This window comes from Streptomyces sp. NBC_00885 (genome assembly GCF_045207475.1).
GTDB lineage: Bacteria > Actinomycetota > Actinomycetes > Streptomycetales > Streptomycetaceae > Streptomyces.
Genome location: NZ_CP108796.1, coordinates 2,267,672 through 2,323,876 on the forward strand (window position 1 = coordinate 2,267,672; position 56,205 = coordinate 2,323,876).

Consider the following 56,205-nt stretch of genomic DNA (forward strand, 5'->3'; position numbering starts at 1 on the left):
CGAGTACGCGGGCGGCCTCGTCGGGGTCCTCGGCGCCGCCGTAGAGGTCGAGGTCATGGGTGGAGTCGGGCCGGCCGACACCGATGACGAGGTCGAAGGCGTCGTCGGGGGCGAGCCCGGTGCCGTAGGCCGTGACGGCGACGACGGCGGCGCGGTTGGCGAGCGCGAGCAGAGACATGGACTCGACGACGGGCCGCACGAGCCGCACGCTCTTGCCGGACCCGGAGGGCCCGACGGCGAGCAGCGAGGTTCCGAGGAGCGCGGGTTCGAGCGCGACTCCGGTGGTACGGCGGGCGTAGGGGTTGCGCTCGTCGTCAACGGCGGTGCCGATCTTGACCTGGGCGGTGGCCAGGTCGTGGGTGGCGGTGCGTACGGGCAGGTCGCGCAGGCCGGAAGGGTGCGCGCAGGCGGCGGCGCCGTGCTTGCGCACGGTGTCGGTGAAGGCGGCGAGCCGGTCCGGGCGGGCATGGACGCCCTGCCAGGCCCGCCGGATCCGTGCGTAGTCGACATCGCCGAGCGCGCCCGAGCGGGTGGCCTCGGAAAGGCTCTGCGCCGCGTCGAGGAGGCCCGCGGAGCGCAGGTCCGGCCAGTCGGCGGGGTCGGCATCGGGGCGCGGCGGCGGGGCGGCGGGCAGCTTGTCACTGCGGAGCACATAGCGCTGCCAGATCTCCGGCACATGGCCGATCCGGGCGAAGAACACGAGCAGGGCGCCGCCCACGATGGCGTAGTAGACGTAGCTGGCGGTCGCCCAGACGGGCGGGTCGGAGCGCCAGGAGTCGGGGGTCAGGACGAGCAGCGGCCAGATCCAGTAGCGGCCCAGGTAGCCGTTCCACAGCAGTGACCACAGCAGCCAGCCGCTGAGCAGCGCGATGAGGGCGCCGGCGAAGAGCCGCCGGGCCGGAACGAGTTCGGGCTCCTCCTCGGGCCTGGCGCGGTGGCCGAGCCGCCAGACACCGGGCTCGGCGGCCGGGCGGGGGGTGCGCAGCCATTCGGCGACGGCGGGGCGGGTGGTCGGGGCGTGGCCGGGGATGGCCGGGATCCCGGGCGCGACGGGTGGCCTCGCCGGCCGTGGCACCGGGTTGGACCGTGTGCCGCGTGCGTCGAATGTGCCTTCGGAATCCATGAACTGCTGCCCCCTGACCAGCCAGGCCCGCTCTGTGCACCCGTCAATCTAGTGCCCTCCTGCGGGTAGTTCACGGGTTCGCCCCGCCCTGTGGGGTCTCTCGCGGGGGTCCGGGGGTCGTCCCCCGGGAAGACACAGCACGGGTTCGCCCCGCCCTGTGGGGTCTCTCGCGGGGGTCCGGAGGTCACCCCCCGCGAAGACACAGCACCGATTCGCCCCGCCCCGTGCGATCCGCGCCGGGGGTCCGGGGCGGACTCCGCCTATGTCCGGCGCGGACAACGACACACCCCCAACACTCCCGAACGGCGCATGCCCGCCCCCCTCCCCCACGCCTAGCCTGCGGAGAAAGAGAACACGTAGCGTCCAAAGCACCCCCAGGAGCCCCTCATGACCGCAATCCCGCAGGAGCGCCGCGTCGTCACCGCCATTCCCGGGCCGAAGTCGATCGAGCTGCAGGCCCGCCGTACCGCCGCGGTCGCCGGCGGTGTGGGGTCCGTGCTGCCCGTCTTCACCGCCCGCGCCGGCGGCGGTGTCATCGAGGACGTGGACGGCAACCGCCTCATCGACTTCGGTTCCGGCATCGCCGTGACCTCGGTCGGCGCCTCCGCCGAGGCCGTCGTACGCCGTGCCTCCGCGCAGCTCGCGGACTTCACCCACACCTGTTTCATGGTCACGCCCTACGAGGGGTACGTGGAGGTCGCCGAGGCGCTCGCCGAGCTGACCCCGGGTGACCACGCGAAGAAGTCCGCGCTGTTCAACTCCGGCGCCGAGGCCGTCGAGAACGCCGTCAAGATCGCCCGCGCCTACACCAAGCGCCAGGCGGTCGTCGTCTTCGACCACGGCTACCACGGCCGCACGAACCTCACGATGGCGCTCACCGCCAAGAACATGCCGTACAAGCAGGGCTTCGGGCCGTTCGCGCCCGAGGTCTACCGCGTGCCCGTGGCGTACGGCTACCGCTGGCCGACGGGTGCCGAGAACGCCGGTGCCGAGGCGTCCGCCCAGGCCATCGACATGATCAACAAGCAAATCGGCGCCGACAACGTCGCCGCGATCATCATCGAGCCGGTCCTCGGCGAGGGCGGCTTCATCGAGCCGGCCAAGGGCTTCCTGCCCGCGATCGCGCAGTTCGCGAAGGACAACGGAATCGTCTTCGTCGCGGACGAGATCCAGTCCGGCTTCTGCCGCACCGGCCAGTGGTTCGCCTGTGAGGACGAGGGCATCGTCCCCGACCTGATCACCACGGCCAAGGGCATCGCGGGCGGTCTGCCGCTCGCCGCCGTGACGGGTCGCGCCGAGATCATGGACGCCCCCCACGCGGGCGGCCTCGGTGGTACGTACGGCGGCAACCCGGTCGCCTGCGCCGGTGCCCTCGGCGCCATCGAGACCATGAAGGAGCTCGACCTCAACGGCAGGGCCAAGCACATCGAGCAGGTCATGAAGGGCCGCCTCGTCGCGATGGCCGAGAAGTTCGACATCATCGGTGACATCCGCGGCCGCGGCGCGATGATCGCGATCGAGCTGGTCAAGGACCGGGACACCAAGGAGCCGAACCCGGAGGCGACCGCCGCGCTCGCCAAGGCCTGCCACGCCGAGGGTCTGCTCGTCCTCACCTGTGGCACGTACGGCAATGTGCTGCGCTTCCTGCCCCCGCTGGTGATCGGCGACGACCTGCTCAATGAGGGTCTGGACATCATCGAGCAGGCCTTCACCGGCGTGTGACGGGGGGCTGACCGACGGTAACGGTCGGGGCCTGTGAAGACTCTGTGGGGGGCCGATGGCGGGATGGAGATCCGCCTGTCGGTCCCCCTGCGCCTGCCGTACGGTTTCTGCAGATGAGAGAAACACCCCGCTCGCAGGGGACTGCGGGCGACTCCAGGGCGGAGCCTCCCCAGCCTCGACCTGGTCGTGCCCTCGCGCACACCACTGGAGCCTCTGGCTCCGGAACTCCTCACCGATCGGATGGCCGCCCGCCCCAAACCCCCCGGGGCGCGCGGCACACCGGTCCGGCCGGCCGGCTCGGAACCACCCCCCCTGTTCCGAGGCGGCCGGCTTCTCTTTTTCCGGCGCTTCCGACGCTTCTGACGCTGTGCGTCGCTCTCTTCACTCTGATCACCTGGCAGGTGGCCGCCAACGGGCCACTGCGGTCCCTGGACGAACGGCTCGAACTCAGGATCGTCGGCCACGGCCCCCAGGCGCCGGCCGACCGGCTCGCAGACCTCGGCAGCATGCAGATCGCCCTTCCGGTCCTGGCCGTGGCGATCGGGTACGCCCTTCGGCAGCGCCGCGGGATCGACGCCCTGTACGCCGCGCTCACCATGGCCGCCGTTCCCGCGCTCGTCGCTCCGCTGAAGGCGCTGATCGACCGTCAGGGCCCGCTCACCGAGGCGGTCGGCTTCTACCCGTCCGGCCACACGGCGACCGCGATGGTCGCGTACTGCGGCGCTGCGCTGCTCGTATCGGTGCGACTGATGCCCGTCGCCATACTGCTGACGGTGGCGACGGGCATCGGCCTGCTGTTGCGCGGCTACCACTGGCCCCTCGATGTGCTGGCGAGTTACTGCCTCGGCGGGGCGCTGCTGCTGATCAGCTCCATGGGTAGGCGTCGAAGTTCTTCGAGAACTCCCACTGGTTGTAGCGGTCCCAGTTGACCGACCAGGTCATCAGCCCGCGCAGGGACGGCCGGCTGCCGTGGGTCTGGTACGAGCCGCAACTCACCTTCTTCGTCAGGCAGTCCAGCGCCTTGTTCACCTCGGCCGGCACGGTGTGGCCGTTGCCCGCCTGCGTGGAGGCGGGCAGTCCGATCGCCACCTGCTCGGGGCGCAGGGCCGGGAAGATTTTGGTGGTGTCGCCGGCGACCGGGAAGCCGGTCAGCAGCATGTCGGTCATGGCGATGTGGAAGTCCGCGCCGCCCATCGAGTGGTACTGGTTGTCCAGGCCCATGATCGAGCCCGAGTTGTAGTCCTGGACGTGCAGCAGCGTGAGGTCGTCGCGCAGGGCGTGGATGACCGGAAGGTAGGCGCCCGCCCTCGGGTCCTGGCCGCCCCAGGGGCCCGAGCCGTAGTACTGGTAGCCCAGCTGTACGAAGAAGGTCTCCGGAGCCATGGTGAGCACGAAGCCGGAGCCGTACTTCGCCTTGAGGGTCTTGACCGCCGAGATCAGATTGACGATCACCGGCGAGGTCGGGGAGCGGAAGTCCGTGTCGCCGGTGTTGAGCGACAGCGAGTGGCCCTCGAAGTCGATGTCCAGGCCGTCGAGTCCGTACTCGTCGATGATCTTCGAGACCGAGGAGACGAAGGTGTCGCGGGCGGCCGTGGTGCTGAGCTGCACCTGGCCGTTGGCGCCGCCGATGGAGATCAGGACCTTCTTGCCCGCGGCCTGCTTGGCCTTGATGGCGGCCTTGAAGTCGGCGAGGGACTCGACGTTCGGGCACTCGGAGGCCGGGCAGAGGCTGAAGCGGATGTCGCCCGATGTGACGGAGGTCGGTTCACCGAAGGCGAGGTTGATGACGTCCCAGGAGTCGGGCACGTCCGCCATGCGTGTGTAGCCGGAGCCGTTGGCGAAGCTGGCGTGGAGATAGCCGACAAGGGCATGGGCCGGAAGGCCTGTGCCCGGGTTGCCACCGCTGGTGGTCGTCGCGCTGACGGCGGCGGACTTCGGGGATTCTCCCGCGCTGTTCGTCGCGGTGACCTGGAAGCTGTACGAGGTGGAGGGGGCGAGGCCGGTGACGGTGGCCGAAGTCCCGCTGACGGAAAGGACCTTGGTGCCGCCGCGGTAGACGTTGTAGCCGGCGGCGCCGGAGACCGGGGACCAGCTCAGCGGGACCGAGGTGGAGCCGGGGGATCCGGCGGTCAGGCCGGTGGGGGCGGCAGGTGTCTGGACCGGGTCGCCGCCCGGGCCGAGCAGGGAGAGGTCGTCGGCGCCATAGGCGGGGGTGCCGTACCAGCCGTGGGTGTAGATGGTCACCGAGGTGGTCGAGGCGCCGGTGCGGAAGGTCGTCGAGAGCTTCTGCCAGCTCGGCGCCGACGCCGTCCAGGTGGAGACGTCACTCGTGCCGGTGCCGGAGGCGCCGAGATAGACATAGCTGCCCTGGACCCAGCCGCTGAGCGTGTAGTCGGAGTTGGGCTTGACGGTGAGGGTCTGGCTGCACTTGGCGTTGTCGCTGCCCGCGGGTGTGGCCTTGAGTGCCGAACTGCCGCCGTGGACCGGTGAATTGACGACGACGCCGCTGCCCGCCGTACAGCTCCAGCCGTCGAGACCTGCCTCGAAGCCGCCGTTGCGGGCGAGTTCGGTGTCGGCCGCCCCGGCCGAGGCCGCCGTGGCAACGAGTCCGCTGATGGCGAGGGCGGCCGCCGAGAGGGCGGCCGGAAGTCTGGTGCGGTCCACAACTGCCTCCGGGCATGGGGGGATTGAGTGGGAGCGCGCTCAACATGGTCCAGACCAATCAACGTTGTCAAGACCTCTGGCAGCGCCCGGCTCCCCTCACTCCCCCATGCCCGGGGCGTGGCGAAAACGTGCGATCGCTTCAGCTGTCGAAGCCGAGGCCGAGCCTGTCCATCGCCTTCAGCCACACATTGCGGCGGCCGCCATTGGCGTCCGCCCTGGCCAGCGCCCATTTGGTGAGACCGATACCGGCCCAGGCGACGGGCTCCGGCGGGAACGGCAGCGGCTTGCTGCGCACCATCTCCAGCTCCGTGCGCTCGGTCTGCTGCCCGGAGAGCAGATCGAGCATGACGTCCGCGCCGAAGCGGGTCGCGCCGACGCCCAGACCCGTGTACCCGGCCGCGTAGGCGACCTTGCCGCCGTGCGCGGTTCCGAAGAAGGCAGAGAAGCGCGAACAGGTGTCGATGGCGCCGCCCCAGGCATGGCTGAAGCGCAGCCCCTCCAGCTGCGGGAAGCAGCGGAAGAAGTGGTCTGCGAGCTTCAGATAGGTCTCGGGCCGGTGGTCCATCTCGGCGCTGACCCTGCCGCCGTACGGATAGATCGCGTCGTAGCCGCCCCACAGAATGCGGTGGTCGGCGGTGATCCGGAAATAGTGGAACTGGTTCGCGCTGTCGCCCAGCCCCTGGCGGCGCTTCCAGCCGATCGCGGCGAGCTGCTCCGGGCTGAGCGGTTCGGTCATCAGGGCGTAGTCGTAGACCGGGACGGTGTACGCGCGCACCCGCTTGACCAGGGACGGGAAGACGTTCGTGCCGAGCGCGACCTGGCGTGCGAAGACCCGGCCGTAGGGGGTGCGGACCGCCATCCCCGTGCCGGATGCGGCCAGTTGCTGCCCTCTGGTGTTCTCGTAGATCCGTACGCCGAGGTCCAGGCAGGCCTGCTTGAGACCCCAGGCGAGCTTGGCCGGATGCAGCATCGCGACACCACGCCGGTCCCACAGGCCGCCGAGGAAGGTCGGGGAGTTCACCTCGGCCCGTACCGCGTCCTGGTCGAGGAGTTCGAGCCCGGTGAAGCCGAGCTGTGTCGCCTCCTCGTACATCTCCCGGAGCTCTTCCACCTGGTGGGGCTCGGTGGCGACGTCGATCTCACCGGTGCGCTCGAAGTCGCAGTCGATGGAGTACGTGGCGACCGCCGCCTCGATGGCGTCGAGATTGCGGCCGCCGAGCTCCTCCAGCTTCGCCATGTCCCCGGGCCAGCGGGCGAGTCCGTTGCCCAGGCCGTGGGTGAGCGACGCGGCGCAGAAGCCGCCGTTGCGGCCCGAGGCGGCCCAGCCCACCTCGCGCCCCTCGATCAGTACGACGTTCCGCCCGGGGTCGCGCTCCTTGGCGAGCAGCGCGGTCCACAGTCCGCTGTATCCGCCGCCGACGACCAGAAGGTCGCAGTGCTCGTCGCCGGTCAGGGCCGGCAGTGCGCCGGGCTTCGCGGGGTCGTCCAGCCAATAGGAGACGGGCTGGGCGTCGGAGAGTGATGAGGCAAAGGTCATGGCAGCTGGGGCCATGGTTTCCACTCCTTCGGAGCTACTTGGACAAGGCGCTTTTCTTCCGCCGACCGCTGATGATCTGGCCACCGGCCACGATCAGCACGGCGATGGCGAACATCGCTGTACCGATGACATTGATCTGGACGGGCGTGCCGCGCTGGGCCGAGCCCCACACGAACATGGGGAAGGTGACGGTGTTGCCCGAGTTGAAGTTGGTGATGATGAAGTCGTCGAACGAGAGTGCGAACGCGAGCATCGCGCCCGCCGCGATGCCGGGAGCGGCGATCGGCAGCGTGACCCGTACGAAGGTCTGCACAGGTCCCGCGTACAGGTCCCGCGCGGCCTCCTCGAGGCGCGGGTCCATCGACAGCACACGCGCCTTGACCGCGACCACCACGAAGCTGAGGCAGAACATGGTGTGCGCGATGAGGATGGTCCAGAAGCCCAGCTCCGCGCCCAGGTTGAGGAAGAGCGTGAGCAGGGACGCGGCCATGACGACCTCGGGCATCGCCATCGGCAGGAAGATCAGCGAGTTGACCGCGCCACGCGCCCGGAAGCGGTAGCGGACCAGCGCGAAGGCGATCATCGAGCCGAGGACGGTCGCGCCGATGGTGGCCCACAGCGCGATCTGGAGGGACAGCGAGAGCGAGCCGCACATGTCGGCGACTCCGCACGGGTCCTTCCAGGCGTCGGTGGAGAACTCCTGCCAGGAGTAGTTGAACCGCCCGGCGGGCTTGTTGAACGAGAACACCATCACGACGATGTTCGGAAGGATCAGGTACGCGAGCGTGATGAGCCCCGCGATGACCACAAGGTTGTTCCGTATCCAGCGCATCAGACCAGGTCCTCCGTTCCGGCCCGGCGGATGTAGACGGTGACCATGATCAGCACGACCGCCATGAGAATGAACGACAGCGCGGCCGCGGTCGGGTAGTCGAGCACCCTCAGGAACTGCGACTGGATGACATTGCCGACCATCTTGGTGTCGGTGGAGCCGAGCAGTTCGGCGTTCACGTAGTCACCGCTGGCCGGGATGAAGGTCAGCAGGGTGCCGGAGACGACACCGGGCATGGACAGCGGGAAGGTCACCTTGCGGAAGGTCGTGGACCCCTTCGCGTACAGGTCCCCCGCCGCCTCGTGGAGCCGCGGGTCGATCCGCTCCAGCGAGGTGTAGAGCGGCAGGATCATGAACGGCAGGAAGTTGTACGTCAGACCGCAGACCACCGCCAGCGGGGTGGCGAGCAGCCGGTTGCCCTCGGTCATGCCGAGCCAGCCGGTGACGTCCAGGAAGCCGACGCTGTCCAGCACGTTCACCACCGGGCCGCCGTCCGCGAGGATCGTCTTCCAGGCGAGCGTGCGGATCAGGAAGCTGGTGAAGAACGGTGCGATGACCAGCACCAGCAGAAGGTTGCGCCAGCGGCCCGCCTTGAACGCGATCAGATACGCGAGCGGGTAGCCGAGCAGCAGACACAGGATCGTGGCCGTGCCGGCGTAGAGCACCGAGCGCAGGAACTGCGGGTAGTACTCGGTCAGCGCGTCCCAGTAGGTCTGGAAGTGCCAGGTGACCTTGAAGCCCCCTTCGAGGGAGCCCGTCTGCACGGATGTCGAGGCCTGGTAGACCAGCGGCAGCGCGAAGAAGACGATCAGCCAGAGTATGCCGGGCAGCAGCAGCCAGTACGGGACCAGCTTGCGGCGTACGGACTGTTTGTGGACGACCGGCTCGACGGTGGGCGAGGCGGGCGGTGCCTCGGTGACGGTCATGGCGCCTCCACCACCGTCTCCACACCGGCGTCGATGTCCTGGGCGGCGTCGAGACCGAAGGTGTGCTCCGGGTTCCAGTGCAGGACGACCTCGGCGCCGGGCACCAGGCGCGGGTCCCGCTCGATGTTCTGTACGTACACCTCAAGCTCCGGACAGACCGGGCTGTCGATGACGAACTGCGTGGAGACACCGATGAAGCTGGAGTCGGCGATCGTGCCGGTGAACCGGTTGCGGCCGTCGCTGATCGTGCCCGCGTCGTCCGCGTGCGCCAGCGATATCTTCTCGGGGCGCACGCCGACCAGCAGCTTCCCGCCGGTGTGGGGCTGGGTGGCGCAGCGCTGGGCGGGCAGCCGCAGCTTGGCGTCGGCGGCCGTGACGATGACCTCGCCTCCGCCGTTGGACGCGACCTCGGCCTCGATGAGGTTGGAGGTGCCCAGGAAGTTGGCGACAAAGGTGGTCTGCGGGTTCTCGTAGAGCTCGGCGGGCGCGCCGAGCTGCTCGACCCGTCCGCCGTTCATGACCGCGACCGTGTCGGCCATGGTCATGGCCTCCTCCTGGTCGTGGGTGACATGCACGAAGGTGATGCCGACCTCGGTCTGGATGCGCTTGAGCTCCAGCTGCATCTGGCGGCGCAGCTTGAGGTCGAGGGCGCCGAGGGGCTCGTCGAGGAGCAGCACCTGGGGGTGGTTGATGAGCGCGCGGGCCACGGCGACGCGCTGCTGCTGGCCGCCGGAGAGCTGGTGCGGCTTGCGCTTGGCGAAGTCGCCGAGCTCGACGAGGTCGAGCATGTCGCCGACCTGCTTCTTCACCGACTTGATGCCGCGCCTGCGCAGTCCGAAGGCGACGTTCTCGTAGATGTCGAGGTGCGGGAAGAGCGCATAGCTCTGGAAGACGGTGTTGACGGGGCGCTTGTACGGCGGCAGGCCGGTGACGTCCTTGTCGCCGAGGAACACCGTTCCGGTGCTCGGGTCCTCAAGGCCGGCGATCATCCGCAGGGTGGTGGTCTTTCCGCAGCCGGAAGCGCCGAGCAGGGCGAAGAACGAGCCCTGCGGGATGGTCAGATCGAGCGGTTGGACGGCTGTGAAGCTGCCGAAGGTCTTGCTGATCCCGGAGAGGCGGACGTCGCCGCCCTCTGTCTTTTCAGTCATGGGTCGCGGTCCCAGTGGTGTCGAGGGGAGCAGGGGGGGCAGATCAGGCGCCGATGAGCTTGGCGAACTTCTCTTCGTACGCCTTCTCCTCCGCGCTGCTGAGCGAGCGGAAGGCGTGGGACTTGGCGGCCATGGCCTTGTCCGGGAGGATCAGCGTGTTCTCGGCAAGCGACTTGTCGATCTTGGTGAGTTCGGCGGCGACGCCCTCGACCGGGCACACGTAGTTGATGTACGCGGCGAGCTGGGCGGCGACGGGGAGCTCGTAGTAGTAGTCGATCAGCCGGGTGGCGTTCTGCTGGTGCCTGGCGTTGGCCGGGACCAGCAGATTGTCGGAGGACGTCATGTAACCGGCCGCCGGGATCGAGAACTTGATGTCGGGGTTGTCGACCTGGAGCTGAATGAGGTCACCGGCCCAGGCGAGACAGGCGGCGATATCGCCCTTGTCCAGGTCCGAGGTGTAGTCGTTGCCCGTGAAGCGCCGGATCTGCTTCTTGTCGACGCCCTTCTGGAGCCGGCCGATCGCCGCGTCGTAGTCGGCGTCGTTGACCTTGGCCGGGTCTTTGCCCATGTCGAGCAGGGTCATGCCGACCGAGTCACGCATCTCGGTGAGGAAGCCGACCCGGCCCTTGAGCGTGGGGTCGTCGAGGAGCTGCGTGACGGAGTCGACCTTCTTGCCGCCGGTCGCTTTGACGTTGTAGGCGATGACGGTCGAAATGCCGGTCCACGGGTAGGAGTAGGCGCGGCCCGGGTCCCAGTCGGGGCTGCGGAACTGCGGGGAGAGATTGGCGTACGCGTGCGGCAGCAGCGAGGCGTCGAGCTTCTGCACCCAGCCCAGCCGGATCATCCGCGCGGCCAGCCAGTCGGTGACGCATATCAGGTCGCGGCCGGTGTCCTGGCCGGCGGCGAGCTGCGGCTGGATCTTTCCGAAGAACTCGACGTTGTCGTTGATGTCCTCGGTGTACTTGACCTTGATCCCGGTCCGCTTGGTGAACTGTTCCAGCGTGGGACGGTGCTTCTCGTCCTCGCTGACGTCCATGTACTCGGTCCAGTTGGAGAAGCTGATCCGCTTCTCCGCAGTGGAGTGGTCGTCCGAGACCGCTCCCTCTCCCTCGCGCTTCGCGGGCGGGATGCCGCAGGCGCTGAGAGAGGCGAGGCCGCCGACGGTGAGCGCGCCTATACCGCCGGCGCGCAGCATCGAACGGCGGGTGAGGGCGCCCCGGCCGCTGGTGATGCTGCGTCGCATCGCCGCCAGTTGGGCTGCGGACAGGACGTCCGGCTCGTGCTGATCCATGCGCTGTGCCCTTTCGGGATGGTGCCGCCGGTCGAGCGGCGCTGGGCTGGCTATCGGTCCCCGAAGATGGTGCGGTGCCAGTCCTTCCTGGCTACCGCGGTGTTGTCGTACATCACGTGCTTGACCTGCGTGTACTCCTCGAAGGAGTACGCCGACATGTCCTTTCCGAAGCCAGAGGCCTTGTATCCGCCATGAGGCATCTCGCTGATGATCGGAATGTGGTCGTTGACCCAGACGCACCCCGCCTTGATCTCGCGGGTGGCGCGGTTCGCGCGGAACACGTCGCGGCTCCAGGCGGAGGCGGCGAGGCCGTAGGGGGTGTCGTTGGCCAGCGCGATGCCTTCGTCGTCGGAGTCGAAGGGGAGGACGACGAGGACCGGACCGAAGATCTCGGACTGGACGATCTCACTGTCCTGGGCGGCCCCGGCGACGAGGGTGGGCCGGTAGTAGGCGCCCTTCTCCAGGTCACCGCCCGGGGCTTCGCCGCCGGTGACGACCGTGGCGTAGGCGCGAGCCCGGTCGACGAAGCCCGCGACGCGGTCGCGCTGGAGGTGCGAGACGAGCGGGCCGAGGTCGGTGGCGGGGTCGAGGGGGTCACCGAGGCGCACGCCCGCCATCAGGTCGGCGACACCGCTGACGAAGGCGTCGTACAGCGGCCGTTGCACATAGGCGCGGGTGGCGGCCGTGCAGTCCTGGCCGGAGTTGATCAGCGAGCCGGCGACGGCGCCGTGGATCGCGGCCTCCAGGTCGGCGTCGTCGAAGACCACGAAGGGAGCCTTGCCGCCGAGTTCCAGATGCAGGCGCTTGACGGTGGCGGTGGCGATCTCGGCTACGCGCTTGCCGACGGGGGTGGAACCGGTGAAGGAGGTCATGGCGACATCGGGGTGCCCGACGAGATGCTCACCCGCCTCCTTGCCCGCGCCGTTGACGATGTTGACCACGCCGTCGGGGATCCCGGCCGCCTTGGCGGCCTCGGCGAACATCAGCGAGGTCAGCGGGGTGATCTCGGCGGGCTTGAGGACGATGGTGTTGCCCGCGGCGATGGCCGGGAGGACCTTCCAGGCGGCCATCTGGAGCGGGTAGTTCCAGGGAGCGATGGAGCCGACGACTCCGATCGGCTCCCGGCGTACGTACGAGGTGTGGTCACCGCTGTACTCACCGGCCGACTGCCCCTGGAGATGGCGCGCGGCGCCCGCGAAGAAGGACGTGTTGTCGACGGTGCCCGGGACGTCGAACTCGGTGGTGAGCCGGATCGGCTTGCCGCACTGGAGGGACTCGGCGTACGCGAAGTCGGCGGACTGCTCCGCGAGGACGGAGGCGAAGCGGTGCAGGGCGTCGGAGCGCTCGCCCGGGGTGGCGCCCGCCCAGCCGGGGAAGGCGTCGCGGGCAGCGGCGACGGCCGCGTCGACATCGGCGGTGGCCGCCAGCTCGTAGCTGTGGACCGTCTCCCCGGTGGCCGGGTCGACGATGTCCTGCGTACGTCCTGAAGTGCCGGGCCGCAGCCGCCCGCCGATGTACTGCGCGCCGTCGGCGTAGCGGTCCCGCGCCTGGAAGCGGTTGCTCATGAAGCTCTCCGTTGTTCCAGCTCGAATTGAGTGCCGATCCTGACAGAGCAACCCGTCTCCAACAAGGGATTCCGTTGTTGCCTTTTGGTTACGCGACGGAATCGGTCGACCATGTGTCGGGTCATGGCGACTAAAGGCGTACGGAGTGTCAGTGCTGGATGCCAGACTCGCGTGCATGGGGATGGAAGAGCTGATCCAGCAGGTCAGCAGCGACAAGCAAGTGAAGTTTCTGCACTTCTGGGGGCACGCGCCGCGCCGGGACGGGAGCATCGGCCCGAGCTGTCTCAGCCAGTGGTGGCCGTCACCGTTCGTGGTCGACGGCGTGCGGTACGCCACGACTGAGCACTGGATGATGGCGGGCAAGGCGCGGCTCTTCGGTGACGCGGAGGCCGAGCGGCTGGCGCTCACGGCGACCAGCCCTGGCGCGGCCAAGCGGGCCGGGCGGCTGGTGCGTGGTTTCGACGACGCGATATGGGAGCGCGAGCGGTTCGCGATCGTGCGCTCGGGCAGTGTGCACAAGTTCGGACAGCATGCCGAGCTGCGCGACTATCTGCTGGGCACGGGGGACAGAGTGCTCGTGGAGGCCAGCCCGCTCGACCGGGTGTGGGGCATCGGGCTGGCCTCGGACGACGAGCGGGCGCAGGATCCCGCGCGCTGGCGCGGGCTCAATCTGCTGGGGTTCGCGCTGATGGAGGCGCGGGAGGAGCTGCGGAAGCGCGGGTGACAGGGTGACAGGGGCTCCGCCCCGGCAGCTTCGGGCGGACGGGGGCCCTAGCGGGCCACGTCCTCGAGCACGAGCGTGTTCGAGTAGTCGTCGTAGCGGTCTTCCCTGTTCCGCTCGTCGTTGACCGCCTTGGTGATACCCCAGATCATCAGGCCCACGACGACCAGGCCGAGCACGATGCCGATGGAGCCGGTGATGATGCCCGCGAGCGCCATGCCGCCGTTGGTCGCCTCGCCCCGCTGGGCGCGCTTGCGGCCCAGGATGCCGAAGATCAGGCCGAGCACGCCGAGGACGATCGACACGACTCCGTACAGACAGAACAGGCAGATGGACAGAATGCCGAGCACCATCGCGGTAATGCCCATGCCGTTCGCCGGCTGGGCCTGCCAGCCCGGCTGGCTGTAGCTCTGGTAGCCCGGGTATCCGGGGTAGCCGCCGTACGGATCACCGGCGCCGACGCCGGGCTGCGGGAGGCTCGGAGCTGCGGGGTAGCCGTAGGGACCCGCGGCTGGCTGGGCAGGTCCGCCGGGGGCTATCGGGGGCGGCGGCACCGCACCCGCGTCGGGAACCGGACCGGCCCCCGGCATCGACGTGACGGTCGGCTGGTCGTGCACCGGCGACGTCGGCGGGCGCTGCGCGGCGGGCTTGTCCAGCGGCACCCTGTCCTGTGCCGCACCGCTCTGTGGCGGAGCCCACGGATCGCGGTCGCGGGGCTCGGACCCGCCCGTCGGCTGAGCCTGCTTGTCTGACATGGTTCTCCCCCATCGTGGTCCGCCGTCATGCTACGGCCCCTCACCCTGTCCTCGGCCGGGCCCCCTACGATGATCCCTGACCCGGGCGGCGCATTGAACACGGAGGACCCCGATGACCGATCTGCACCCCTTCATCGCGGGGCTCCCCAAGGCCGAACTGCATGTGCACCACGTCGGCTCGGCTTCGCCGCGCATCGTGGCCGAACTGGCCGCCCGCCACCCCGACTCGAAGGTCCCCACCGACCCCGAGGCGCTCGCGGACTACTTCACGTTCACCGACTTCGCGCACTTCATCGAGGTCTATCTCTCGGTCGTGGACCTGATCCGCACCCCCGAGGACGTACGGCTGCTGACCTTCGAGGTGGCCCGTGACATGGCCCGCCAGAACATCCGCTACGCCGAGCTGACCATCACGCCCTTCAGCTCGACCAGCCGCGGCATCGACGAGAAGGCCTTCATGGCGGCGATCGAGGACGCCCGCCGGGCTGCCGAGGCCGAGGTCGGTGTCGTACTGCGCTGGTGCTTCGACATCCCCGGCGAGGCCGGGCTCGAAGCGGCCGAGGAGACCGCACGACTCGCTGTGGACCTGCGCCCCGAGGGCCTGGTCTCCTTCGGACTCGGCGGCCCGGAGATCGGTGTGCCGCGGCCGCAGTTCAAGCCGTACTTCGACCGTGCGATCGCGGCGGGACTGCACTCCGTGCCGCACGCCGGGGAGACGACGGGACCGGGGACCATCTGGGACGCGCTGAACGACCTGCGCGCCGAGCGCATCGGTCACGGCACCAGCGCGACGCAGGACCCGAAGCTGCTCGCCCACCTGGCACAGAACCGGATCGCGCTGGAGGTCTGCCCGACCTCGAACATCGCCACCCGCGCCGTCGCCGACCTCGACCAGCACCCCATCAAGGAGATGGTCGCCGCCGGTGTGCTGGTGACGATCAACAGCGACGACCCGCCGATGTTCGGCAGCGACCTGAACAACGAGTACGCGGTCGCCGCCCGGCTTCTGGAGCTGGACGAGCGCGGACTTGCGGGCCTCGCCAAGAACGCCGTGGAGGCGTCCTTCCTCGACCCGGCGGGCAAGGCGCGGATCGCGGCCGAGATCGACGCGTACACCGCCGCCTGGCTCGCGCGCTGAGCGAACCCGACAATGGGGCCCATGCGCAGAGTCAGTGTTGTCGGCCATCGCGGCGATCCGTACCGCGTCCGTGAGAACACCCTTCCCTCGCTTCGCTCCGCGCTCGAACAGGGCGCGGACGCCGTGGAGATCGACGTACGCCTCACCCGTGACGACGTGCCGGTGCTGCTGCACGACGACTCGCTGAAACGGCTGTGGGGCCACGACCGGCCCCTCGCCGCACTGACCCTGGACGAGGTGCACGAGCTCACCGGCGGCGGGGTGCCCACGCTGAGCGAGGCTCTGAACGCCCTTGGATCGCACCGCGTGATGATCGATCTGCCCGGCGCCTCGACGGAGTCGGTGCGGACCGTGGTGGGCACGGTCCACGCGTGCGGCGCGGGCGAGCGGGTGTACTACTGCGCGGGCCCGGTCACCATGCTCGCGGTGCGCGCGGCCGACCCGTCGGCCGAGATCGCGATGACATGGACGTCGCTGGCCCCGCCGCGGCCCGCGCTGCTGGCAGCCGTGGGGCCGCGCTGGCTCAACTACCGGTTCAGCCTGCTCGGCCAGGAACTGACGGACCGTATCCACCAGGACGGCATGCTGGTCTCGGCCTGGGTGGCGGACACCAGGCGCAGCATGCGACGGCTGGCCCGGTACGGCGTCGACTCGATCACCACCAACCGCGTCGACGCGCTGCACGGTGTTGTCACCCCACGGCCGAACTCCCTGGTGGCCCAGTTCGGCGCGGTGGACCGCAAGATCCAGGCCTGAACTAGGCCGCGACGGCGGCCGGTTCGGGACCGGCCGCCTGTCCCGTCAAGGCCTCCAGCTGCTTGATCTTCCGGCGCAGGACGTACAGCGGGATCACTCCGAACACCCCGAACGAGATGTCGACGACCGACCACCAGACGGGGATGCCGCGGATCGGTCCGCAGATCAGGGCGAGCGGGATGATCCCGGCGCAGGCGATCATCCCGAACTCGACGACCCAGATGTTCCGTACGGGATCGCGGTACGGGCCGTAGAAGGCGACCGCGATCACGAGGTGGGCGAAGGCGAGCCAGTCCGTTCCGTACAGCACGAAGGGGTACTTCGCGTCGGTGGCGTCCAGCCCGGCCCGTACCCGCTCGATCCACTCCATCAGCGCCGGGAACCGGCCGCCGGTCCCCAGCGAGTTCAACAGGTCTTCCAGCCAGTGCAGTTCGTGCACCAGAGGGAAGGCCGTCAGCCCGCTCAGTACCAGGCAGACGATGAAGACGATCAACCACACGCGTATGCGCCGCAACAGGGCTCGCTCGCTCATGACCGCAGCGTACGCCCGTTGTGAACGCGTTCAAAAATGAGGGGGCCACCCCGCTGATCATGGACATGTGTCTATACTTACTGGACACATGTCCAAGAACTGAGGATACGCGATGAACACAACGGCAAACGTCCTGGTCGGCCTGGTGGCCGCGCTGCACATCTACATCCTGGTTCTGGAGATGTTCCTCTGGGAGCGCAGGCCCGGCCGCGAGCTGTCCGGCTTCGACGCGGAAATGGCCCGCGCGACCGCCCCGCTCGCCGCGAACCAGGGGCTCTACAACGGCTTCCTCGCCGCGGGCCTGATCTGGGGCCTGATAGCCGCCGACCCGACGGGACACCGCGTCCAGGTCTTCTTCCTCAGCTGTGTGCTCGTCGCGGGCCTGTACGGCGGCTTCACCGCGAACCGGCGCATCCTTCTTGCGCAGGCGCTGCCCGGCGCGATCGCGCTGGCGGCCGTGCTGGTGGCGGGATGAGCGTCCCCGCGGGAGACCCGCGCGCCGAACGCACCCGGGCCAGGCTGCGCGAGGCCCTGCTGGCGGAGTGCGCCGAGCGTCCGCTGGCGGAGGTCAGCGTCGCGGCGCTGGTCCGGCGGGCGGGCCTGGGCCGGGCCACGTTCTACCTGCACTACCCGGACCTCGACGCCCTGGCGGTCGACGCCTGCGCCGAGGTCGTACGGGACGCGGTGGACGCCCTCCACGCCTGGCGGGGCACCCCGGATCCGGCCGCTCCCCCGCCGGCGCTGACGGGCTTCTTCAGGGACCTGGCCCCGCACGCCGCGCTCTACCGCACGCTGCTCCACGAGGGCGGCAGCGGCCCCCTGGGCGATCTGCTCCACCGCGAACTGCGCGAGCGCAGCCGCAGGGAGCGCGAGCTGGCCGGAGCCCCGTCCGCGCCCCTGATCGCCTCGGCGGTGGCGGCGGCCTTCGCGGGCGTCCTGGCGGACTGGCTGCACGGGGCGATCGAGGCGACACCGGAGCTGATGGCGGCTCAGATCTGGCGCCTGCTGATGGCGTTGCACCGCACGCCCCTGGCGCAGACGGCATGACAACGGGGCGCGGGAAACAGTCCCCGCGCCCCGTCAACAAGGCTTACGCGTCGAGCGACGTCATGACGTGCTTGATGCGCGTGTAGTCGTCGAAGCCGTACGACGAAAGGTCCTTGCCGTAACCGGACTTCTTGAAGCCACCGTGCGGCATCTCCGCGACCAGCGGAATGTGCGTGTTGATCCACACACAGCCGAAGTCGAGGTTCTTGGACATGCGCATCGCGCGCGCGTGGTCCTTGGTCCACACGGACGAGGCAAGGGCGTACTCGACGCCGTTCGCCCACTCCAGAGCCTGCGCCTCGTCCCGGAAGGACTGAACGGTGATGACCGGGCCGAAGACCTCCTTCTGGATGATCTCGTCGTCCTGCTTGAGGCCGGAGACGACGGTCGCGGCGTAGAAGTAGCCCTTCTCGCCGACCTGGTGGCCACCGGCCTCGACCTTGGCGTGTGCCGGGAGCCGCTCGATGAAGCCGCTGACCTGCTTGAGCTGGTTGACGTTGTTGAGCGGGCCGTAGAGCACGTCCTCGTCGTCCGGCGCGCCCGTCTTCGTGTCCGCCGCCGCCTTGGCCAGCGCCGCGACGAACTCGTCGTGGATCGACTCGTGCACGAGCACGCGGGTCGCGGCCGTACAGTCCTGGCCCGCGTTGAAGTAGCCCGCCACCGCGATGTCCTCGACGGCCTTGGGGATGTCCGTGTCCTCGAAGACGACGACCGGCGCCTTGCCGCCCAGCTCCAGGTGTACGCGCTTGACGTCCTTGGCCGCCGACTCGGCGACCTGCATGCCCGCCCGTACGGAACCGGTGATCGACGCCATCGCCGGAATCGGGTGCTCGACCATCGCGCGGCCGGTGTCCCGGTCGCCGCACAGGACGTTGAAGACACCCTTCGGCACGATCGCGCCGATGATCTCGGCGATCAGCACGGTCGAGGCGGGGGTGGTGTCCGAGGGCTTGATGACGACCGTGTTGCCCGCCGCCAGCGCGGGCGCGAACTTCCAGACGGCCATCATCATCGGGTAGTTCCACGGCGCGACCTGCGCGCAGACGCCGACCGGCTCGCGTCGGACGATGGAGGTCATACCCTCCATGTACTCGCCGGCCGAGCGGCCCTCCAGCATCCGCGCCGCGCCCGCGAAGAAGCGGATCTGGTCCACCATCGGCGGGATCTCTTCGCTGCGGGTCAGGCCCAGCGGCTTGCCCGTGTTCTCCGACTCGGCGGCGATCAGGTCCTCGGCCCGCTCCTCGAAGGCGTCCGCGATCTTCAGCAGCACCTTCTGGCGCTCGGCCGGCGTGGTGTCGCGCCAGGCGGGGAAGGCGGCCGCGGCAGCGTCCATCGCGGCATCGACATCGGCCTGTCCGGAGAGCGGCGACGTAGCGTACACCTCACCCGTGGCCGGATTGACGACCTCGATGGTCCGCCCGTCGGCGGCGTCCCGGAACTCCCCGTTGATGTAGTTGCGCAGACGACGCAGCTCGGTGGTCACTGTTGCCACCCCTCCTGTCAGATGTCCGATGGGTGAGACACCCACCCTAATCTCTTGGGTAACGCTTTCGACAGCCCCGACCCTCCACAACTTCGGATTCAGTGAGAATTGACCCCCAGGACAACGAATTTCATCGCTCAGGGGTTGCGGCACAGACGAGTCGCAGTGCAAAGTGAGCCCGTGGCCAGTCGTAACGCAGACTCCAGGAACGGCAGCGGATCGTCCCCGACGATCGACGCCGTCTCCCTCGCGATCATCGAACAGCTCCAAGAAGACGGGCGCCGCCCGTACGCCGCTATCGGCAAGGCCGTCGGCCTCTCCGAAGCTGCCGTACGCCAGCGCGTCCAAAAGCTGCTCGATCAGGGCGTGATGCAGATCGTCGCCGTCACCGACCCACTCACCGTGGGCCTGCGACGCCAGGCGATGGTCGGCATCAAGGTGGAGGGAGACCTCGACCCGGTGGCCGACGCGCTTACCGCCATGGCCGAGTGCGAGTACGTGGTCATGACCGCGGGCTCCTTCGACCTCATGGTGGAGATCGTCTGCGAGGACGACGACCACATGCTCGAAGTGATCAACAAGCGGATCCGTGCGCTCCCCGGCGTGCGCTCCACCGAGAGCTTCGTCTACCTCAAGCTCAAGAAGCAGACCTATATGTGGGGAACCCGATAGCCGTGAGCAAGGACCTCTCCAAGACCGCGTACGACCACCTGTGGATGCACTTCACCCGGATGTCGTCGTACGAGAACGCACCCGTGCCCACCATCGTGCGTGGCGAGGGCACCTATATCTACGACGACAAGGGCAAGCGCTACCTCGATGGCCTCTCCGGCCTGTTCGTGGTCAACGCCGGCCACGGCCGTCACGAGCTCGCCGAGACCGCGTACAAGCAGGCTCAGGAGCTCGCCTTCTTCCCCGTATGGTCCTACGCCCACCCCAAGGCCGTCGAGCTGGCCGAGCGGCTGGCGCAGCACGCCCCGGGCGACCTGAACAAGGTCTTCTTCACCACCGGTGGCGGTGAGGCGGTCGAGACCGCCTGGAAGCTGGCCAAGCAGTACTTCAAGCTCAAGGGCAAGCCGACCAAGTACAAGGTCATCTCGCGTGCGGTCGCCTACCACGGCACCCCGCAGGGTGCCCTGTCCATCACCGGCCTCCCCGCCCTCAAGGCCCCCTTCGAGCCGCTGGTCCCCGGCGCGCACAAGGTGCCGAACACCAACATCTACCGCGCTCCGATCCACGGCGACGACCCCGAGGCCTTCGGCCGCTGGGCCGCCGACCAGATCGAGCAGCAGATCCTCTTCGAGGGCGCGGACACGGTCGCGGCCGTGTTCCTGGAGCCGGTGCAGAACGCCGGCGGCTGCTTCCCGCCGCCGCCCGGGTACTTCCAGCGAGTCCGCGAGATCTGCGACCAGTACGACGTGCTGCTCGTCTCGGACGAGGTCATCTGTGCCTTCGGCCGCCTCGGCACGATGTTCGCCTGCGACAAGTTCGACTACGTGCCGGACATGATCACCTGTGCCAAGGGCATGACCTCGGGCTACTCCCCGATCGGCGCATGCATCATCTCCGACCGCCTCGCCGAGCCGTTCTACAAGGGCGACAACACCTTCCTGCACGGCTACACCTTCGGCGGCCACCCGGTCTCCGCGGCGGTGGGCCTGGCCAACCTCGACATCTTCGAGAAGGAAGGCCTCAACCAGCACGTCCTCGACAACGAGGGCGCGTTCCTCTCCACGCTGCAGAAGCTGCACGACCTGCCGATCGTCGGCGACGTCCGCGGAAACGGCTTCTTCTACGGCATCGAGCTGGTGAAGGACAAGACCACCAAGGAGACGTTCACCGACGAGGAGACCGAGCGTGTGCTCTACGGCTTCCTCTCGAAGGCGCTCTACGACGCCGGCCTGTACTGCCGCGCCGACGACCGTGGCGACCCGGTCGTGCAGCTCGCGCCCCCGCTGATCTCCACGCAGGAGACCTTCGACGAGATCGAGGGCATTCTGCGCAGCGTTCTCGCGGAGGCCTGGACGAAGCTCTAGCCCCACGTTTCACGGCTGGCTGCTTACGGCTATCGGCCCGGGGCACCCCTCACTCATTCGGCCATCCGAGTGAGATGGGGTGCACCCGGGCCGTGTGCTTCCCGCCACCCCGGTTCTGAATCCTTAGCGTGCCGAGTGACCGATCGGCCCTGTCTTCGTTCCCCCGGACGGGGGAGGGGAAATCTGATCAGAACCGAGGTGTACGCCATGGTGGCCCCGCCGGACAACGATGTGCTCTGGGCGCGTTCCCTGCACCACTCCCACAACGGCTCGCCCGCGCTCGTGGGCGTATCGCTGGGCGTACGGGAGGGCGAGATCCTCGCCGTGTACGGGCCCCGCGGCAGCGGCAAGACCACGCTCCTGAGGTGCCTGTCCGGTCAACTGGTCGCGCAGGAGGGCGAGGTCTGGTTCAACAGCTCCCCTGTGCACACGCTGAGCCCGCCGCAGCGCGAGCGGCTGCGGCGGGACCGTTTCGGGTGGATCGACTCCGAGCCGACGCTGGTCCCGGAGCTGACGGCCTGGGAGAACGCCGCCCTGCCGCTGCTGCTGCGCGGCATCTCGCACCGCGCGGCGAAGACCGCGGCGATGGAGTGGCTGGAGCGGCTCGACATCGACGCGTGCGCGCGCAAGCGGCCCCATGCGCTGCTGCAGGCGCAGCGGCAACGGGTCGCCACCGCACGGGCGCTGGCCGCTTCGCCCTCGGTGCTGTTCGCGGACGAGCCGACGGCGACGCTGCACCGGGCGGACCGGGCGCACCTGCTGCGTATGGTCACGGCTGCGGCGCGTTCGCACCGCATCACCGTCGTGCTCGCCACGCACGACGCGGAGGTGGCGGCGCTCGCCGACCGTTCGATCGGGCTCGTCGACGGCCGGCGCGTCAACTCCCTCGCGACCGCGGACGCGGAAGGCCGGGCCGAGTGCTCGCTCTCCGTCTAGCCCGAGGCGCGCATCCCCTGGTCCTGCTGCGCCGCCTGATGGTGGCGTCGGCGTCCGCGGGCGTCGGGTTCCTGCTGCTGTGCACGCTGACGTACGCGCTGTCCCACCCCACCGACTCCGGCGCGTCCGCGGTGCGGCTGCTGTGGTGCCTGATCCCACTCGCGGCGACGGTGCACTTCGCGGTGGCGGTGGCGCGTACGGATCCGAGTACGCGTCCGAGGTCCGGGCTCTCGGCGATCGGCCTGGGGCCCGCACGGCTCAGCGCGCTGGCCGCGGTGTCGACGGCCGTCTCCGGCACGCTCGGCAGCATGGTCGCGCTGCTGTTCTTCCTCCACCTGCGGGGCGATCTGACGGGGCTGCCGTTCGACGGGGCGGCGGCCGAACTGCTCGCCGCGGACCGGCCATTGCCGCTCGGCGCGGCGCTGACACTGCTCACGCTGGTGCCGCTGCTGTCCTCGGTGGCGGCCGCGCTGACGCTGCGCCCGCACCAGTCTCCGCTGCCGTCTGCGGTGTCTTCGTCCTCCCCGGTGCCTTCTCCCGCTCCGGGCGGGCTGCCGTGGGGGGTCGCGCTGATGGCGGCGGGCCTGGCCGTCGAGACGTACGCGAGCCGCGGCGGGGCGGGTTCGCCTCTGCCTCTGCCGGGCGAATTCGACGGCCACTTCGAGGGCAACCCGGCCGGCGTCCTCGTGGGCTGGACCCTCGCCGCCCTGGGCCTCGCCCTGGCGGGCCCGGGCATCACCCGTTTCTGCGGCCGCCTCCTCCAGTCCCTCCGCCCTGGCCCGACCCGCCTGCTGGCGGGCCGCACCCTCATGGAGGAGTCGAGCCGCATCGGCCGCCCGCTGGGCGTGGTCTGCGCGGTCGCCGCGGCGGCGCTCGCAGCCTCCACGCTGTACGACGACTCGGCCCCCCGCCCCGTCGGCCCACTCACCGGCCTGGGCGCGGCCCTGGTGATCACCTGCACGACGGCGACGCTGCTGGTCTCGGCCCTGGAGGCCAAACATGCCCGTGCCAATACGACGGAATCCCTCCGCCGCCTGGGCACTCCGGCCCCCCTCCTCCGCCAGGCGGCGGCCCTGCGAGCGGTAACGCTCCTGCTGGTCTTCGCCCCCCTGACATGCGGGGTGGGCGCGCTGGCGGCGTTCCCTCTCACGGGCTGACGGAGCCTCAGCCGCCATGCCCCTTGGGCGGCGGGGCACGTGGTCGCGGCCGGAGGTGCCCGGTTCGCCCAAGCCGCGAAGCCGCCGCCCGGGCCGCGGACTTCGGTCTCCCGGGTTTCGGATCCCGTCAAGCGCCGCGAAGCCGGCGCACAGGGCCGGGGGCGTCAGCCCCCGCATCGTCCCGGCACAGGGGCGCCGGATAGCGCAAGGTGCGGCGAAGCAGACGCGGGCCCACGGCCGGTCCCTAAAGACGCCGCGAAGCTGGCGCCCGGCGCCAACGGAGGCGCAAGCCCCCGCTTTCCCCGGTTCGGGGTGCCGGACCCTGCAGGCGCCGCGAAGCCGAAGCCCCGGGCAGGGGGCATCAGCCCCCGCGTCGCCCCGGCACAGGGGCGCCGGACAGGGCAACGCGCAGCGAAGCCACGGCAGCGCGCCGGTCCCGTAAGACACCGAGAACCCGGCGCACAGCGCCAACGGGGGCCCCAGCCCCCGCACTTCCCACCCCGGCACGGGCGGTGCCGGACCCTGCACGGCCGCGAAGCCGACGCTCGAGGGCGGGGGCATCAGCCCCCGCGCATCCTGGCTCGGCGCCGGCCGGGGGCCCGGGGGGGCACCCCCGGTTCAGGCAAGGGGTGGGGTGGGGGACAACCCACCCCCACCCCTATCGGCCGCATGCCGCCTCCCCCCGTACCCCACCCCGACCGCGAGATCGAATCCCTCGAAGAGTTCGATCTCGTCGTCGCCCACGGCACCCTCGCCGGGCACCGCGTCCAGTCCGTCGACCTCACCGACCGCACCTTCGCGCTGCTCACCGCCGACACCACCGGCGCCGTCCTCCTCGGCTGCCCCATGCAGTCCGACGCCGACGCCAAGGTCCGGGCCGACGGCGCGCTCGTCTTCCCGCCGGTTCCCGATCTGCATTTCGATCCGTACCGCGGGCTTCTCTACTCCCCCGACGAGCTGTTCGAGGGCCTGGCCACCAGCGGCTACGAGGCAACTCCCGACGCCCGGGCCTACGCCTGGTTCCAGAAGACCAAGGCCGACGGCGACATATTCGCCTCCATGCTCCGCTCGATCCACGACGACGCCATATCCGACGCCCTGGACGAACACCTCGTCGGCGCGCGCGTCGTGGGCGTGATGGGCGGGCACGCCATGGCCCGCGGCACGGACGCCTACGCAGGCGCCGCCCGCCTCGGCCGGGTCCTCGCCCGGAGCGGGCTCACCGTCGCGACCGGCGGCGGCCCCGGCGCGATGGAGGCCGCCAACCTCGGCGCGTACGCCGCACCGCACCCCGACGAGATGCTCGACGAGGCGCTCGAACTCCTCGCCAAGACCCCCTCGTTCACCCCGTCCGTCTCCGACTGGGCCGGCGCCGCCTTCGAGGTGCGCGACCGCTGGCCCGGCGGCGGCGACTCCATCGGTATCCCCACCTGGTTCTACGGCCACGAGCCGCCGAACGCCTTCGCCGGCCACATCGCCAAGTACTTCGCCAACGCCACCCGCGAGGACGGCCTCCTCGCCCGCTCCACCGCGGGCGTGATCTTCCTGCCCGGCGCCGTCGGCACGGTCCAGGAGATCTTCGACAACGCGACCCCGAACTACTACGAGTCCCGCGGCGAACCGACCCCCATGGTCCTGGTCAACCGTGCGCACTGGACGCGGACGCTCCCCACCTGGCCGCTGCTCCAGTCCCTCGCGGCGGGCCGCACGATGGAGTCCGGCATCGCACTCGTGGACTCGGTCGACGAGGCTCCGGCCGCGCTGACGAGCCTGACCAGCGGCGATTAATCACCGAAAAGCAACTTCGGGGGCCGAAGACACGTCTGGTAGTCCAGCCGGACTTGGACCGACCCCACGTGAACGGAGCCCCTGGTGCTGATTGGCCTACTGACCGCTGTCGCGGCCTCGATCTGTTACGGCACGGGGTCGGTGCTCCAGGCCGTGGGATCCCGCAGGTCAGCTCGCCGCGAGGCGGCCGAGTCGGGCGTCACGCAGCACGGCGGGCCGAGTCTGTCGTCGACCGCGAAGGCCGCGATGACCTGGGAGTTCATCGTCGGCACCATCCTGGACTTCGTCGGCTTCGGCCTAGGCGCGCTCGCGGCACGGCTGCTTCCGCTGTTCCTCTCGCAGACCGTGATCAGCGCGAACCTGGTGATCACGGCCGTGCTGAGCGTCAAGCTGCTGGGCATCCGCCTCAACCGCGCCGAGTGGACCTCGATCGCCGTCGTCTGCTCGGCCCTGGTGCTGCTGGGGTCGGCCGCGGGCCCGGAGGGCAGCGGCGACACCCCGATCGCGACGCACTGGTGGCTGCTGGCGATCTCGCTGCTGCTGATGGTCGGCGGGACCGTCGTCGTACGTCTACTCGGCGCCCGCGCCGCGATCCTGGCCGGTCTGCTGTCGGGTCTCGGCTTCGGCGCCCTGGGGGTCGGCGTACGTGTGCTGAACGGCATCGACCCCTTCGACCTGGGTGCACTGCTCACGGACCCGGCGCTGTACGCGATCCTGGTGGCCGGGATCGGCGGCATGTATCTGCACACGATCGCCCTTCAGATCGGCTCGGTGAACGGCGCGACGGCGGCGCTGGTGGTGGGCGAGACCGTACTGCCGGGCATGATCGGCGTGCTGTGGCTGGGTGACACCTCGCGCGAGGGCTTCGCCTGGATGGCGATCGTCGGGTTCGTACTGGCGGTGGCGGGCGCGGTCGCGGTCGCCTGGTTCGGCGCGCCGGAGGCTCATGGCACGGAGCCACAGCCGCAGGAGTCCGGCGCCGACGAGCTGCGCCGGGAAGACGTCGTCAGCGTTCGCTGAGCACGACCACGTCCTCGGCGCCGAAGACCACGCCCACTTCGGCCCCTTCCTCCGGCGCGTCCCGCAGAGAGCATTCCGCCTCCAGCGGTGGCGCGTCGGCGGGCCTCAGCCGTACGGCGACATGGTCGCCCCGGAACGTAAGCCCGTCGACCCTGCACGGCAGCCCGGACGACGCGTCGTCCAGCCGTACGCCCCCGGGCCGGACCAGGACCCTGCACTCGCCCTGCGGCGAGCCGTCCGGCACCGGGATCTTGCCCCACACCGTGTCGGCGGCCGTCCCGCTCACCGTCGCCGCCACCACGTTGTCGAAGCCCAGGAAGCGCGCGACGAATTCGGACGCGGGCCGCTGCCAGACCTCCAGCGGAGTGCCGGCCTGGGCGATCCGGCCCTCCCGCATGACCACGACTCGGTCGGCGAGCGCGAAGGCCTCACCCTGGTCGTGAGTGACCGCCAGCACGGTGGTGCCCAACCGCCCGAACAGCTCCCGCAGTTCGACGACAAGCCGCTCGCGCAGCCCCCGGTCCAGCTGACCGAGCGGCTCGTCCAGCATCAGCAGCCGGGGCTCCGGCGCGAGCGCCCGGGCCAGCGCCACCCGCTGCTGCTCGCCGCCGGACAGCGAGGCCACCGCCCGGCGCTGTGCGGCGGGCAGCCCGACGAGCGTCAGCAACTCATCGACGCGGCGGGCCTGTTCGGCCCGGCCGACACCGCGCATCCGCAGCCCGAAGGCGACATTGCCGCCCACGTCGCGCTGCGGGAAGAGCTGGTGGTCCTGGAACATCAGCCCGACTCCGCGCCGGTGCACCGGAACCCCCGCCTGGTCGGCGCCGGACAGCAGCACCCGCCCGGTGTCCGCGGACTGAAGGCCGGCGACAATCCTCAGCAGGGTGGACTTGCCGCTGCCGCTCGGCCCCAGTACGCAGACGATCTCGTGCTCTGCGACCTCCAGGTCCACCGCGTCGAGCGCCGCGCGCGCCCCGAACCGTACGGTCACATCCTCCAGTCGCAGCAAGGCCATCAGAACTCCCCGGAGGTTTTGTCGGTACGGATGCGTTCGAGGACCAGCAGCGCTGCCGCGCACACCAGCATCAGGATCGTCGAAAGCGCCATCGCCTGGCCGTAGTTGAGCTCGCCGGGCCTCCCGAGCAGGCGTGCCACGGCGACCGGCAGGGTCGGACGGTCGGGCCTGGCGATGAAGACGGTCGCCCCGAACTCACCGAGCGACACGGCGAAGGCGAACCCCGCCGCGATCAGCACGGCACGCCGCACCATCGGCAGATCGACCTCACGCCAGACCCGCAGCGGCGAGGCCCCGAGCACGGCCGCTGCCTCGCGCAGCCGGTCGTCGACCGCTCGCAGGACGGGCAGCATGGTCCGTACGACGAAGGGGACACCGACCAGCGCCTGCGCCAGTGGTACGAGAATCCACGAGGTACGCAGATCCAGCGGCGGCTTGTCGAGGGTGATCAGGAAACCGAAGCCGACGGTCACCGCGGAGACCCCGAGCGGAAGCATCAGCAGCGCATCGAACCCGCGCACGAGCCGTCCCGCGCGCCGGGTGAGCGCGGCGGCCGCGAGCCCGCCGATGAGCAGTGCGATGCCGGTCGCCGCCAGCGCGTACCGCATCGAGTTCCAGATCGCTTCGATCGGCGGGACAAGGAAACTGCCGCCTGCATCGCCGGTCGACTGCAGGGCCCGGTAGAAGTCGAAGCCGTAACCGCCGGGCCCGTCCAGCGAGCGTTCGACAAGCACTCCGAGGGGCACCAGGATCAGCAACAGCACGGTGAGCAGGACCCCGCCGAGCAGCGCCCACTGCCGGGGGCCGCGCGGCCGGCGCGCGGTCTGAGCCGGGTCGACCAGCTTGAGCGCGGTCTCCCGCCGCCGGACCGTCGACGCGTGCACCGCCAGGATCGCGCCGACCGCGGCGAACTGAACCAGCGTGAGCACGGCCGCCGTGGGCAGATCCAGCAGCTGGGCCGTCTGCCGGTAGATCTCCACCTCCAGCGTCGAGAAGGTCGGTCCGCCGAGGATCTGTACGACACCGAACGAGGTGAAGGTGAAGAGGAAGACCATCAGGGCTGCGGCGGCCACGGCGGGTCCGAGCGCGGGCAGCGTCACCCGCCGCCAGGCCGTGAACCGCCCGGCACCCAGCACCCTGGCGGCTTCCTCCTGACGCGGGTCGAGCTGGGACCACAGACCGCCCACGGTCCGTACGACCACGGCGTAGTTGAAGAAGACATGCGCGAGCAAAATCGCCCACACCGTGGTGTCCAGCCGGACGCCCCACAGCTCATCCAGCAGTCCGCCACGGCCGAGGAGCGCCAGGAACGCGGTCCCGACGACGACGGTCGGCAGCACGAACGGAACGGTCACCACCGCCCGCAGCAGCTGCTTGCCCGGGAAGTCGAAGCGAGCGAAGACATACGCTGCGGGCAGCGCGATCAGCAGCGTGAGCGCGGTGGAGGCGAGCGCCTGCCAGGCGGTGAACCACAGCACGCGCTGGATGTCGGCACGGCTCAGCACCTCGCCGATCCGCCCGAACTGCCATACCCCGTCGACCTGGAGACCGCGGCCGACGATCGAGACGACGGGGTAGGCGAAGAAGACCGCGAAGAACACGGCGGGCCCGGCCATCAGCCCGAGCCGCGCCGCATTCCCCCGGACGGAACCGCGGACGGAACCCGGGACGGACTTCGTTACTTCACTACGAGCGAGGACCATGACTGGACCCACTGCTCACGGTTCTTGGCGATCTTGTCGGGAGCGACGGTCTCCGGCTTGTCGACGACGGCGCCGAACTTGGTGAACGCCTCGGGCAGCTTCGCGCCCTTGACCACCGGGTAGACGAACATGTTGAGCGGCATGTCCTCCTGGAACTGCTTGGAGATCAGGAAGTCCAGCAGGGCCTTGCCGCCCTCCTCGTTCTTCGCGCCGCTCAGGAGTCCCGCGAACTCCGTCTGACGGAAGCAGGTTCCGGTCGCGACGCCGGTGGGCGCCTCGGTCGGCTGCGGCTTGGCGAAGACCACCTCGGCCGGCGGGCTGGAGGCGTACGAGACGACCAGCGGGCGGTCCGCCTTGGCCTTCTTGCCACCGGCGGAACCGGAGAACTCGTTGTTGTACGCCTGCTCCCAGCCGTCGACGACCTTGACGCCGTTGCTCTTCAGCTTCTTCCAGTAGTCCTGCCAGCCGTCCTCGCCGTACTTGCCTATGCTGCCGAGGAGGAAGCCGAGGCCGGGCGACGAGGTCGCCGCGTTCTCCGTGACCAGCAGGTTCTTGTACTCGGGCTTGATCAGGTCGTCGAAGGACTGCGGCGGAGCCAGCTTTTTGTCGGCGAAGTACTTCTTGTCGTAGTTGACGCAGATGTCGCCGGTGTCGACGGGCGTGACGCGGTGCTTGTCCTTGTCGAGCTGCACCTCGTCGGGCACCTGGTCCAGGCCCTTGGCCTCGTACGGCGTGAACAGGTCGTTGTCCAGGGCGCGCGAGAGGAGGGTGTTGTCGACGCCGAAGAAGACATCGCCCTGCGGGGAGCCCTTGGTGAGGATCTCCTTGTTGAGGGCGGCGCCGGCGTCGCCGCTCTGGAGCACCTTGACCGTGTAGCCGGTCTCCTTGGTGAACTGCTTCAGTACGGCGGGCGAGGCGACGAACGAGTCATGGCTGACGAGCGTCACGGTCTTGGACTTCGGACCGCTGCCCGTGGCGGAGTCCTCGGACTCCCCGCACGCGGCGAGCGTCGAGACGCCGAGCGCGACGGCGATGGCGGAAACCGCCACCTTCTTGGTGGTGCTCACTGAATTCCTCCTGGAGTGACCAGGAAGAGACGCGGCCCTGCTCACATGGCGTGAGCAGGGCGCAACAGCTTGAGTGATGACCGAACTTCCTACCCAGAATGACCTGGGCAAGGTTCAGAGGGTCTGCGACCACGTGCTTGTTTCCAAGCATGTGCCGCACTCTCAGCGCTGTGGCGCTCCCCTGTCGGAATATGCAAATGTTCGAGCCCAGACTACCGCTCGGACGCCGCGAGCTGTCCGCACGCTCCGTCGATCTCCTGGCCACGGGTGTCCCGTACGGTCACGGGCACGCCGTGGGCCGCGATCGCCTCCACGAAGGCCTTTTCGTCCTCGGGGCGCGATGCCGTCCACTTCGAGCCCGGCGTCGGGTTGAGCGGGATCAGATTCACGTGGACGCGCTTGCCCTTGAGCAGGCGGCCCAGCAGATCGCCCCGCCATGCCTGATCATTGATGTCCCTGATCAGAGCGTATTCGATGGAGATACGGCGGCCTGACTTCTCCGCGTACTCCCATGCCGCGTCCAGGACCTCGCGGACCTTCCAGCGCGTGTTGACCGGGACCAGGGTGTCACGCAGCTCGTCGTCCGGCGCGTGCAGCGAGACGGCGAGGCGGCACTTGAAGCCCTCGTCGGCGAAGCGCAGCATCGCGGGCACCAGACCGACGGTGGAGACGGTGATCCCGCGCTGCGAGAGACCGAGACCGTCCGGCTCGGGGTCGGTGAGACGGCGGATGGAGCCGACGACCCGCTTGTAGTTGGCGAGCGGCTCGCCCATGCCCATGAAGACGATGTTGGACAGCCGCGCCGGGCCTCCGGGCACCTCGCCGTCACGCAGGGCGCGCATCCCGTCGACGATCTGGTGCACGATCTCGGCGGTCGACAGATTGCGGTCGAGCCCCGCCTGCCCGGTGGCGCAGAAGGGGCAGTTCATCCCGCAGCCGGCCTGCGAGGAGATGCACATGGTCACCCGGTCCGGGTAGCGCATGAGCACGGACTCGACAAGCGTGCCGTCGTGAAGCCGCCACAGGGTCTTACGGGTGGTGTCCTCGTCGCACGAGATGTGCCGCACGACGGACATAAGATCCGGCAGCAGCTCGGCGGCGAGCTTCTCGCGCGCGGACGCGGGGATGTCGGTCCATTGGGTGGGGTCGTGGGCGTACCGCGCGAAGTAGTGCTGCGAGAGCTGCTTGGCACGAAACGGCTTCTCGCCGATCGCGGCGACGGCGTCCTTGCGCTCGGCGGGCGTGAGGTCGGCGAGATGCCGCGGGGGCTTCTTGGCACCGCGGGGCGCGACGAAAGTGAGTTCTCCGGGCTTGGGCATGGTCCCACCAGTGTCGCAGAAGGATTCCCGTGACCTGGGGCCGTCGGCTTGCGGGGTGGGCGTTGTCGGTCGTTGTCGGTCACTGGTGGGCACCCTCAGACGGCCCACAGACGGCCCAGCCCGGAGAGCGTTCTGGCTGGCCAGGGGGCCAGCGGGGAGCGCGAGCGAACCTACTGGGGCCGACGACGACGGCATGGCGAACCTCTCCCCCGCCGTGGCCTCCCTGTCGGACCAGCACGGTCGCGACCTAGACTCGAACACATGTCCGAACAGATGCCTCGACTGGACCGCCTGCGCAGCGTCCGCCAGTGGCTCGCGTGGCAACTGCGCCGCACCGACGAATCCATCGCGGAACTGGAGCGCCAGGAGGCAGCCGCTGCGCGCGCGGCACGCACTCTGCCCCCACGCGAGCCTGCATGGAAGCTGTCGATGCTACGGGCAGGTGGCAAACCCAGCCCGGACGCGGTGCACACGATCGACTGCCGCATGGCCGGCAACCCCACGAAACGGCTGACCCGCGAGCAGGCACTCCGCGCAATCACAGAAGACGGAATCACGGCATGCCCGTACTGCCGACCAGACACAGACCTCGGCGTGCTGTGAACCGCGCAGCCGTCACAGCCCCAAGACGTGGGCAATGCACCGATCGTCTTGCACCGCGCAACCGGGGCGCCGGCCCTGTTCCGGCTGTGGACGTCCCTGCCGCATCATCCGCCGTCGCGCTCCCGGGCTACCTCGCTACACCACGCTCCGGTCAATAAAGTCGATCACAGCCCTGGCCAGTGCCACGCGGTGGTCGGACAGAGAGTGATCCGTCATGAAGACCCGATGTTCGAGACGGGGAACTGCGTACTTCGCGTACGCGGCGACCACAGGTTCATGGTGGATCTGGACCGGGGCCACATCATCCAGCCCTGTACCGACGAGGAGCACGGGCCGATCGGCGAGTCGCGGGGCCAGCCGAGCAAGGCTCCACTCGACACCAGTGCTCTCAATCTCCGATACCAGTGCCTCCCCACTCGTGCCCCGCAGTGGGAGCAACTCCTTTTCAAACGCCGTCACGAACGCGGCCCGGGCTACGGGGTCCGTCCGGCATCTGGCTCCGACCGCACCGAGGTCGAAGCCCGCGACAGAGGCGACGGCGCACACCTGCGAATCCGCGGCGGCGGTCATCAGCGCTGCGAAACCCCCCATGCTGTGGCCTACGACCGCAAGCCTCCCCGGATCCAGCCGATGCTCGGCCACGGTGCCCGGCTCACGCAGCGCGGCGACGACGCGGGCGCTGTCTTCGAGGACGTGGCACCACGCGTACGTGCCGCCGACGCCCCAGGAGCCCCGGTAGTGGAAGACCGCGGTGGCGTAGCCCGCGCGGCGCAGCGCCTGCGCAAGGTCGAAGTTGCGCTCGTTCCCCGGGAATCCATGCAACAGCACCACCACCGGGTGCGGACCGGGCCCTGGTGGCAGGTGGAGGAGTCCCAGCAAGGTCTCACCCGCGCTGCGGACGTGCAGCGGGAGCGTGGCGGCCGGCGGCCAAAGGCTGTCGACCGGGTCCGCTGCTACAGGGTCGGGCTTGGTTTCTCCTGCGTCGAGCATGGGGCCTCCCGTTCCTGCCGACTGCCGGTCATCGGGACGCTAGCGGCACTACTCACATCACTGAAGGCTGCGGGACGCCATTCTCACCAGGACTTCCACGCCTGGACATGGTTGAAGAGTTATACGGACCTCAGCCGATCAGGAAGCCCTTCATTCCGATTACCTCAAGTAGTAATGAAAACGCGTAACGTAATAATCTGGGGAGCGATGAACTTCTCGGCGGGGCGCGGCCGCGGCCCGGGGGTTTGGGCGCCGGATAGGGAAGTGCTGAAGTGGCACCTGAGGGTACGCACGTCGTACCCGTTGCCCACCGGACCCTAACGACACGCTCCGACGGCTTGTTCACTCCGGAGAGTGGGGGACTCATGACGACCGAAGCACTGGCTGGACTCGCGGCTGCCGGTGGAGCAGCGCTGGTTGGGGCGATGGCCACAGATGCCTGGCAGACGGCACGCACCCGTTTCCTCCAACTGCTCGGCCGGGACCACCGCTTGGACTGCATCGAAGGTCACCTGGAGGCACAGGCGGATGTGGTGGAACGCACCGCCGAGAGCCGCCGGGAGGAGGCTCGTGCGGCCCTTCTCCCGGGATGGCACTTTCAGTTGGCGGACTTCCTCCAGCAGCACCCCGAAGCCGAGCAGGAGTTGCGGCAGGCGATCGAGCAGGTGTGGTGGGAGTTGCCCGAGAAGTACCAGCGGCAGGTGGAAGCGCACTTCGATGTGCGCGCCGGACGGGACGCATACACCTCCGCACACGACATGACCGTCACCCATCACCATGGAGACCGCTCCTCGCCATGACCGCACCGCACTCGGAGCAGCCGAGCATCTGGATCGGAGCCGACCGGGACACCTACGCCGCTGCCAACAACCTGCATGTTCACCATCACGGAGAGAATTTCGGCCCCGCTGGCCAAGTGTCCATCGCGCCCCGGCAACTGGCCTATCCGGTGCGGGGCCGTCAGGGAGTCATCGAGTCACTGCTCGCTGCTCCCCCCGGGACGGTGCACGTGGTGTGCGGCTGCGGAGGCTCCGGCAAGACCACGGTCGCACTGGCCGTGGCAGCGGAAGCCCGGGCCCGGGGCGCCGACGTGTGGCAGTTGTCCGCAGTAGACGCCGCTACGTTCGACACTCATTTACGTGCTCTTGCCGTGCGGCTGGGTGTCGGCATCGAACGACTCAGGCTCGCCTGGTCGGGCTCGGCCGGTGACGCTCCCGACCTTGTGTGGGAAGTCTTGGAGCAACGGACACGACCATGGTTGCTGGTCGTCGACAACGCCGACGACCTGGGGCTGCTGGCGGGCGCGGGCGGTCACATAGAGGACGGCAATGGCTGGATCCGCCGCCCTCCGACACCAGGACGGCTGCTGATCACCAGCCGCAACCAGAACCCCGAGGCGTGGGGGACCTGGGTGAGTCTGCACCCGCTCGGCGTTCTCTCCCGCCGGGCAGGGACAGAACTGCTCCTCGACCGCGCCCCCACAGCGGGAGCCGAAGCCCAGGCCGCCGCGCTCGGGGACCGACTTGGCCACCTGCCACTGCTGCTCCACCAGGCCGGTCTCTATCTCTCCCGTGCAGACCGCAATCCCCCGTGGCCGGGCGTGCCTCGCTGCCCTCGAACCTTCGGGGCGTATCGCATCGCACTCGGCGACCGCCTCAACGAACTGTTGGACAGCCCGACGGGCCAGCCATCGCACCTGCCGCGCCAACGAGCCACCGCGACATGGGAAGTCACCCTCGATCTCCTGGCCGGGCGGCAGCTGGGCCACACCCGGCCGCTGCTCCGGCTGCTGGCGCACTTCGGTGATGCACCCATCCCATACACGGAGGTGCTGCCCTGCTCGGCCCTTCACACCTCCCCGCTGTTCCAGCTCCAGCGCGGGACCGATATCCAGCAAGCGATCAACGCGTTAGCCGAGTACGCCCTGGTCACCACCCAGACCCCCGAAAGCGACGCCGACGACCCGGCCGGTTACACAGTCACCCTGCATCCGCTTGTCGCCGAAGTCACCCGGCAACTCGACGAGGTCCGCCGGTGCCGTGGTGAGTACCTCGCGCTGGTCGCCCAGGGCCTGCACGACGGTGCGGCCAGACATGACCCTCGCAGCCCGGCCGACTGGCCTTTCTGGCGCCTCGCCACCGCGCATCTGCACCGTTTGCTTGAACAGACAGGGGACGGGGACGCCGGTCCGGACGCGGAGACCGTGACCGTCGCGGCCATCGCCTGCATCGAGTACGCCAGGGACGCTGGCCTGTACGGCCTCGCAAGAGCCACGGTTGATGGCGTCACCGCGGTGTGCGCCTCGCTGCCCCCCGACGGTCGAACTGCCCTGAGGCTGCGTTTCGAACGCGCGCTGCTCACCGGCCTGGCCGGTGACGTCGCTGCGGCCGAGTCGGAGTACCGCGCACTGCTCGACATCCAGCGCCGATTCCTGCACGACGCCGATCCCCAAACCCTGTGCACCCAACATGCCCTGGCCCATGTACTTGACCTGCGCGGAGACTTGGACGGGGCCGAGGCGGAATACCGGGCGGTCCTCGAAGGCCGCTCACGGATCCTCGGTACCGATCACATCGACACCCTGTGGACCCGGCACAACCTGGCCTGGATCGCCGGCCAGCGGGGCGATCTGACATCGGCCGAGGCCGAGTACCGGGCAGTACTGGACGACCGTTCACGGACGTTGGGCTGCGACCATCCGCACACCATGTACACCCGGCATGCATTGGCGTGGGTGCTCGGCCAGCGGGGCGATCTGGCAGCGGCCGAGGCGGAGTACCGGGCAGTGCTGGAGGACCGTTCACGGACGTTGGGCTGCGACCATCCGCACACCATGTACACCCGGCATGCATTGGCGTGGGTGCTCGGCCAGCGGGGCGATCTGGCAGCGGCCGAGGCCGAGTACCGGGCAGCACTCGACGGACAGACCCAGCTTCTCGGTGAGGAGCACCCACAGACCCGAAGCACATCACGTGCTCTTGGTGACCTGCTGCGCCGCATCGAGTCGCAGCCAGCCACCGGAGACGGTGACGAAGACCTGTACTGGTGGGGCTTCAGCGGGGGCAGCAGCTAGTACCGTCGTGTTCCGTGCGCCGAGGTCTGGCCCCTGCTGCTCCGTCGATGCCGTTGAGGGAGGCGTTCGACGTCTCAACTCGCTGGCAGAGGAGCCTCGTTGGTTCCCGATCCTGATCCTGCCGCACTCGACTTACCGCGCGCTCTGGCCGAGTGAGTCACCATGCATCGTCTCCGGAGGGATGCCAAGAGACCTACCAGCACGTGTCCTGACCTGTGTGTTTCGTGAGGCGAGTGGATCCCGACGTTGATCCCTATCCGCATACCGTGCACAAGAGGCGTTCGAACGCGCGCTCTTGGGCGTGCGGAGCAATAGCCGCCGCAGCCTGCTGTGCACGAACTGACGCTTCGAGGTGGCTGCTGCAGCGTCTGTATGCCCCATCGGGCGGGACTAGCCGCTCCGGATTTGACGGGTGTCCGCGTGGGCAATTCCTACCTTGCGATGACGAGGAGGAGAGTGACGTGCTGATCGCCACAGACAACGAGGGCCAGCGGATCCAGGCCGGTCACGACCTTGGTAGCGGATCGTTCACGTGCCCCATGTGCGATTCCGGAGTGATCCTCAAGCGCGGACGCAAGGTCGCTGCGCACTTCGCCCACATGCCCGGGTCGGATTGCCCGGCCGCCGAAGGCGAGAGCTGGCGTCACCTCATGGCCAAGCAAGTCCTGGTCGAGGAATTCAGCGCGCTCGGTTACCGCGCCCGAATGGAGGTTGATCATCGACGAGCTGGCCGACGAGTCGACGTGGCAGTCATTCTCTCCGGTGCTGCCGGCCTCGAACGGCACGTAGCCGTGGAGATCCAGGACTCTTCTATCCAAGTCGACACAATGAAGGCCCGTACGAACCTGGACAAGCGGCTCGGATACCACGCCACTACCTGGCTCTTCACCAGCCACCGTGCAGGTTCGCTGCTACTTGCCGGACCAAAGGATGAGGTGAAGATTCCTGCAGAAATGCTATGGGTGATCAACCGTTACCAGCAGGGCATCCACATCATCGACCCCGAGGCGAGGAGTATCTGCCGTGCCGACGTGGGGTCCGTCTATCGGGATGGAGAGTCACATTCCTGGTACGAGCCAGGTGGGGAGCTCACGGGAGTGGAGTATCCGGGCTACAGCCCAAGGACCCTCAAGACCGTGGAACGCCGACCAGGAGGCTTCCACATTGAGGGCATGAAGGGTCGCTATCCCAACGAGTACGCCATTCTCTTCACGTGATCACCGTCCGCTCGGGCTTCCGCAGGTCGGCTGCCAGCGATGTACTCGTGGGTGGGCAGGGCTCATGGTTGAGGTCCAGCAGCTGTGCACACCAGACGTCGAAGAACTGATGTGCCGAGTCCGCGACCTCGTGGTCACGAACGCGCCCCCGCGCTGACCGGCACGGGAGTGGCCGTCGGCGGTCGTTGCTGGTCATCCTCAGGCGACCTCTGACGGCCCAGGGACGGCCCGGCACCATGCACCGGAAGGTGCCGTTCCGAGTTGGAGGGTGGCTTGCCCGCAGTGCGCCGCCATGGCCCGCAACCTGGAGCCAGAGCGCCGCGTATCCCAATAACCCGGATGAGAAGGGCACTAACCATGGTGCTGGTCGCGAGTGCAGCTTGCATCCGATAGGTATCCACCAGCAAGACAGGAGCTGTGACTGCGTGATCGTAGGCCGCTTGCAGCAGCTGCGTGGTGACGCCCCGAAGGATCGGCCCGCCCTGCCTGTGGACGTAGTCGGCCCGTCCGCCCAGATCGAACGCGGTCAGATGAAGAACGAACAAGCGGCGCCGCCGCGTGACTTCAGAAAGAACAAACTTGAATTGGCGCGTACAAATATACGCTGGAGAAATGCAAGCATCAATTATTGACGCGCCAACAAAAACCCGTTACTTGACGGAGCTAGCTGCCAGGCGCAGGGTAGATGTATGGCGCCCATAGTGGTCCTGCTCGACGAGTGCCAAGTTAATTAAGAGAGAAGTGGCACGGCTTATTGTTGGGGGTGGTAATGATGGTGCTTGCAGATGAAATCTGCGGCTGGAAGCACGTACTAACGCTCCACAAAACAAGAGTCGACCGAATAACCAACGACGCGCGAAGGGCAGTCCGGGAGAACAGTGAAAAAAACGTCCACCCCTGGCCAATAGGCGCCCGAAACGGCAGGGCATCTCTGAGATCGGAAACAAAACAGCTGCGCGAGGTGTGTCAACGCAGAAAAGAAGTAGAAAGAATTGCTAATGATGCCGCTAATAAGCGGGTGAGCCCCTGGAGGCGATGGGATTATATTGACTATTCTCAAACCAAGGTTCATGAAGCTGAGTCGCTGTTGCTCCCGCTTCTGACGCGTGAACAACTCTGGGCAGAGCTACCGCGAATGGAAAGGTCAATCGACGACTATCTTTCGATCGACGACCCTAGACGCATTTGGGCGGACGCTTACTTTCGCAGTCAGCCTGATGAAACTATATCGAGCGCCGAGCGCCTACGGTTGACCGCAGCGGTTAATTGGGCCTATTACGTCAGCGGCCTGAACCGGGATCGCCTAAGATCGTTTCAAAGAATGATCATGTACACGACGGGCATCATCGTTTTCGTGCTCATCGCGCTAGCCCTGATTGAGGTATTCGCTTGGCGCGACGGCATTCTGAGTCTCTGCTTTAGTGATGCATGTCCGAGCGGGGAGGACTCTGGTCCTTTCGATATTCTGATAATAGAGATAGTTGGAATCATAGGTGGCGGATTCGCTGCCATTCACTCGATTGTTGGGAGCCGTGGAGCACTTGACCCCTATGGTCTGCATGTTGCTCAGGCGCTTTTGAAAGCGGTCCTCGGTGGCCTAACCGCGATTCTGGGCGTCCTGCTACTGCATGCCAGCGACGTGATAGTGATAGAGGATCCTGTGAGGCTGCTAGTCTTTGCACTGGTGTTTGGGTACTCTCAGGAACTTGTTACGCGCCTTATTAGCAACAGGGAGGAGGAGCTTCTCAAATCGGCACTTCCGGAAGCGCAAATACAACCTTCCTAGTTGGCATCCGATCAGGTGAGGCCACACAACGAAAGCCTGTGTCGTCGTCTTGCACTTGGCTGCGGTGTTCTGGTCTCCCCACGGATAGATGGTTCCTGTGGTGCCGCGTGCTGCTTTCTCCCATTGGTGAGCGGTGGGCAGTGACTTGCCAGCCCATTCCGCGTACGCAGCTACGTCCTTCCAAGAGACCTCGACCGCTGGGTGATCGTACAACCGGCGTGGACACCGTCCGCCCTCCCAGTGTTTCGGGGTCCGGTAGCCAGTGAGCGTTTTCCAACCTCATGCCGACGCGTGGTGCAGGATGAGGACGGCCTTCACGATGTCGGTGATCAGGTTGGTGCTGCAGCGGAGTTTCCGCAGAAGTCGCCAGCCCTTGAGAGTGGCCATGGCTTGCTCGCCGACGCATCGGATCTTGGTCCCCCCTGGTACGCCTTGTCCGCCCAGCACTTCAGGCCCGCGTCGGTGAGCGCGTCGATGATCCCGTGGTGCCGGGCGGCGGTGAGGTCGTGCGTCGATCCGGGCAGGGCTGGTGAGGCCCAGAGCAGGCGTCCGAAGGGATCGGTGAGGACCTGGACGTTCATGCCGTGGCGCTTGTGCTTCCCGGAGTAGTACGGGGTGTCGGCCGCGATCCGGTCGATCGGCAGCAGCGTGCCGTCGAGGATGACGAACGCCTTCTCCCGGATCGTCGTCATCGCCTCGGCAAGCGATGGGGCGAGACCAGCCAGCACCTGAACGGCCTCGCGGATGTAGCGGAACACGGTCGCGATCCCGACGCCGAACCCGGCGGCGAGCTGGGCGTAGGTGTCACCGCACCGCAGGTGGGCCAGGGCGAGCAGGGCCTGACGGGCGGCGGTCAGGCGCCGCCACCGCGTCCCGATCTCCACCTGCCGTGCAGCCAGTTGCCCGGTCAGGAACCGCAAAGTGCGGCTGGACAGATCGATCGAGGATGGGTAGACAAGCACGCGAAGCTCCTGGCGGACACGGGTGATCTTGGTCGAGAACCCGTCTACCAGGAGCTTCGTCGTTCCGTGCAAACACTGGCCGCTGCCAACTGACCCACCCCACAGTCAGGTTGGAAAGGGCTCAGTAGCCGCGCAGAACCTCGCGTAGTCGGCGTTTAGTCGTCGGAACATGTCGATGCAGTACTCATCGGCCCAGACGGGTCCGTTGCCTTCCTCGGCGGCGATCGACCAATGCGTCTCGCCTTCCTCCTGCGCACGGACCTGGCGCCGCAGCTCCACCCCGGGGCCGCGAACGACCGCCATGTGTTCGATTTCTGACGCTTGCCAGGCGTGCCGCGACAACCAGATGCGCTCCGTAACCGGACAGCCCGGACAGCGTCCGTTTCAGCTGTCCGGTTCGTTCCTTCAGGTCAGGTCCGCAACCAGACAGCCAGACAGCAGGGACACCATCCCGCGCGGTCCATCAGGCCCGGACATTCCGTCCGGGCTCTTCCCTATGCAGAGCTGCACGCTGTCCGTGGCGTGGGGGCTCAGATCCGCTACTCGTTCACCACCACGTCGGTACCTTGAGAGGCGCCCCTACTCAGCAGCGGGAGGCAACACCCCATGCGTGGTCTCGGAGATCACCTCAGCATCGGCGAACGAATCGCGTTCTACCGGAAGCGCCGCGGATACACGCAAGAGGTGCTGGCCGGACTGGTCGGCCGCAGCACGGACTGGTTGGCGAAGGCCGAGTCCGGGCGACGCAAACCGCCGCGGATCGACATGCTCGCGGAGCTCGCGCGCATCCTTCGGGTTCCCCTCGGGGACATCGTGGGTCAGTCCATGCTCGTAGAGGACGAGAAGCAGCAGGACGATGTGCCCGCTGTACGTGACGCCCTCATGAGCCCACGGCGGCTCTCGCGTCTCCTGTTCGGGCCGGAGGTAGATACGCAGCTTCCGACCCCTGCACCGGCCGCGGTGCATGTCGAGAAGGCGTGGAACGACTACCAGGGCGGTCGGCTCGGCAGCGTGATTTCCGCTCTTCCTGCGCTCCTCCAGACCGCTCAAGAGCTGGAGGACCGCGCGGCACGTCGCGAAGAGGACCGTCATGACTGCTGGGCAGTGTCGGCACGTACGCACCACCTTGCGGCCACGACACTCGCGAAGATTGGGGAGTCTGACATCTCATGGCTAGCTGCCGAGCGAGCCATGCAGGCGGCCGATGCATCCGACGACCCCTTGGTACTGGCGTCGGCTGCGCGCTCAGGCACGCACGCCCTGCTCGCCAACGGCCGTTATGAGGCCGCGATGCAGCTGGGCGACGCTACGGCAAACTGGCTGTCTCCCCGAATAGCGGAGAGCGATCCTGCCGCCTTGAGCTTGCTCGGCATGATTCACCTGCGGGCCGCCGTCGCAGCAGCGCGACACCAGGACCGTCCCACGGCTACTCGCCTCTTGAACCGCGCCGAAGAGCTGGCGGACGATCTCGGATCGGATGAGAACTACTGGCAGACCGGATTCGGCCCGACGAACGTGCTGCTGCACCGGCTATCCATTGAGCTGGACCTCGAAGACGTCGCATACGTGGTGGAGAACGGCCGGATCAACGTGGACCACATGCCGCAGGAGCGCAGCGTGTCGCACCGTATCGACTTCGCCCGCGCGCTGTCGCTCGCGGGACATGGTGACGACGCTTTCGCGGAGCTGCGCAAGGCCGAACGGACATCTCCTCAGCTCGTACGCAACAATCCCAGGGTCCGCGAGACGCTGAGAGATCTGACCAAACAGTCCCCGGTGACTGCGGGCTCCCGATCGTCCGAGGTGTTCGTGATGGCCCAACGATGCAAGGCGGTGCAGTGAGTACGAGCAAACGCGGTGTTCTGGGAGTCGTCGGCTCTGCGGCCGGCGGAGTTGAAGCGCTCCGCACCGGGCTGGTCGAGCCCGCAATGCACCGAGGCTGGCAGGTGGCCGTGACGCTTACGCCGACCGCTGGCAACTGGCTGCGGATGAGTGGTGAGGTGGAGCGGCTGGAAAAGCTGACAGGGCTCCCGGTACGTGCTGAGCCGCGGCTCCCTGGAGACGACAGGCCGCACCCGCCCGTGGACTGCTACGTGGTCGCCCCGGCAAGCTCCAACATGGTCGCCAAGCTCGCGACAGGCATCGCAGACAATCAGGCGCTGACCCAGGTTGGCGAAGCCATCGGAACGCTCGGACTTCCTGTCGTCGTCTTCCCTCGGGTGAACGCCGCGCACGCACGGCATCCTGCGTGGCAACGACACCTCGACACGCTCCGCGAGGCAGGCGTGCGCCTCGTGTACGGGCCGGACGTCTGGCCGCTGTACGAGCCGCGCGATGCGCCGCCAGGCCGAGAGCTGCCCTGGTTGGCTGTCCTCGACGCCGTGGATGAAGTCACCAAATGATGCATCGTCAACCTGCCTGACCTGCAAGGAAAGAGGACCCGGACATTCTGTCCGGGTCCTCTGCTGTTCGCGGCCACATGCTCGTTGGCATGCCAGGGATCAATGAGCAAGCGAACGAGCAGGGAGGCCTCACTCTCGCTGAACTCGCACTGATCAAAGCGAGTTTGCGGGAAGCGCGCTCCTCGGTCGAACGGCTGCTGAGGCGCGCGGATGAAGTCACCGGGAGGTTGGAGAGTCGTTGCCAGCCAACTGCTCAAGGCGGTCGAGACGCTCACCGAGTTGACGGAGAGCCTCATGAATCGAGCTGAGCTCTTCCGCCAACGCGGCGAATGCAGGGCTGCTGCCCGGCTCGGTGCCGAGGGGCGCCGAAGGGTCACGGACGAACGTCCCGCGTCCCTGCTGGGTGAGTACCAAGCCCTCATCGCGGAGTTGACCGTATGCGCTCTGCACGGTCATGAGCTGCACGCCGAGATCCTTGGCGAGCTTCCGCGCTGCGGGCAGCTGGGAGCCAGGTTCCCGCTTGCCGCCTGCGATTTCTCCGCGGTACTTCGCAGCGATCTCCTTGGCCGTCGGCTTCGGTGCGTCAGGTCTGGATTCCATAGCTCCGAGCGTAACCGGACCTAGGTCAATCTCAGATCCCCGGCTACACCTCTTGACAGCCAGATTGACCTAGGTCAATCTGAATGGCGCCCGGAGGGCCCCGTGAAACGGGCCTGAAGGAAGCGCCTGTTCCTTGACAACTCAACAGCGAGGTCACCGCCTCCTCAGAAAGGCGGTCGGCGCGGCTCTGGTCCGCGCGCAGTACAAGCACGCAGCCCTGTGCTGCCCACGCATCCCTGAGCCAGTCGGCCCGGGGGTGGTGGGGAGCGTTGGGAGTTCTTCCCTGCTTCAACGGCGTGCGGCCCCGGTGCTCGAACACCGGGGCCGCTGTTTGGGCCGTTCCGCCTTGAGAGGAGTACGACCCATGAAGAACATCGTTGCTGGTCATGTGGCTGTTACCGCCACAGAGTTCGTTGAGCTCGCGCTCGGCACCCCGCTGGATCTGTGGCTGGGTGTGGAGGGCGAGAGCGAGATGGAGCGGGCCGCCCGGCTCGATGCGGCCCGCGACATCCTCGCTGCCTACCCGGAGCTCCCGGACGACGTGAGCCGCGTCGCCGCGCAGGCGATCGAGGCGTTCGCCCCGGAACTGTTCAACGTCATCCCGCTGCCCCGCCCCGCCGGTCGGCGTCGGCCGCGGGGCGGCAAGGCGGTGGCGGCATGACGTTGACGCCGACAGCACGGCCCGAGGTGCCGCCGTTGACCCGCCCGGAATTGGGCCTTGCCGGTCTGGGTGCGCTTGCTGCGGCCGGGGTCGGCGCGCTGGGGCTGGTGGCCTCGTTCGATGCGGTGTCGGTCGCTGCCGCGCGGTGGGGTTTCGTTTCGCCGTGGATGCTGCCGGTCGGTATCGATGTGGCGATCCCGGTGTTCACGGTGGCCAATCTGCTGTTGATCCGGATGGATATGGCGCTTGCCTGGGTGCGGTTCGTGCCGTGGGCGCTGACGCTGATCACGTGCGGGCTGAACGTCTCGGCGGGACACGGGATGTGGGCGAAGGTGGCTCACGGGACGATGCCGCTGCTGTGGGTGGTGTTCTCCGAGATCGGCGCGCACATCTACGCCGTCCGGATCGGGGCGGTGACCGGTCGTCGCATGGACAAGATTCGGTTCGGGCGGTGGCTGCTGGCCTTCCCCTCCACGTTCGCTGTGTGGCGGCGCATGACGCTGTGGGAGATCACCTCCTACGCGGTGGCACTTGAGCGGTAGAAGGAACGGCAGTTGGCCCGCGCGGAGCTGCGCGAGACCTACGGGCGCCGCTGGCGCAAGCACACCCCGCAGCGCACCCGCGTGCTGCTCAAGCTGGGCGAACTGGCTCCGGCGACTGTGCCGGCCGATCCGGAGCCCGAGCCGGACCGCCCTGCCGAGGACGCGCCGCAGGCCAAGCCGCGGCCCGCACGCCGCAGCAAGGCCAAAGCCAAGGCCGGGCGCACCCCTGCCGAGCTGCTTGCCGCGGCACGTGAGGCTACGGCTACCTGGTCGGATGCTGAGCTGACCGCGGACCGTATCCGCACCACGGTGCGGGTGTCCGCGGCGAACGCGCGCATGCTGCGCGACGCGCTCAAGACCGAGCGCACAGGCGGCGGTGACCGTGCGGACCTTGAGCCGGTGGCTGCCTGATGTCCCCGACGTTCGGCACGTGCTACGACCCGAACAGCACCACCTACGGGATACCGACCCACCCCTGGCGCTTTGCCCCCGACGGCTATGCCACCCGGCGCCAGCTCCGTGCCCGCGGCTTACGGCCCGGCGGGCAGCCGATCGCCGCGCAGGTGATGCGCCGCTGCCGCGGCCGCAAGTCGGGCGCCCTGGTCGCCTACCTCTACCGCATCGACCTCGCCAAGCCGGTCCGGCCGATGACGTCGCGCAAGTGGGGCGCGCTCGCCCTGGCGATGCTCGCCCGCCGCACCTGCCCGAAGTGCCGCATCGATGCCGGGTACTGCATCCCGACCTCGCTCGGCATGTGCGTGCTCTGCGCCTACCCCTACCAACAGCAAGCCGCCTGAACACCCCGACCCACGAACGGAGTTCCGCTGTGAGTGACCAGACCATGCCGATCGTTCCCCCGCTGGGTGAGCTGGGCCCGGTCATCAAAGCCCTGACCGCGCTGACGGTGGCCTTCCCCATGCTGCCCGGTGACAGCTTGACCGTTGGCCGCGTGCTGCCGCCGACCGGCGGAGCCGTGTTCGGCATCGGGGTGGACCTGCACACCACGTTCGCCGACTTCGAGACGTGGCGTGAGGCGCTGGGCATCGACCCGGCCGACGTGGAGCACCGCCTCCTGGAGACGGTGCAGACCATGCGCGCCTACCCGGTCTTCGCAGGCGTCCAGATCGAACTGACCGCCTACACGCCGCGCTTCCCCGAGGCGGAATAGCCACACCCCTGCACCGAACCGAGCTGTACGGGGCCCGGTCACGACCGACCAAGACAGCGGCCGGGCCCCGTCACCCTCCCTTGGAAGGAAGTTCAGTGAATCACCCCGATGACGAGAACGAACTGTTCAACCGACTCGAAGCCGACATGGCACCCGACTCGGGTGCTGAGGTAGTCGACTTGGGCAAGGCACGGTCGGCCCGTGACGGGTCGGCCGACTCCATCGAGGAGCACACGCCCGACTACGACACGGCACCGTCGCCCGACTCCACTGCGGACGGGTCGGGCGACCCGTCGGCGCGGGTGATGGTCGACCAGCCCACCGCGACCGTCGCGGGTCCGGGCTACTTGGGTCGGCTGATGGCCGCCCGGCGCCGGGCGGTCGTTCCGGTGTGGCTGAAGTCGACGGCGGAGCTGAAGACCGCGGCGGAGTGGGTGGCCCGGCACTACGCGCATGCGGCCGGGTATCACGCCCTGCGCTCCCCGGTCTACGCCGCCCGCCTGACCCTCCAGTCACCGGCCGGGGCCGCGAAATTCATCGGCGGCACGCTGCGGTGGGTCGCCGACCGCGAAGGCGAGCCGGTCCGACTCGCCGCGGTGCGGCGTGAGGACGCGGCCGAGTATCTGAAGCTGTCCCGGCAGCGGGATGGCCGGGTCCGGCTGCGGACTCTGGTCAGCGTGCTGGCCATGTTCGTCGGACTCGGCGCCGCGCTCGCCATCTACGTCCTCGCCCCGGGCTGGCTCCAGGCCCTGTCGGTGAGCGCGCTGGTGATGGCGCTCGGCTTCAACGGCCGGCATGCCGACGCGCCGGTCATCCACCGCGCGGTCGAGATGCCCAAGGCCGTCAAGCTCACCAGCGACATCGTGCTCCGGGCGCTGGGCGCGCTGGGTATCCCAGCGATCAACCAGGCGCAGGGCAAGGGCCGGGACGGGTTCGAGTTCACCGCCCCGATCACCCGCGACGGGCCCGGCTGGCGCGCGGAGGGCAACCTGCCCTACGGCGTGACGGTCACGGACATCATCGAGCGCCGCGAACGGCTCGCCTCGGGTCTGCGCCGCCCGCTGGGCTGCGTGTGGCCCGAGGCAGTGAGCCACGAGCACACCGGGCGGCTGGTGCTGTGGGTCGGCGATCAGGACATGTCCACCGCACCCAAGCCCCCCTGGCCGCTGCTCAAGTCCGGGACGGTGGACCTGTTCAAGCCGGTCGCGTTCGGCACCGACCAGCGCGGACGCTGGGTGGAGATCACCCTCATGTACATCGCGGCCGTGATCGGCGCGATCCCCCGCATGGGCAAGACCTTCCTTCTCCGTCTCCTGCTGCTCATCGCCGCGTTGGACGTACGGGCCGAGCTGCACACCTACGACCTCAAAGGCACCGGCGACCTGGACCCCGTCGGTGAAGCGGTCTCCCACCGCCACCGCGCCGGTGAGGACGACGAGGACATCGAGTACGCGCTCGCGGACATGCGGGAGCTGCAAGAGGAGCTGCGCCGGCGGGCGAAGATGATCCGCTCCCTGCCGCGGGACATCTGCCCCGAATCGAAGGTCACCTCAGCGTTGGCGGACAAGCGCTCGTTGGGGCTGCACCCGATCGTGGTCGGGGTGGATGAGTGCCAGAAGTGGTTCGAGCACCCCGAGTACGGCAAGGAGCTGGAGCAGATCTGCACCGACCTGGTCAAGCGCGGACCGGCCACCGGCATCGTGCTGCTGCTCGCCACCCAGCGCCCGGACGCCAAGTCGCTGCCCACCGGGATCAGCGCGAACGCATCCGCGCGGTTCTGCCTCAAGGTCATGGGCCAGCTCGAAAACGACATGGTGCTCGGCACCTCCTCCTACCGTCGCGGGGTGCGGGCCACGATGTTCTCGTGGGCGGACAAGGGCATTCACTACTTCATGGGTGAAGGCGCCGACGCCCGGATCGTCGCCGCGTCCAACATCGACGCACCCACCGCCGAAGCGATCGGCCTTCGGGCCCGCGCGCTGCGCGAGGCTGCCGGAACGCTGTCCGGGCACGCACTGGGAGAAGTCTTCGAACCCGCCGCCACCACCTCCACCACGCTGCTCGCCGACATCCTCGCGGTGACCCCGGAGAAGGAAGCCAAGGTCTGGAACGAGACCGTCGTGGAACGGTTGGCGGAGCTGCGGCCCGAGCTGTACGGGGAGTGGGCCGCGATGACGGGCGAGGAGCAGACCGCGCACCTGACCGCGATGCTCAAGCCGTACGGCATCGCGGCCGGGCAGGTGGGCCGCCGCATCGACGGCAAGTTCGTCAACAAGCGCGGCATCAAGCGCGCCGACATCGCCAACATGGTTGCGGAGCGTGACGGAAACCGGGACGCGGGCTGACTCTCCGGGGCTGCTATCGATAGCGGGCACGCCTGCTATCGATAGCAGCCCCGATAGCACCCGAAACCCAGTCTCATCAGGCCGCTAGCGCATAGCGGCCCACCTGCGAAAACCCCCTGAACACCGCCCGGGAGGGCCCGTCATGACCCCTGCCCTGCTCGCTATCGCCTGCCTACTCGCCATCACTCTCTGTTACAGCGGTCTGTGCGCCGCATCGCCGTTCGGGCCCTGCCGCAAGTGCCGCGGCTGGGGCTTTGCGATGAAGACCGACCGCAAGGGCCGCCTCAAGCGCGGCCACGACTGCCGCCGCTGCAAGGCCACCGGCAAACGCATACGCGTCGGCCGACACCTCTACAACCTGTGGGCCGCCACCTACCGCAACGGCACCCGCTGACCCCGGATGCGAAGCGGCCGACGGTGCCCGTCATGAGACGTACCCCGCTCCGAGCAGGAGCTAGGTGGGCGCAACCGTCGGCCAAGCCCTCGAATTGGCCAGCACCCGAGGGCGCACACACCTTAGCCAGCCGCCTCAACAAGCCGTCAAAGGAGTTTCTGTTATGGCCATGACCGTCTCGCTCGTCGCCCTGTTCGGGCTGGTCCTGTTCTTCCTGCTGCGCTCCAAGACTCTCGGGCCGGGCTCGGCGTTCATCGCCGGAGCGTTCGGGTTCTTCCTCGCCTCCACCGGAGCGTCCGGCCCCATCAATCAGCTCACCACGGCTGTCATCGACGCCATCCAGCAGATCAACTGAGGGAGCCTTGATGAACCAGCCCATCACCGTGCGACACCCGCTCGCAGTCCTCGCCCCCAAGGTGGCCCCGGCGATTGCCACCTCCACGGTGCTCATCCTCGGCAGGATCTGGAACGCCAACGGCGCCGAACACAGCGTCGGCAACGCCGCGTTGATGGTCGTGCTCGCGACCGGGGCCGTGGCGGCCGGAGCGTTCGCCTCTGCCGGACGCGCGGGTGACAGCGTGATTGCCGGAACCGCGTTCGCCGCCTCGGGAGGGCTCGCCCTCGCCGGGGTCGCCGGATACGCGGACGGCATCTCGCTGCCGCTACTGCTGTGGGTTCTCGCGACGGCCGTCGCGTACGGGCTCGCGGCCCGCTACTGGCGCACCGACCGCCGCGAGAGCGCCGCCTACGAACGGCGAACCACCGAGCGGCGCGAGGACCACGCGCACATCGAGCGCGTGGAAGCCCTGCGCGCCGGAGCACAGATCGAAGTAGCCCGCTCCGGCGCCGCCTACGCCGAATCCCTCGCCACCGCACTCATCACCCGCGCCGCCCTGCCCGGCTTCGACCCCAAGGCCCTTGAAAGCGCGGGCCTGCCCCAACTCCCCACCGTCAACCACCCGGAGGACTGAGCATGTTCGAGATCCGCATCATCTGCGACCCCACCGACACCGACCGCATCACAACCGCCCTGAACGGCATCTTCGATACCGGCGCCGTGCGCCGCCTGCCCTCCCGCTACACGGACATGGAACGGCTGTACGTCACCGCCGACCACCTCGCCAGCCATGACGACTGCACCGTCTGCGCCGGGGAGGGCACGAGCCTTTGGCTTACTCCCGAAGGGACCGAGGAAACGCGTCCCTGCACCGGCATCCCGTACGAGGACATGCTCGCGGCCGGTCTCATCCGCCGCGTCGGCAAGGCCGCCTGCGGCGACGCCGACCCGAAGCTGAGTCCGTGGCCGACGCCGGATGAGGCATACGCCACGGCGCCGTGCATCACCAGCGAGCTCGGATGGACCGCGTACCACGCTGTGGGGCGTCCGACCGGGGCCCTGCTCGGGCGGGAGTTCTGGCTCCGCAGGGCCGCGGTCCTGGACCGCATCGCCCTCGGGGATGAGGTCGAATCGGTGTTCGGCGACGCATGCGAGGCCGCCACCGACGCGGCCCGCCGCCTCCTCGACACCGACAAGGTCGAAGAGATCACCGACCCTCGCGGCTACATCCGCCAGCAGTACGCGACGTGGCGCAAGCAGGAACAGCGAGCGGAGCTCGTAGCGACAGGACGGTGCCCCAATTGCCAGTGGCCGGAGCACGAATGCAACTGCGCTGATCACCCGGACGCCTAGCTACGCCCGGGGCGGCCGCGCCTCTCGCCAAAGACTCGCGGCCGCCCCGGCGATCCAGCACCTTTCACAGAACTGGAGACATCCAGCATGACCCAACGCACCGGCATCGGGCGAGTGGCCGGCCGACCGCCGTTACGGCTCGATGTCTCCTCGCGCTCCGGTGGCGCCGGTATGGGCTACTGCTGTGCCGGATTCGACGTGGACGGCATCGACATCGCCTGCCAGCCCAACTATCCCTCACGGGCCCTCATACGTGACGGTCAGCCGGGGGCTTCAGGTCATCTCGCATGAGCCGTTGGAGAGCATCCAAATCCATGAAGAACGGCCGTATGACTTGCTGATACTCCGGCGCGTCGAAACTCATCGCGTCCAAGGCAAGCATGTCGCGAGCAACCCGCAGTTGCTCATATACCGGCACAGCGGCCAGGTAGACGTGATCAGGCGCAGCTAGCGCCAACTCCCTTAGGACGGACTTGGCATCGGAGTGCTGCGGATCGCTGAGAAAAGCATCATGAACCGCCTGCCGGCGAGCAGGCCCGGCTTCCTCCCGAGCAGCCGCCACGGTCATACGGCTATGAGCCTGAGCCAGCGCGGTCAGAAACCGCACGTACGCGTTTCGCTTCGTGTCTGCCCACCGCTGGTCTTTCTCTCGCCGAGATCGAAGGGCGTCGGTGATCAGCGTCGCCCCGATTCCGAATAAAGCACCAACTGCCGCAACTCCCAGAGTCCCCCACTCCATGTGCGCAGAGTACGAGTTCCATCACACCGGGTCTAGACGGCCCAACGCAGTGCGACACCGGTCCCGTACCTGCCGCAACCGCAAGGGCGGCCCCTCACGCCAATGAACAGGGCGGCCCTCGCCCACCAGCCCTGTGGAGGCCTCCAGCATGATCAGGCCCAACCGGTCAGGCGCGCGCCTGCTCTACGGCTGCAATGAACTTGGCAGCCGCATCGTTCGCGCTGCGGCGGATGGACAGACTGTGCGGGTCCGAATGTGGCGGTCGGCCGCCGGTGATCAGACTCTTTGATTCGGGCGCGGGCGCGCTGCCCGGCATGACGAACTGCACGTAGCCGTGGAACAGGCGGGTGCCGGACTTGAACCGGGTACCGGTGACGTCTGCGGCCCGGATCCGGAACTCGCGTTCCTGCTGGCCGACTTCCTTCTTCGTGATGGTGATCCATTCGCCGTCGAAGCTCGCCGACCCCATCACGCCTTTGACCTTCACGGTGGCCCCCTTCAGGCAGAAGGGGGCCATCATGCCCGCCGAGTTCGGCCTGGGCCAAGTGCCACGAACCGCCCTTCTAGACACGGCTAGGGCGGCCCGCATCTCGCCAAAGTTCCGGGCCGCCCTGGTCTCCCGCTCAATTCAGAGAACTGGAGACATCCAGCATGACCCAACCCACCGACATCCGGCGAGAGCCCGACCACGGGACGCGCTTACGCGACCCTCTGCACACCGCGTTGGAACTGGCCTTGGCTGAAGTGCCGGTCCTACCTCTGCGGGCAGGAAAGGTGCCGTTCGGGAACTGCCTAGCGTGCACGGGCGGAGCCTGTGGCGGACGGCCGAACATGAAGACCGCAGGCGAATGCCGGTGCCCGTCCGTGTGCCACGGCTGGGCCGCTGCCACGACCGACCGACGCATGATCGCCTCTGTGGCCTGGGCTGCCGCGTGGCACCGGGCGTGTGCCGTCGCCTATCACCCGGCGGGGGCCGGACTGACCGTCGTCGACCTGGACAACGCCCAGGCCGTCGCCTGGGCACGCGAGACGCTGCCGCCCACCAGGGTGGTGCCGACGACCCGCGGGGAGCACTGGATCTACCGGGGGCCGATGCGGTCGGCGAACGCGGTCCGGCCCGGCGTGGACATCAAGTCCCGCATGGCCTACGCCCGCTGGCTCGGCCCCGGGCACGGTCCCATGGCCCTCCTGCCGTCTGCCGTGCGCGCCCTGATCTCGGGGGAAGAGACCACCCCCGCGCCGGGCAGGGTGGTCTCTTCCGTCCACGGACATCCCGACTGGGACCGGACCGCAGGCACCGGATGCCGCCACACCGAGAGTTACGTGCGTACCGGCCTCGAACGAGGCCTCGCCCTCGTGCTGGCCCGCACCGAGTCAGGTGCCGGATCGCAAGCATTCGGCGTGGCCCGGTTCCTGGCAGTCCAGCACGCCAAGTGCCCCGGGCCGTGCAGCCTCGAAGTCCTGGGGCGGCAGATCGTCGCCGCAGCCGTCTCCGTCGGCGTACCCGAGCCCTACGCCCAACGGGCCGTCACCAACGGCCTCCACGGCACCGGGAGGACAGCGTGAACGCCCGCCACAACACGGGGCAGGCCGCCGCACAGGCCGTACCCGTTGCGGCAGTGGGCGGCCGAGAGAGCGTCGCCCGAAGGGCGTCCGCATCTGCGCTTCGCACTGACCCGCAGCCGACCCGCCCGTACCGCCCCCTCGGGTGGCTGCGGATCGTCGCCCCACCGTCCTGGAGCGCCCAGGCCCATGCCCACTGCTGGTGCGCGTGCGGCTTCGAGCGCGACGCGATCGGACGCTCCGCCGTCCAGCTCCTCATCACCGCCCACACCGAGCACCGGGACACCTGCCCGCTACTCACCGCCGAAGGGAGGAACGCGGCATGAGCACCCCCAACGAGATGAGCCCGGACCTGTGGGAAGGGTTCGACCAGCTCGACCCCGAGCAGATCACCGGCCCGGCATGGGACGAACCCGTGCCCATCACGGCCCGCCCCGCCCTGCCGACCTTCCCCGTGGGCACCCTGCCCACGTGGCTGGGGGACATGGTGCGCGGGGTCGCGGAGGAGACACAGACCCCCGTCGACCTTGCCGGGTGCCTCGCGCTGGCGGTCATCGCCACGGCGGCCGGCGGCCGGGCCAAGGTGTGCGTGCGGGGGCACTGGCGCGAGCCGGTGAACATCTACACCGCCGTGGCCCTGGACCCCGGCAACCGCAAGTCGGCTGTCTTCGACCTGATGGTCCGCCCGCTGCTCGCTGCCGAAAAGGCGCTGATCGAGCTGTCCGGACCGGTACGGGCCGAGGCGGAGACCACCATCCGTCTGGCCAAGGCAGCTTCCGACAAGGCCACCCAGAAGGCCGCCGGTGCCGAACCCGGCACCCGCGACGCGCTCACCGCAGAAGCCGTCGCGCTTGCACAGGCTGTGGAGGAGATGACCGTTCCCGCGATCCCGCAGCTCGTGGCGGACGACGTCACCCCGGAAAACGTCGGCACGCTCCTGGACCAACAGGGCGGACGCATCTCCTGCCTGAGCGCCGAAGGGGAGCTGTTCGACATCATCGCCGGGCGCTACACCGGCAAGCCCAACATGGGGATGTTCCTCAAGGGCCACGCCGGGGACATGATCCGCGTCAACCGGCAGGGCCGCGAGGCCCAGCACATCGACGCCCCCGCCGTCACCATCGGACTGGCTATCCAGCCCGAGGTACTGGGCTCCCTGGCCCGCATCGACGGGGCCGACGGACGCGGCCTGCTCGCCCGGTTCCTGTACTCCAAGCCCCTGTCCCTGGTCGGCCACCGCAACCTGTCCCCCGCCCTGCTCGACGAGGAGACAGCCGCCCACTACGCCCGCCAACTCGGCAGCCTGACACTCGCGCTGGCCGACTGGACAGATCCCGCGATCCTCACCCTGACCCCCGAGGCGGACGCGGTGATCCTCGCGTTCCAGAAGGTCACGGAATCCCGGCTCGGGAAAGACGGCAGCTTCGCCCCCATCGTGAAATGGGCCTCCAAGCGGGACGGGGCCGTGGCCCGCATCGCCGGACTCCTCCACCTGGCCACCCACCCCGAGGACGGGTGGCACCGGCCGATCGAGGCGGCGACCGGCAGCCGCCACCGAACTGGGCGACTACTTCACCGCCCACGCCCTTGACGTGTTCGACGCGATGACCGCCGCACCCGCCCGCGATGCCGCCTACGCCGTCCTCACCCACCTGCGGACCAGCCGGATGGACGGGTTCTCCAAGCGGGAGCTGTTCCGGGCGCTGCCCCGGGAGGGCTTCCCCGCTATCGGAGACCTCGACCCCTCCCTGAGCCTGCTCGAGGAACACGGCTGGGTCCGCCAGCAGCCCGCTCCCCCGCGCACCGGACGCGGCGGCCGCCCACGCTCGCCCCGCTACGAAACCCACCCTCGTCTCACCCGGGGCACCTGACAGAACCCCCAACTCGCTGACAGAACTGACAGAACCCACCTCCCAAGCCGCTGACCTGCACAAACATTCATGATCGCGACTGTGACAAAACCTCCGAAAACTCTGACAGAACCGCCGAGCTCCGAACCGGACCGCCGTGACAGAACCCCCTTCCCGAGGTTCTGTCAGAGTTTTTTCGAGTTTTGTCACAAGATCGCGAACCATCGAAGCCGCAGGTCAGCGACCTAACGGAGAGGTTCTGTCAGTTCTGTCGACGATTCCCCGGTATCCGCACCATCAGCGGCCCTCAAGGAGAACCGCATGGCGGCAACATCACCACCCACCACAACGCTCAGGTCCGGCCTACCTGACTGCTACCTCACCCCCGAAGACCTAGTGGTCATCTTCAAGCTGGAGAGCGTCGAGACCCTCTACACCTGGCGCAAGAAGCGCGTCGGCCCGCCCGGATTCCGCATCGGCAAGCACCTCCGATACGACCCCGCCGACGTACGCGCCTACGTCACCCAACGCAAGACCGCCGACGCCGCCTGACCCCACCCACGAACACCAGAGGCACGACCCATACACGGGCCGTGCCTCTGGCCCGTTCTGCCCGAAGGAGCCCACATGGCAGGCCACATCCAAGACCGCTGGTACAAGACCGAGACCGGCCCCGACGACAAGACCGTCAAGGTGAAGACCGACCGCCACGGCGCCGGCATGCGCTACCGCGCCCGCTACATCGGCCCTGACGGCACCGAGAAGAGCAAGTCTTTCCCTGACGGACAGAAGCGTCTCGCCGAACAGTGGCTCACCAACACCGCCTCGGACATGTCTCGCGGCCAGTACATCGACCCACGAGCAGCGCGCATCACCTTCAAGCGCTACGTGGAGAAATGGCTCAAGGCGCAGACGACAGAACTCTCAAGTCAGATCGAGACGGAACGACGGCTGCGTTTGCACGCCTTCCCGCATCTCGGTTCGCGCCCTCTCGACTCGTTCCGCCCGCAGCACATCCGAGAACTAGTGAGCGCGCTGGCAGCGAGTCCTATCGGCGGCTCGTACGCGAGGAATATCTACAGCGACGTGCGCGCGGTCCTCGCGGCTGCCGTCGATGACGGGCTGTTGCCCCGCAACCCATGCAGTGCAAAATCCGTGCGGCCGCCGACCAGCGAGCCGCGGCGCGTCGTTCCGTGGCGGACGGAGCAAGTCCTCGCGGTCCGCGCGGCATTGTCCGAGCGGTACCGGGCCATGGTGGATGTCGGCGCGGGCTGCGGCCTGCGTCAGGGGGAGGTCATCGGACTCGCCGAGGACGCCCTCAGCTTCGACGCCGACACCCTGCGGGTAGTCCGGCAGGTGAAGCTAATCCGTGGGAAGGCTGTCTTCGCTCCGCCCAAGTGCGATAAGGAGCGGGACGTGCCTCTGCCGGCGTCGGTGGCCGAGGCCCTGCGCAGGCACATGGACACGTATAAGCCGGTCGAGGTCAGCCTGCCGTGGCGGAAGCCCGACGGCCCGAAGGTGACGGCACGGCTGGTGTTCACGAACACCGCCAACTGGCTTGTTTGGCGGAGCAACTTCAACCTTCAGGATTAGAAGCCTGCGATCGCAGCGGCAGGATTCATCGCTGAGCCGAAGGAGGGCGGATCGTACGCGTCCGCCCGCGAGCACGGCATGCACGCCCTGCGTCACTTCTACGCGTCTGTGCTGCTGGATGCTGGCGAGAGCGTCAAGGCTGTGAGCGAATACCTGGGACACTCCGATCCGGCCCTGACGCTGCGGGTGTACGCGCACCTCATGCCGACGAGCCGGGAGCGCACACGGAAGGCCGTCGACGGGGTGCTTCTGTCGGGCAAGAGAACGGCCTGACGGCCAGATCATCACGAATCCCTACTCCCGTCGCGACTAGGGAACACCGGCAGCGAAGGTGGGGTCCGCCCCGCAATCGTTTCAAGTTGAGCCCCGGGGCAGCGCCCCCTTGCCTCAAGTCGCTTGCGCCGCTCGCTACTTGTTCAACAAATCAGACCCTCTCGCGGTTGCGGCGGCGCTACGGTCGAACTTGAGCGAGGGGACAAGATATGACAGGTATAGAGATTGCGATCGGCTATGTGTTCGCCTGGGCTGTCGGCAAGGCCCGCCGAGTGGCGGGACGGGCGGATGCCGAGGTGGACCTGGCTCTGGATGGGGCCATGGACCGCGTGCACCAGGTCGTCGCCCGCAGGCTGGGAGATGACGTGGAGCTGGAGCGCCTAGAGGCTGAGGCCGCTGCTGGCCAGGACGAGCCGAGCGCGCTGACCCGGCAGCGGGTGGAACAGGCCGTGACAGTGGCGGTGGCGGAGGAT

55 protein-coding genes, 3 pseudogenes and 1 riboswitch (2 of these 59 only partly in view) are annotated in these 56,205 nt (G+C 68.4%); of the genes and pseudogenes, 37 read left to right on the top strand and 21 right to left on the bottom strand.

Features of this window, described 5'->3' with window-relative positions:
• On the bottom strand, positions 1-1,123 hold the 5' portion of the coding sequence (locus tag OHA61_RS09835) for an ATP-binding protein (RefSeq protein ID WP_406302756.1). 974 nt of this gene lie to the left of the window's left edge; the window shows 1,123 of its 2,097 coding nt (coding positions 1-1,123); the start codon lies at positions 1,121-1,123; the stop codon falls past the left edge of the window.
• A gap of 387 nt (positions 1,124-1,510) precedes the next feature.
• Between OHA61_RS09835 and gabT the strand changes: the two genes are divergently transcribed.
• Both gabT and OHA61_RS09845 read left to right on the top strand, forming a co-directional pair.
• Positions 1,511-2,845 carry a 4-aminobutyrate--2-oxoglutarate transaminase gene (gabT, locus tag OHA61_RS09840; RefSeq protein WP_406302757.1) on the top strand — a complete coding sequence of 445 codons (1,335 nt, stop codon included), beginning with the start codon at positions 1,511-1,513 and terminating at the stop codon, positions 2,843-2,845.
• Positions 2,846-2,958: 113 nt separating this feature from the next.
• A complete protein-coding gene (locus OHA61_RS09845; RefSeq protein ID WP_406302759.1) occupies positions 2,959-3,774 on the top strand; it encodes a phosphatase PAP2 family protein in 816 nt (271 codons plus the stop codon).
• Here the strand turns inward: OHA61_RS09845 and OHA61_RS09850 are convergent.
• The 7 genes from OHA61_RS09850 to OHA61_RS09880 form a co-directional block, all read right to left on the bottom strand.
• Positions 3,710-5,509: a chitinase gene (locus OHA61_RS09850; protein ID WP_406302761.1), complete on the bottom strand. Its 1,800-nt coding sequence runs from the start codon at positions 5,507-5,509 to the stop codon at positions 3,710-3,712. The genes OHA61_RS09845 and OHA61_RS09850 overlap by 65 nt on opposite strands.
• A gap of 139 nt (positions 5,510-5,648) precedes the next feature.
• Complete coding sequence (locus OHA61_RS09855; RefSeq protein ID WP_406302763.1) at positions 5,649-7,061, bottom strand: NAD(P)/FAD-dependent oxidoreductase; 1,413 nt, start codon at positions 7,059-7,061, stop codon at positions 5,649-5,651.
• Positions 7,062-7,080: 19 nt separating this feature from the next.
• Positions 7,081-7,878 carry an ABC transporter permease gene (locus OHA61_RS09860; RefSeq protein ID WP_361903371.1) on the bottom strand — a complete coding sequence of 266 codons (798 nt, stop codon included), beginning with the start codon at positions 7,876-7,878 and terminating at the stop codon, positions 7,081-7,083.
• On the bottom strand, positions 7,878-8,804 hold the full coding sequence (locus tag OHA61_RS09865; RefSeq protein ID WP_324981558.1) for an ABC transporter permease: 927 nt from the start codon (positions 8,802-8,804) through the stop codon (positions 7,878-7,880). Before OHA61_RS09865 ends, OHA61_RS09860 begins: the two co-directional genes overlap by 1 nt.
• Positions 8,801-9,952, bottom strand: a complete 1,152-nt coding sequence (locus tag OHA61_RS09870) for an ABC transporter ATP-binding protein (RefSeq protein WP_406302766.1) — start codon at positions 9,950-9,952, stop codon at positions 8,801-8,803. Before OHA61_RS09870 ends, OHA61_RS09865 begins: the two co-directional genes overlap by 4 nt.
• 43 nt (positions 9,953-9,995) lie before the next feature.
• Positions 9,996-11,243: a spermidine/putrescine ABC transporter substrate-binding protein gene (locus tag OHA61_RS09875; RefSeq protein ID WP_324981552.1), complete on the bottom strand. Its 1,248-nt coding sequence runs from the start codon at positions 11,241-11,243 to the stop codon at positions 9,996-9,998.
• 50 nt (positions 11,244-11,293) lie between these two features.
• Positions 11,294-12,808, bottom strand: a complete 1,515-nt coding sequence (locus OHA61_RS09880) for a gamma-aminobutyraldehyde dehydrogenase (RefSeq protein WP_324981549.1) — start codon at positions 12,806-12,808, stop codon at positions 11,294-11,296.
• 175 nt (positions 12,809-12,983) lie between these two features.
• Here OHA61_RS09880 and OHA61_RS09885 point away from each other — a divergent pair, with 175 nt between their 5' ends.
• Positions 12,984-13,532 (top strand): NADAR family protein, encoded by a 549-nt coding sequence (locus OHA61_RS09885; RefSeq protein WP_406302769.1) that lies wholly within the window; start codon positions 12,984-12,986, stop codon positions 13,530-13,532.
• A 47-nt stretch (positions 13,533-13,579) separates the two neighbouring features.
• Here the strand turns inward: OHA61_RS09885 and OHA61_RS09890 are convergent, their stop codons facing one another.
• A complete protein-coding gene (locus OHA61_RS09890; protein WP_406302771.1) occupies positions 13,580-14,284 on the bottom strand; it encodes a DUF4190 domain-containing protein in 705 nt (234 codons plus the stop codon).
• A gap of 112 nt (positions 14,285-14,396) precedes the next feature.
• On the opposite strand from OHA61_RS09890, the gene OHA61_RS09895 reads away from it, so the two are divergent.
• Positions 14,397-15,422, top strand: coding sequence for an adenosine deaminase (locus tag OHA61_RS09895; RefSeq protein WP_406302773.1), 1,026 nt, complete (start codon positions 14,397-14,399; stop codon positions 15,420-15,422).
• 21 nt (positions 15,423-15,443) lie between these two features.
• Positions 15,444-16,178, top strand: a complete 735-nt coding sequence (locus tag OHA61_RS09900) for a glycerophosphodiester phosphodiesterase (RefSeq protein WP_406302774.1) — start codon at positions 15,444-15,446, stop codon at positions 16,176-16,178.
• Between the two features lies 1 nt (position 16,179).
• On the opposite strand, the gene OHA61_RS09905 is transcribed toward OHA61_RS09900, so the two are convergent.
• Positions 16,180-16,710 (bottom strand): hypothetical protein, encoded by a 531-nt coding sequence (locus OHA61_RS09905; RefSeq protein ID WP_406302776.1) that lies wholly within the window; start codon positions 16,708-16,710, stop codon positions 16,180-16,182.
• A 112-nt stretch (positions 16,711-16,822) separates the two neighbouring features.
• On the opposite strand from OHA61_RS09905, the gene OHA61_RS09910 reads away from it, so the two are divergent.
• Positions 16,823-17,185 carry a DUF1304 domain-containing protein gene (locus OHA61_RS09910; RefSeq protein WP_389372061.1) on the top strand — a complete coding sequence of 121 codons (363 nt, stop codon included), beginning with the start codon at positions 16,823-16,825 and terminating at the stop codon, positions 17,183-17,185.
• Positions 17,182-17,757, top strand: coding sequence for a TetR/AcrR family transcriptional regulator (locus OHA61_RS09915; protein ID WP_406302779.1), 576 nt, complete (start codon positions 17,182-17,184; stop codon positions 17,755-17,757). The genes OHA61_RS09910 and OHA61_RS09915 overlap by 4 nt, the downstream gene beginning before the upstream one ends.
• Positions 17,758-17,800: 43 nt before the next feature.
• Here the strand turns inward: OHA61_RS09915 and OHA61_RS09920 are convergent, their stop codons facing one another.
• Positions 17,801-19,240, bottom strand: coding sequence for a gamma-aminobutyraldehyde dehydrogenase (locus OHA61_RS09920; RefSeq protein WP_406307309.1), 1,440 nt, complete (start codon positions 19,238-19,240; stop codon positions 17,801-17,803).
• 165 nt (positions 19,241-19,405) lie between these two features.
• Between OHA61_RS09920 and OHA61_RS09925 the strand changes: the two genes are divergently transcribed.
• From OHA61_RS09925 to OHA61_RS09950, 6 genes are all read left to right on the top strand, one after another.
• A complete protein-coding gene (locus OHA61_RS09925) occupies positions 19,406-19,912 on the top strand; it encodes an Lrp/AsnC family transcriptional regulator (RefSeq protein ID WP_324981522.1) in 507 nt (168 codons plus the stop codon).
• Positions 19,897-21,276, top strand: a complete 1,380-nt coding sequence (locus OHA61_RS09930; RefSeq protein WP_406302781.1) for an aspartate aminotransferase family protein — start codon at positions 19,897-19,899, stop codon at positions 21,274-21,276. The genes OHA61_RS09925 and OHA61_RS09930 overlap by 16 nt, the downstream gene beginning before the upstream one ends.
• Before the next feature lie 207 nt (positions 21,277-21,483).
• Positions 21,484-22,212: an ABC transporter ATP-binding protein gene (locus OHA61_RS09935; protein ID WP_389372058.1), complete on the top strand. Its 729-nt coding sequence runs from the start codon at positions 21,484-21,486 to the stop codon at positions 22,210-22,212.
• A complete protein-coding gene (locus tag OHA61_RS09940) occupies positions 22,194-23,369 on the top strand; it encodes a hypothetical protein (RefSeq protein WP_406302783.1) in 1,176 nt (391 codons plus the stop codon). The genes OHA61_RS09935 and OHA61_RS09940 overlap by 19 nt, the downstream gene beginning before the upstream one ends.
• A 669-nt stretch (positions 23,370-24,038) precedes the next feature.
• On the top strand, positions 24,039-25,157 hold the full coding sequence (locus OHA61_RS09945) for an LOG family protein (protein ID WP_406302785.1): 1,119 nt from the start codon (positions 24,039-24,041) through the stop codon (positions 25,155-25,157).
• A gap of 84 nt (positions 25,158-25,241) precedes the next feature.
• Positions 25,242-26,177 (top strand): hypothetical protein, encoded by a 936-nt coding sequence (locus tag OHA61_RS09950; protein ID WP_406302787.1) that lies wholly within the window; start codon positions 25,242-25,244, stop codon positions 26,175-26,177.
• On the opposite strand, the gene OHA61_RS09955 is transcribed toward OHA61_RS09950, so the two are convergent.
• From OHA61_RS09955 to rlmN, 4 genes are all read right to left on the bottom strand, one after another.
• The gene (locus OHA61_RS09955; protein WP_406302789.1) at positions 26,164-27,192 is read right to left on the bottom strand and encodes an ABC transporter ATP-binding protein; all 1,029 of its coding nucleotides are present in this window, start codon (positions 27,190-27,192) and stop codon (positions 26,164-26,166) included. The genes OHA61_RS09950 and OHA61_RS09955 overlap by 14 nt on opposite strands.
• A complete protein-coding gene (locus tag OHA61_RS09960) occupies positions 27,192-28,808 on the bottom strand; it encodes an ABC transporter permease (RefSeq protein ID WP_406302791.1) in 1,617 nt (538 codons plus the stop codon). The genes OHA61_RS09955 and OHA61_RS09960 overlap by 1 nt, the downstream gene beginning before the upstream one ends.
• A 62-nt stretch (positions 28,809-28,870) precedes the next feature.
• Complete coding sequence (locus OHA61_RS09965) at positions 28,871-29,962, bottom strand: thiamine ABC transporter substrate binding subunit (RefSeq protein ID WP_406302793.1); 1,092 nt, start codon at positions 29,960-29,962, stop codon at positions 28,871-28,873.
• Positions 29,963-30,030: 68 nt separating this feature from the next.
• Positions 30,031-30,155: riboswitch (TPP riboswitch) on the bottom strand.
• 19 nt (positions 30,156-30,174) lie between these two features.
• A complete protein-coding gene (gene rlmN / locus OHA61_RS09970; RefSeq protein ID WP_406302795.1) occupies positions 30,175-31,281 on the bottom strand; it encodes a 23S rRNA (adenine(2503)-C(2))-methyltransferase RlmN in 1,107 nt (368 codons plus the stop codon).
• A 261-nt stretch (positions 31,282-31,542) separates the two neighbouring features.
• On the opposite strand from rlmN, the gene OHA61_RS09975 reads away from it, so the two are divergent.
• On the top strand, positions 31,543-31,884 hold the full coding sequence (locus OHA61_RS09975) for a DUF6233 domain-containing protein (protein WP_406302797.1): 342 nt from the start codon (positions 31,543-31,545) through the stop codon (positions 31,882-31,884).
• Positions 31,885-32,019: 135 nt separating this feature from the next.
• Here the strand turns inward: OHA61_RS09975 and OHA61_RS09980 are convergent, their stop codons facing one another.
• The gene (locus OHA61_RS09980) at positions 32,020-32,874 is read right to left on the bottom strand and encodes an alpha/beta hydrolase family protein (RefSeq protein WP_406302798.1); all 855 of its coding nucleotides are present in this window, start codon (positions 32,872-32,874) and stop codon (positions 32,020-32,022) included.
• A 365-nt stretch (positions 32,875-33,239) separates the two neighbouring features.
• Here OHA61_RS09980 and OHA61_RS09985 point away from each other — a divergent pair, with 365 nt between their 5' ends.
• The 5 genes from OHA61_RS09985 to OHA61_RS10005 all read left to right on the top strand — a co-directional run bounded on the left by OHA61_RS09985 (position 33,240) and on the right by OHA61_RS10005 (position 38,950).
• A complete protein-coding gene (locus OHA61_RS09985; RefSeq protein WP_406302800.1) occupies positions 33,240-33,674 on the top strand; it encodes a hypothetical protein in 435 nt (144 codons plus the stop codon).
• Positions 33,671-35,947 carry a tetratricopeptide repeat protein gene (locus OHA61_RS09990; protein ID WP_406302802.1) on the top strand — a complete coding sequence of 759 codons (2,277 nt, stop codon included), beginning with the start codon at positions 33,671-33,673 and terminating at the stop codon, positions 35,945-35,947. Before OHA61_RS09985 ends, OHA61_RS09990 begins: the two co-directional genes overlap by 4 nt.
• Before the next feature lie 461 nt (positions 35,948-36,408).
• A complete protein-coding gene (locus OHA61_RS09995; RefSeq protein WP_406302804.1) occupies positions 36,409-37,164 on the top strand; it encodes a competence protein CoiA in 756 nt (251 codons plus the stop codon).
• Positions 37,165-37,589: 425 nt separating this feature from the next.
• Entirely contained in the window at positions 37,590-37,796 is a 207-nt protein-coding gene (locus tag OHA61_RS10000) for a hypothetical protein (protein ID WP_406302806.1), read from the top strand.
• Between the two features lie 689 nt (positions 37,797-38,485).
• On the top strand, positions 38,486-38,950 hold the full coding sequence (locus OHA61_RS10005; RefSeq protein WP_406307632.1) for a hypothetical protein: 465 nt from the start codon (positions 38,486-38,488) through the stop codon (positions 38,948-38,950).
• Here the strand turns inward: OHA61_RS10005 and OHA61_RS10010 are convergent.
• Complete coding sequence (locus tag OHA61_RS10010) at positions 38,834-39,163, bottom strand: formylglycine-generating enzyme family protein (RefSeq protein ID WP_406302807.1); 330 nt, start codon at positions 39,161-39,163, stop codon at positions 38,834-38,836. The two genes, OHA61_RS10005 and OHA61_RS10010, sit on opposite strands and share 117 nt — an antisense overlap.
• A gap of 66 nt (positions 39,164-39,229) precedes the next feature.
• A pseudogene (locus OHA61_RS10015) lies at positions 39,230-39,912 on the bottom strand (transposase family protein).
• Positions 39,913-40,518: 606 nt separating this feature from the next.
• Between OHA61_RS10015 and OHA61_RS10020 the strand changes: the two are divergent.
• Together OHA61_RS10020 and OHA61_RS10025 are read left to right on the top strand one after the other, a co-directional pair.
• Positions 40,519-41,754, top strand: coding sequence for a helix-turn-helix domain-containing protein (locus OHA61_RS10020; RefSeq protein ID WP_406302808.1), 1,236 nt, complete (start codon positions 40,519-40,521; stop codon positions 41,752-41,754).
• Positions 41,736-42,314: a flavoprotein gene (locus tag OHA61_RS10025; protein WP_406302809.1), complete on the top strand. Its 579-nt coding sequence runs from the start codon at positions 41,736-41,738 to the stop codon at positions 42,312-42,314. The genes OHA61_RS10020 and OHA61_RS10025 overlap by 19 nt, the downstream gene beginning before the upstream one ends.
• Before the next feature lie 216 nt (positions 42,315-42,530).
• Here OHA61_RS10025 and OHA61_RS10030 read toward each other — a convergent pair whose 3' ends face one another.
• Positions 42,531-42,914: a GntR family transcriptional regulator gene (locus OHA61_RS10030; RefSeq protein ID WP_406302810.1), complete on the bottom strand. Its 384-nt coding sequence runs from the start codon at positions 42,912-42,914 to the stop codon at positions 42,531-42,533.
• 364 nt (positions 42,915-43,278) lie between these two features.
• Between OHA61_RS10030 and OHA61_RS10035 the strand changes: the two genes are divergently transcribed.
• The 10 genes from OHA61_RS10035 to OHA61_RS10080 all read left to right on the top strand — a co-directional run bounded on the left by OHA61_RS10035 (position 43,279) and on the right by OHA61_RS10080 (position 49,714).
• Entirely contained in the window at positions 43,279-43,575 is a 297-nt protein-coding gene (locus OHA61_RS10035; RefSeq protein WP_406302811.1) for a hypothetical protein, read from the top strand.
• Positions 43,572-44,117: a DUF2637 domain-containing protein gene (locus OHA61_RS10040; protein ID WP_406302812.1), complete on the top strand. Its 546-nt coding sequence runs from the start codon at positions 43,572-43,574 to the stop codon at positions 44,115-44,117. Before OHA61_RS10035 ends, OHA61_RS10040 begins: the two co-directional genes overlap by 4 nt.
• Positions 44,118-44,129: 12 nt before the next feature.
• A complete protein-coding gene (locus OHA61_RS10045) occupies positions 44,130-44,528 on the top strand; it encodes a hypothetical protein (protein WP_406302813.1) in 399 nt (132 codons plus the stop codon).
• Positions 44,528-44,914, top strand: a complete 387-nt coding sequence (locus tag OHA61_RS10050) for an RRQRL motif-containing zinc-binding protein (protein WP_406302814.1) — start codon at positions 44,528-44,530, stop codon at positions 44,912-44,914. Before OHA61_RS10045 ends, OHA61_RS10050 begins: the two co-directional genes overlap by 1 nt.
• Before the next feature lie 29 nt (positions 44,915-44,943).
• Complete coding sequence (locus OHA61_RS10055; RefSeq protein WP_406302815.1) at positions 44,944-45,285, top strand: hypothetical protein; 342 nt, start codon at positions 44,944-44,946, stop codon at positions 45,283-45,285.
• Positions 45,286-45,380: 95 nt separating this feature from the next.
• Entirely contained in the window at positions 45,381-47,630 is a 2,250-nt protein-coding gene (locus OHA61_RS10060; RefSeq protein WP_406302816.1) for a cell division protein FtsK, read from the top strand.
• Positions 47,631-47,772: 142 nt separating this feature from the next.
• A complete protein-coding gene (locus OHA61_RS10065; RefSeq protein WP_406302817.1) occupies positions 47,773-48,024 on the top strand; it encodes a hypothetical protein in 252 nt (83 codons plus the stop codon).
• Between the two features lie 163 nt (positions 48,025-48,187).
• Positions 48,188-48,379, top strand: a complete 192-nt coding sequence (locus OHA61_RS10070; RefSeq protein ID WP_406302818.1) for a hypothetical protein — start codon at positions 48,188-48,190, stop codon at positions 48,377-48,379.
• 10 nt (positions 48,380-48,389) lie between these two features.
• Positions 48,390-48,995, top strand: coding sequence for a hypothetical protein (locus tag OHA61_RS10075; RefSeq protein ID WP_406302819.1), 606 nt, complete (start codon positions 48,390-48,392; stop codon positions 48,993-48,995).
• A 2-nt stretch (positions 48,996-48,997) separates the two neighbouring features.
• Positions 48,998-49,714 (top strand): hypothetical protein, encoded by a 717-nt coding sequence (locus OHA61_RS10080; RefSeq protein WP_406302820.1) that lies wholly within the window; start codon positions 48,998-49,000, stop codon positions 49,712-49,714.
• A 247-nt stretch (positions 49,715-49,961) separates the two neighbouring features.
• Here the strand turns inward: OHA61_RS10080 and OHA61_RS10085 are convergent, their stop codons facing one another.
• Both OHA61_RS10085 and OHA61_RS10090 read right to left on the bottom strand, forming a co-directional pair.
• Positions 49,962-50,453, bottom strand: coding sequence for a hypothetical protein (locus OHA61_RS10085; RefSeq protein WP_406302821.1), 492 nt, complete (start codon positions 50,451-50,453; stop codon positions 49,962-49,964).
• 166 nt (positions 50,454-50,619) lie between these two features.
• Entirely contained in the window at positions 50,620-50,940 is a 321-nt protein-coding gene (locus OHA61_RS10090; protein WP_406302822.1) for a DUF4429 domain-containing protein, read from the bottom strand.
• Between the two features lie 164 nt (positions 50,941-51,104).
• Here OHA61_RS10090 and OHA61_RS10095 point away from each other — a divergent pair, with 164 nt between their 5' ends.
• The 6 genes and pseudogenes from OHA61_RS10095 to OHA61_RS10120 form a co-directional block, all read left to right on the top strand.
• Entirely contained in the window at positions 51,105-52,019 is a 915-nt protein-coding gene (locus OHA61_RS10095) for a bifunctional DNA primase/polymerase (RefSeq protein WP_406302823.1), read from the top strand.
• On the top strand, positions 52,016-52,342 hold the full coding sequence (locus OHA61_RS10100) for a hypothetical protein (RefSeq protein WP_406302824.1): 327 nt from the start codon (positions 52,016-52,018) through the stop codon (positions 52,340-52,342). Before OHA61_RS10095 ends, OHA61_RS10100 begins: the two co-directional genes overlap by 4 nt.
• Before the next feature lie 14 nt (positions 52,343-52,356).
• Positions 52,357-53,887 (top strand): annotated as a pseudogene (locus OHA61_RS10105) (YfjI family protein).
• Between the two features lie 300 nt (positions 53,888-54,187).
• Complete coding sequence (locus OHA61_RS10110; protein WP_406302825.1) at positions 54,188-54,418, top strand: helix-turn-helix domain-containing protein; 231 nt, start codon at positions 54,188-54,190, stop codon at positions 54,416-54,418.
• A 75-nt stretch (positions 54,419-54,493) separates the two neighbouring features.
• Positions 54,494-55,732: pseudogene (locus OHA61_RS10115) on the top strand (tyrosine-type recombinase/integrase).
• A 209-nt stretch (positions 55,733-55,941) separates the two neighbouring features.
• A protein-coding gene (locus tag OHA61_RS10120) for a hypothetical protein (RefSeq protein WP_406302826.1) crosses the window boundary here: on the top strand, positions 55,942-56,205 show its 5' portion. Its footprint extends 213 nt past the window's final position; only the first 264 of its 477 coding nucleotides appear in the window; its start codon is at positions 55,942-55,944; its stop codon lies off the right edge, out of view.

Coding starts and splice junctions, on each gene's coding strand:
- OHA61_RS09895 (WP_406302773.1), top strand. CDS start 14,397: ATGACCGATCTGCACCCCTTCATCGCGGGGCTCCCCAAGGCCGAACTG.
- OHA61_RS09905 (WP_406302776.1), bottom strand. CDS start 16,710: ATGAGCGAGCGAGCCCTGTTGCGGCGCATACGCGTGTGGTTGATCGTC.
- OHA61_RS09955 (WP_406302789.1), bottom strand. CDS start 27,192: ATGGCCTTGCTGCGACTGGAGGATGTGACCGTACGGTTCGGGGCGCGC.
- OHA61_RS10095 (WP_406302823.1), top strand. CDS start 51,105: ATGACCCAACCCACCGACATCCGGCGAGAGCCCGACCACGGGACGCGC.
- OHA61_RS09910 (WP_389372061.1), top strand. CDS start 16,823: ATGAACACAACGGCAAACGTCCTGGTCGGCCTGGTGGCCGCGCTGCAC.
- OHA61_RS09885 (WP_406302769.1), top strand. CDS start 12,984: ATGGGGATGGAAGAGCTGATCCAGCAGGTCAGCAGCGACAAGCAAGTG.
- OHA61_RS10050 (WP_406302814.1), top strand. CDS start 44,528: ATGTCCCCGACGTTCGGCACGTGCTACGACCCGAACAGCACCACCTAC.
- OHA61_RS09990 (WP_406302802.1), top strand. CDS start 33,671: ATGACCGCACCGCACTCGGAGCAGCCGAGCATCTGGATCGGAGCCGAC.
- gabT (WP_406302757.1), top strand. CDS start 1,511: ATGACCGCAATCCCGCAGGAGCGCCGCGTCGTCACCGCCATTCCCGGG.
- OHA61_RS09860 (WP_361903371.1), bottom strand. CDS start 7,878: ATGCGCTGGATACGGAACAACCTTGTGGTCATCGCGGGGCTCATCACG.
- OHA61_RS09945 (WP_406302785.1), top strand. CDS start 24,039: ATGCCGCCTCCCCCCGTACCCCACCCCGACCGCGAGATCGAATCCCTC.
- OHA61_RS09865 (WP_324981558.1), bottom strand. CDS start 8,804: ATGACCGTCACCGAGGCACCGCCCGCCTCGCCCACCGTCGAGCCGGTC.
- OHA61_RS09975 (WP_406302797.1), top strand. CDS start 31,543: ATGTCCGAACAGATGCCTCGACTGGACCGCCTGCGCAGCGTCCGCCAG.
- OHA61_RS09960 (WP_406302791.1), bottom strand. CDS start 28,808: ATGGCCGGGCCCGCCGTGTTCTTCGCGGTCTTCTTCGCCTACCCCGTC.
- OHA61_RS09980 (WP_406302798.1), bottom strand. CDS start 32,874: ATGCTCGACGCAGGAGAAACCAAGCCCGACCCTGTAGCAGCGGACCCG.
- OHA61_RS10030 (WP_406302810.1), bottom strand. CDS start 42,914: ATGGAATCCAGACCTGACGCACCGAAGCCGACGGCCAAGGAGATCGCT.
- OHA61_RS10040 (WP_406302812.1), top strand. CDS start 43,572: ATGACGTTGACGCCGACAGCACGGCCCGAGGTGCCGCCGTTGACCCGC.
- OHA61_RS09935 (WP_389372058.1), top strand. CDS start 21,484: ATGGTGGCCCCGCCGGACAACGATGTGCTCTGGGCGCGTTCCCTGCAC.
- OHA61_RS09890 (WP_406302771.1), bottom strand. CDS start 14,284: ATGTCAGACAAGCAGGCTCAGCCGACGGGCGGGTCCGAGCCCCGCGAC.
- OHA61_RS09915 (WP_406302779.1), top strand. CDS start 17,182: ATGAGCGTCCCCGCGGGAGACCCGCGCGCCGAACGCACCCGGGCCAGG.
- OHA61_RS10085 (WP_406302821.1), bottom strand. CDS start 50,453: ATGGAGTGGGGGACTCTGGGAGTTGCGGCAGTTGGTGCTTTATTCGGA.
- OHA61_RS10075 (WP_406302819.1), top strand. CDS start 48,390: ATGAACCAGCCCATCACCGTGCGACACCCGCTCGCAGTCCTCGCCCCC.
- OHA61_RS10020 (WP_406302808.1), top strand. CDS start 40,519: ATGCGTGGTCTCGGAGATCACCTCAGCATCGGCGAACGAATCGCGTTC.
- OHA61_RS09985 (WP_406302800.1), top strand. CDS start 33,240: ATGACGACCGAAGCACTGGCTGGACTCGCGGCTGCCGGTGGAGCAGCG.
- OHA61_RS09900 (WP_406302774.1), top strand. CDS start 15,444: ATGCGCAGAGTCAGTGTTGTCGGCCATCGCGGCGATCCGTACCGCGTC.
- OHA61_RS10005 (WP_406307632.1), top strand. CDS start 38,486: ATGATCATGTACACGACGGGCATCATCGTTTTCGTGCTCATCGCGCTA.
- OHA61_RS10110 (WP_406302825.1), top strand. CDS start 54,188: ATGGCGGCAACATCACCACCCACCACAACGCTCAGGTCCGGCCTACCT.
- rlmN (WP_406302795.1), bottom strand. CDS start 31,281: ATGCCCAAGCCCGGAGAACTCACTTTCGTCGCGCCCCGCGGTGCCAAG.
- OHA61_RS09880 (WP_324981549.1), bottom strand. CDS start 12,808: ATGAGCAACCGCTTCCAGGCGCGGGACCGCTACGCCGACGGCGCGCAG.
- OHA61_RS10070 (WP_406302818.1), top strand. CDS start 48,188: ATGGCCATGACCGTCTCGCTCGTCGCCCTGTTCGGGCTGGTCCTGTTC.
- OHA61_RS09875 (WP_324981552.1), bottom strand. CDS start 11,243: ATGGATCAGCACGAGCCGGACGTCCTGTCCGCAGCCCAACTGGCGGCG.
- OHA61_RS09870 (WP_406302766.1), bottom strand. CDS start 9,952: ATGACTGAAAAGACAGAGGGCGGCGACGTCCGCCTCTCCGGGATCAGC.
- OHA61_RS09855 (WP_406302763.1), bottom strand. CDS start 7,061: ATGGCCCCAGCTGCCATGACCTTTGCCTCATCACTCTCCGACGCCCAG.
- OHA61_RS10065 (WP_406302817.1), top strand. CDS start 47,773: ATGACCCCTGCCCTGCTCGCTATCGCCTGCCTACTCGCCATCACTCTC.
- OHA61_RS10025 (WP_406302809.1), top strand. CDS start 41,736: ATGCAAGGCGGTGCAGTGAGTACGAGCAAACGCGGTGTTCTGGGAGTC.
- OHA61_RS10080 (WP_406302820.1), top strand. CDS start 48,998: ATGTTCGAGATCCGCATCATCTGCGACCCCACCGACACCGACCGCATC.
- OHA61_RS09845 (WP_406302759.1), top strand. CDS start 2,959: ATGAGAGAAACACCCCGCTCGCAGGGGACTGCGGGCGACTCCAGGGCG.
- OHA61_RS10035 (WP_406302811.1), top strand. CDS start 43,279: ATGAAGAACATCGTTGCTGGTCATGTGGCTGTTACCGCCACAGAGTTC.